Origin of the sequence: Enterobacter cloacae complex sp. IR53030 (assembly GCF_049238365.1) — a bacterium.
Taxonomy (GTDB): domain Bacteria; phylum Pseudomonadota; class Gammaproteobacteria; order Enterobacterales; family Enterobacteriaceae; genus Enterobacter; species Enterobacter kobei.
In genome coordinates, this window is sequence record NZ_JBMKHA010000005.1 from 115,344 (window position 1) to 172,341 (window position 56,998).

Consider the following 56,998-nt stretch of genomic DNA (forward strand, 5'->3'; position numbering starts at 1 on the left):
GGTCCGGCGCACACGGCGTGCCCGGCACGTAATCCACCTGTTTTTTATTCTCCGATGCCATGCACACCGGATCCTGTGAGTGACCACCCACAATCATGGCCAGTGACCCTGCAGGCAGGCTGCGCGCCATCTCCACGTCGCCGGGTGCATTGGAGCCGTGCTCACCGTTGTCGTAGTGCCCCATGTGCGTGGTGGCGATAATCACGTCCGGCTTTTCGTTCTGCTGCAGTTCCTGAATCACCAGCTTCGCTTCGTCTGCCGGTTTGCGGAATTCAATATCCGTAAAGAACTCGGGATTGCCGATTTTTGCCGTATCGTCGGTGGTTAAGCCAATGACTGCGATCTTCAAATCCTGACGCTTAAACAGCGCCCAGGGTTTGAACAGCCGTTCGCCGGTGCTTTTCTGGTAAATGTTGGCGGAGAGGAAGGGGAATTTGGCCCATTTTTCCTGCTGACGCAGCACCGTCAGCGGGTTATCAAACTCATGGTTACCGACGGCCATCGCGTCGTAGCCAATCAGATTCATGCCACGGAAATCCGGCTCGGCATCCTGTAAATCAGATTCCGGCACGCCGGTATTAATATCACCGCCTGAGAGCAACAGCACGCTGCCGCCCTGGGCTGCCACCTCTTTGCGAATGCCGTCCACCAGCGTTTTTTGCGCCGAGAGACCATATTCGCCATATTCACTGCGCCAGAAATGACCATGATGATCGTTGGTATGCAGAATGGTGATTTTATAGGTTTTATCTTTTTCATACGCCTGCGCGGGCAGGCTTACCAGACCCCATGCGGCGATGAGCGCCAGCGCGACGCCCCGCTTCATTAACTTCATCTTCTCTCTCCCTGACCAATAGACAAAGGCAAAAATTACAGTGACTCACAATAATAGACAAATAAGTTTTCAGAATTGCGACTTTCTTCAAATGTCCCGGGCGGGTATGTTAGTCGGATAATAATTACACCCTGCATCTCTAATAACAAAACAACGTGGTATTTATGGCAATCAGCGAATCAACCCCGGCGTCGCCGCCAAAATCGCGCACCTCTTTTAAGGTATTAGGCGCAATCAGTCTTTCGCACCTGCTCAACGACATGATCCAGTCGTTGATTCTGGCAATTTATCCGCTGCTGCAGTCCGAGTTTTCGTTAACTTTCGTGCAGATCGGGATGATCACCCTCACCTTCCAGTTGGCTTCCTCGCTGCTACAACCAGTGGTGGGCTACTGGACGGACAAATACCCGATGCCGTGGTCGCTGCCGATTGGCATGTGCTTTACCCTGAGCGGTCTGGTATTGCTGGCGATGGCTGGCAGCTTTGAGGCGGTGTTGATTGCTGCCGCGCTGGTGGGTACCGGGTCGTCCGTCTTCCACCCTGAGTCCTCACGCGTGGCGCGTATGGCCTCCGGCGGCCGCCACGGGCTGGCGCAGTCACTTTTCCAGGTCGGCGGTAACTTTGGCAGCTCCCTCGGCCCCTTGCTGGCGGCGGTGATTATCGCCCCGTATGGCAAAGGGAACGTGGCGTGGTTTGTGCTGGCCGCACTGCTGGCGATTATCGTGCTGGCGCAGATCAGCCGCTGGTATGCCGCTCAGCATCGCGTAAATAAGGGGAAACCTAAAGCGAAGGTTATCAATCCCCTGCCCCGGAATAAGGTCATTCTGGCGGTTTCCGTACTGCTGGTGCTGATTTTCTCGAAATACTTCTACATGGCAAGCATCAGCAGCTATTACACCTTTTATCTGATGCAAAAATTCGGATTATCGGTACAAAATGCGCAAATCCACCTGTTTGCCTTCCTTTTCGCGGTTGCTGCCGGAACGGTTATTGGCGGGCCGGTGGGCGATAAGATTGGCCGGAAATATGTTATTTGGGGCTCTATCCTCGGTGTCGCGCCGTTTACCCTTATTTTGCCGTATGCCAGCCTCGAATGGACGGGCATTTTAACCGTGATCATTGGTTTTATCCTCGCCTCGGCATTTTCCGCCATTCTGGTCTATGCCCAGGAGCTGTTACCGGGCCGTATCGGTATGGTTTCCGGACTCTTTTTCGGTTTCGCCTTCGGTATGGGCGGGCTTGGTGCAGCGGTGTTGGGGATGGTCGCGGATCACACCAGCATCTTCCTGGTTTACAAAATCTGTGCTTTCCTGCCACTTCTGGGGATGTTGACCATATTCCTGCCTGATAACCGTCACAAAGCGTGAATTACAGGTAGCCAAAGTAAAACTTTGGCTACCTTCCCCCCTTGTGCCATAAGGGTTTCCTCTCCATCCCTGACCTGAATTTATCAATATGCGCTTTTTTACGCGCATATTGCCGTTTTATTCAAACTTCAACAATTATTCATAAACATAAGGGCAAAAATTGTCATAAACTATTACCTGGTCTTTTGGTATTCACGCCAAAAATGGAACACTCACCGCGAAAGGAGACGGAATGCACCACGCCACACCGCTTATCACCACCATTGTTGGTGGACTTGTGCTCGCTTTTATCCTTGGCATGATTGCCAATAAACTGCGTATTTCTCCTCTTGTCGGCTATTTATTAGCGGGGGTTCTGGCGGGACCGTTTACGCCAGGTTTTGTCGCGGATACCAAGCTGGCGCCTGAGCTGGCGGAATTAGGCGTGATTCTGCTGATGTTTGGTGTTGGCCTGCACTTTTCCCTGAAGGACCTGATGGCGGTAAAGTCGATCGCCATACCTGGCGCGATCGCCCAGATAGGGGTGGCGACGCTGCTGGGGATGGCGCTTTCGGCCGTGCTGGGCTGGTCGTTGATGACCGGTATCGTATTTGGGCTGTGTCTCTCAACCGCCAGTACCGTGGTGCTGCTGCGCGCGCTTGAAGAGAGACAGCTGATAGACAGCCAGCGCGGGCAAATCGCGATAGGCTGGCTGATTGTGGAAGATCTGGTGATGGTGCTGACGCTGGTGCTGTTGCCTGCCGTCGCCGGAATGATGGAAAAAGACAACATCGGCTTCGCCTCGCTGGCGCTGGATATGAGTATCACCATCGGTAAAGTGGTGGCGTTTATCGCCATCATGATGCTGGTGGGCCGTCGTCTGGTGCCGTGGATCCTGTCCCGCAGCGCGGCGACCGGCTCCCGCGAGCTGTTTACGCTTTCCGTGCTGGCGCTGGCGCTGGGGATCGCTTTTGGCGCTGTTGAACTGTTCGACGTCTCCTTTGCCCTGGGCGCGTTCTTCGCCGGAATGGTGCTGAACGAGTCTGAGCTGAGCCACCGCGCCGCGCATGACACCCTGCCCCTGCGTGATGCCTTCGCCGTGCTGTTCTTTGTCTCCGTCGGCATGCTGTTTGATCCGATGATTCTGGTTCAGCAGCCGCTGGCCGTGCTGGGCACGCTGGCGATCATTATCTTCGGTAAGTCGCTCGCCGCCTTCTTCCTGGTGCGGATGTTCGGCCACTCCCCGCGTACGGCGCTGACGATTGCCGCCAGCCTGGCGCAGATTGGTGAGTTCGCCTTTATCCTCGCGGGTCTGGGTATGGCTCTGAACCTGCTGCCCCAGGCCGGGCAGAATCTGGTGCTGGCGGGGGCAATTCTGTCGATTATGCTGAACCCGGTCCTGTTTGCCCTGCTGGAAAAATACCTCGATAAAACCGAAACGCTGGAAGAGCAGACGCTGGAAGAAGCCATCGAAGAGGAGAAGCAGATCCCGGTGGATATCTGCAACCATGCGCTGCTGGTCGGCTTTGGTCGCGTGGGCAGCCTGCTCGGTGAGAAGCTGATGGCGCAGGGCATTCCGCTGGTGGTGATTGAAACCTCACGCACCCGCGTTGATGAACTGCGCGAGCGTGGTATTCGTGCGGTGCTGGGCAATGCGGCCAACGAGGAGATTATGGCGCTGGCGCATCTGGACTGCGCGCGCTGGCTGCTGCTGACTATTCCGAATGGCTATGAAGCGGGCGAGATTGTAGCCACCGCGCGTGAGAAATGCCCCAATATTGAGATTATCGCCCGGGCGCATTATGACGATGAGGTGGAGTACATCACCGAGCGCGGTGCGGATAAGGTAGTGATGGGCGAACGTGAGATTGCGAACACGATGCTGACGCTGCTGGCGAAACCGCCGGTTGAAGAGGCTGCTACGGGGTACGATTTTTGCGGTCTGATGCCCTCACCCTGGCCCTCTCCCACGGGGAGAGGGAACAAACACTAAAAACGGCAACCGGGTTGCCGTTTTGCTTTTACCTGTCCCAATAAGCCTCTTCGAGGCTGTCTTCCCGTTCCGGCAGGCCACGCGTTAAGCGCGGTGAATGCTGGTTCAGCACCTGATAGCTCACGCGGTTCGCGTACTTACACACCTGCGCCAGCGACGAATAGGTCAGCCAGTTGAACTTGTGTTTGCTGGAGTTGGGTACGTTGGTTTTGTGGTAGGCATTGGCGGTAATGTCGTGCAGCAGTGCTGCCAGCGCGCCGTCACCCGCCCCGTTGGTGTTCATGATCTTCTCCGGTCCGCCCATATAAGGCGCAATGTGGGAGTAGATACGCAGCGGGTTGAGGCAATCTTTATGGCGCATACCGCGGCTGAACTCGTACTGGTTGAACTCGGCAATCGCGCCAGGGAGCAACGGGTGCTGGGTTTTGCGTTTGCTCTCTTCTTCCGTAAAGCCCGCCATATAGAGCCCGACGGGGCCGGCAGTGCAGAGCACCAGATCCACCCAGTCCAGCGCTTTGTCAGAGGCCAGCAGCGGATCGCTCTCACCGGTGAGCGCTTCGGCCTCTTCTTCGTTCATCGCCAGAATTGAGACGTGCTCTTTCAGGAACGCCTGCCACCACTCGGGGTTATCGGCAATCACGAATTTGGTGCCCAGCGTGAGAACCACCGGCACATCGTACTTTTTCGCGTACTCGATCGCTTTCATGGTCGCTTCCGGCATCGGCTCGCCCGGCTTGCAGCGTACCAGATAGGAGGTCAATACCAGCGCAGAGGCACCCGCAATCACCGCTTCAGGAATACTCTCGGCGCGCAGCTTATTCATATGGCCAGGGCTGATGGCAAACGTACGCTCCCCGGACTCGCCGATCAGCGTGAAGCAGCGGCCAATCGGCCCGTTAACGCCCTGAAGATAGTTCAGATCGGTACGGCTGGAGGTGTTGCACAAATAGCGGTAGGCATAACCACCGATTTCAATGTTACTGCACATCACGCCGAGCAGTACCGAGCGGTCATCGGCCAGCACGGAGTAGTTGTGCATAGTGTTACCGATGGTCCCCCCGGCAAACTGATGGGTAATGAGATTTTCACGCACCAGCTCCTGGTACAGCGCTTCGGCAACGTCGTCTTCGATCACCAGTGAGTGACCGGCGCTCAGACCATAACGGGCGACAAACTCATCATCCACTTTCGCTTCAATGTCCACCAGCGTCTGGTCGATACCAACGACCCAGGCGGCGCTGGTTTCATTTTCAGGCTGGATTTGCTGCAGGAGCGGATCGCGCGCATCAACGGGAAAGTAGTGTTTGGATTTACGTTTACCGGGAAATTTCATGGTCTGAACTGTATGAAGAATATGGGCCGGGAATGGTAGCACAAACCCGGCCTGGAGTGCGATCAGCGGCTGTTCGTCACCAGCGAGACCATCATGTCAATATGTTCAGGCGAGTCGTTAAGCGCCGGAATGTACTCGTACTTTTCGCCGCCAGCCTCAAGGAAAAATTCCCGGTTTTGCACCGCGATCTCCTCCAGGGTTTCCAGGCAGTCCGCCGAGAAGCCTGGCGACATCACCTGAATGTGCTTAACCCCCTTCTCGCCAAGCATTTTGAGGGTTTCATCGGTGTACGGTGTCAGCCACGGCTCGCGACCGAAGCGCGACTGGAAGGTCATCATCACTTTTTCCGGCGGCAGGCCGAGGGCGGAAACCAGCTCACGGGTGGTATCGCGGCAGCGCTGCGGATAATCATCCCCTTCGTTGGCGAAACGCTGTGGGATCCCATGATAGGAGAGCAGCAGCAGATCCGGCTCGCCGTGCTTTTCAAACGACGCGCGCGCGCTGTTGGCAAGCGCCCTGATGTAGAGATCGTTATCGGCGTAATCGCGAATAAAGGTCACGCCAGGAATGCGGCGACGGGTCGCCAGAATGCGCGCCAGCTCGTCCCAGACGGCGGCCACCGTCGAGCAGGAGTATTGCGGGTAGAGCGCCAGCACCACGATATGGTCTACACCCTGCGCCAGCAGTGATTCCACCGCGCTTTCCAGGGACGGTTTTCCGTAGCTCATGCCGAGCGCGACGGGCATATCCGGCAGGCGGGCGGCCAGCGCTTTTTCCTGACGACGGCTGTAAACCATCAGCGGCGAGCCCTCCTCCATCCAGACGGACTGATAGAGTTTGGCGACGCGCGGAGAACGAATCGGCAGAATCACGCCACGCAGCAGCGGCCACCACAGCAGTCTCGGGAAATCCACAACGCGCGTGTCGCTTAAAAATTGTCGCAGGTAGCGTTTTACCGCGTCTGATGTAGGTGCTTCTGGAGTGCCCAGATTGGCAAGCAGGATGCCGGTTTTCGCCTGACTCATTCACGCCTCTTAACCATTTGATAGGTTGTCAATTGTAGCGGAAATGCGTTTAAACGAAACCCATTGCTGTAATAGGTAAGGTGAGAATATTTCTCACCCGGGGACCCGGGTGAGAGGCGCGCGATTAGCCGAGAATTTTTTCCAGCTCTGCACGTACGTCAGCCACGGCTTTGGTGCCGTCGACTTTGGCGTATTTGGTGTTACCCGCCTGCGCTTCTTTGGTGTAGTAGCCGATCAGCGGCGCGGTCATCTGATGGTATTCCACCAGGCGTTTACGCACGGTCTCTTCCTGATCGTCTTTACGGGTGGTCAGCTCTTCGCCGGTCACGTCGTCTTTACCTTCAACCTTAGGCGGGTTGAATTTGATGTGGTAAACGCGGCCAGAAGCAGCGTGTACGCGACGGCCAACGATACGGTCAACGATCAGCTCGTCCGGTACGTCGAACTCGAGAACGTAGTCCACGTTGATGCCCGCTTCTTTCATGGCGTCAGCCTGAGGAATGGTGCGTGGGAAGCCGTCCAGCAGGAAGCCGTTACGGCAATCTTCCTGAGCAATGCGCTCTTTGACCAGCGCAATAACCAGCTCGTCGGTTACCAGCTTGCCTGCGTCCATGATGTCTTTCGCTTGTTTACCCAGCTCGGAGCCAGATTTTACAGCGGCGCGCAGCATGTCACCGGTGGAGATTTGCGGAATACCGTATTTCTCCATGATGAACTGAGCCTGAGTTCCTTTACCCGCGCCCGGAGCGCCAAGCAGAATAATACGCATTGCGAAAATCCCCTCAAATGTCGTTTCAATTTTTCAAAAGCGCTAAACAATACCACCAGAACGGACATCGCTCAAGGAAGGCGGGAAGGCTGAAACGGTTAACGGGGGGAGATAATTTGGGTGAGTGCGGTCTGGGCCCTCACCCCGGCCCTCTCCCACGGGGAGAGGGAGAAGACCAGGGGAGGCGTGGTCAGTTACGCCAGAAGCAGCGCATTCACACGTTTAATGAACAGGTTAGGGTCTTCCAGCGTGCCGCGCTCGGCCAGCAGGGACTGATCCAGCAGCAGCTCAACCCACTCGGCAAAGCGTGCTTCGTCCTGGGTATCCGCCGCGCGTTTCACCAGCGGATGATCCGGATTAAGCTCAAAGATATATTTCACTTCCGGCACCGCCTGGCCCGCCGCTGCGAACAGCTTCGCCATCTGAGTGCTCATTTCGTCGGCATCGGTCGTGACAATGGCCGGGGTATCGGTCAGACGGTGAGTGAAACGTACCTCTTTCACACGGTCACCCAGCAGGGTTTTCACGCGCTCAACGAACGGCTCCAGCGCCTTCTCGGCTTCTTTCGCGCTTTCATCTACCTCATCCGCCAGCTTGTCGATGGACTCATCGGCTTTTGCAACCGACTGGAATGCTTTACCGTCGAACTCGGTCAGGTAGTTCATCATCCACTCGTCGATGCGGTCAGACAGCAGCAGCACTTCGATGCCTTTCTTGCGCAACAGCTCCAGGTGCGGGCTGCTCTTCGCCGCCGCGTAGCTGTCGGCGGTGATGTAGTAGATCTTCTCCTGCCCTTCTTTCATGCGGGAGACATACTCTTCCAACGACACGGTCTGCGCGGAGGAGTCGGTGTGCGTGGAGGCGAAGCGCAGCAGCTTAGCAATGGTTTCAACGTTTGCGGTGTCTTCTGCCGGGCCTTCCTTCAGCACCAGGCCAAACTGTTTCCAGAAGGTCTGGTATTTTTCCGCATCGTCTTTCGCCAGTTTTTCCAGCATCTGTAGCGCACGTTTGGTCAGGGCGTTGCGCAAGTTACGGGTGACGGTGCTGTCCTGCAGGATCTCGCGGGAGACGTTGAGCGGCAGATCGTTAGAATCGATCAGGCCGCGCACGAAGCGCAGGTAGTTCGGCATGAACTGCTCGGCGTCGTCCATGATGAAGACGCGCTGCACGTACAGCTTCAGGCCGTGCTTGTGATCGCGGTTCCACATATCCCATGGGGCCTGCGCCGGGATGTACAGCAGGCTGGTGTACTCCTGCTTCCCTTCCACGCGGTTGTGGCTCCAGGTCAGCGGGTCGGTAAAGTCGTGGGCGATGTGCTTGTAGAACTCGTTATATTCGTCGTCTTTAATTTCAGACTTGTTGCGCGTCCACAGCGCCTGCGCCTTGTTGATTTTCTCCCAGGAGACCACGGTTTCGCCGTCTTTCTCTTCCTGTTTTTCAATCTCAACCGGCAGAGCGATGTGATCGGAATATTTGCTGATGATGGAGCGTACGCGCCAGTCGTTCAGGAAATCATCTTCCCCTTCACGCAGGTGCAGGGTGATTTCAGTCCCGCGGTCTGCTTTGGTGATGTCGTCAACGGTGTACTCACCTTCGCCTTTGGATTCCCAGAGCACGCCGTTCTCCGCGCTGTCGCCCGCCGCACGAGTACGCACGGTGACTTTGTCCGCCACGATGAACGCTGAGTAGAAGCCCACGCCGAACTGACCGATCAGCTGGCTGTCTTTCGCCTGGTCAGAGCCCATGGACTCAAGGAACGCTTTAGTGCCGGATTTGGCGATGGTGCCGAGGTGGTCGATCACCTCGTCGCGGTTCATCCCAATGCCGTTATCAGCGATGGTCAGGGTACGGTTCTCTTTATTGAAAGAGACGCGCACGCGCAGCTCGCCTTCGTACAGATCCGGGTTAGACAGCGCGCGGAAGCGCAGCTTGTCCGCCGCATCGGAGGCGTTGGAAATCAGCTCACGCAGGAAGATTTCTTTGTTGGAATACAGGGAATGGATCATCAGGTGCAGAAGCTGTTTTACTTCTGACTGGAAACCACGGGTTTCTTGTCCTTTCATCTAAGTCGACCTCAACAATGCCATTTAATGGGGTTGTAAAACGTTGAGTGAGAGATGGGGATAAGGGAGAGAAATTTCAAGCGGAGGCCGCGAACGCAGCCTCCGCTTGGTCAGAAAATAATCTTGTGACGCCCGGCCAGAGAGTGCGACAGCGTGGTGCCGTCCACCATCTCCAGCTCACCACCCACCGGCACGCCGTGGGCGATGCGGCTGGCGTCAACGCCGTACTGTGAGCACAGCTCGGCGATGTAGTTGGCGGTTGCTTCCCCTTCCACCGTTGGGTTGGTGGCGAGGATCACCTCTTTAATCGTTTCGGACTCAAGACGCTGTTCAAGGCGGTCAAGACCGATATCGTCCGGGCCGATACCGTCCAGCGGGGAGAGATGCCCCATCAGCACGAAATAGCGGCCGGAAAACTGCCCGGTTTGTTCGATGGCATAGATGTCCGCCGGACTCTCCACCACGCAAATCTGACCGTTCTCCTGACGACGCGGATTCGAGCAGATGTTACACACATCCTGCTCGGTAAAGGTGCGGCAATCCGCACAGTGACCAATTTCTGACATCGCGCGGGTCAGAGCCTGCGCCAGGCGCATCCCGCCGCTGCGATCGCGCTGCAAAAGCGTGAACGCCATGCGCTGCGCCGACTTCGGGCCAACGCCCGGCAGGCAGCGCAGAGCTTCCATTAACTGCGTGAGCAGCGGACTGGTTTGCATCAGAATGGCATCTTAAAGCCCGGCGGCAGCTGCATACCGCTGGAAACAGAGGCCATTTTCTCTTTCTGGGTTTCGTCGATACGGCGCGCAGCATCGTTAAACGCGGCAGCAACCAGATCTTCCAGCATCTCTTTGTCGTCTTCGAGCAGGCTTGGGTCGATTTCAACGCGACGGCAGTTATGCGCACCGTTGATGGTCACCTTGACCAGACCGGCACCGGATTCACCCGTGACTTCCATCTGAGCGATCTCTTCCTGCATCTTCTGCATTTTTTCCTGCATCTGCTGAGCCTGCTTCATCAGGCCACCCAGACCGCCTTTTCCACCAAACATAGGCTTCTCTCTTCTTTCACGTTTAAGGATTACAACCGTAAGTCAGACTCACGATCAAATGGGGCGAATACTCTCTTCATCCAGATCGGCGTCGAAGAACCGGCGCAGGGTCTGAATGTTGTTATCCGCAATAATCGCCTCGCGCGCCTGCGCGAGTTTCTCTTCATAAATGGCCTGGCGCCACTCAAGCGGCGTTTTCACTGCCGGATTATCATCTTCAATGATAGTCAATTCAACCGGCGCACCCTGTAATGTGGCGAGCGCCTCGGCCAGCGCCTTTTGCGCGCCTGGCGAATTCAGGTGTCGCTGACCAGGACGCAGGTGTAAACGCACCTGATTACCGTCCCGCTCTTTCCAGGCGTTCAGCGCAACCTGCTCGACCAGCTTCGGCAGCTGGAGTTTGCTGACCTCAGCGGCCCAGGCATCGCGGGCAATAGATTCTTCTGCGAGCTTCGCGGAAAGCTCCGGCGTTTTCTCATGCTCCAGCGCCTTTTTCAGCGCTTTCGGCGTAGCGACCTCTTCCTTTACCGTTTCGACAACGGTGGTCGCCTTCCAGCGGTATGCCTCTTCTTTCGCCGGGGCTTTCTGCTCGAGCGCGGACGGTGCCGGGCGCGACTGTACGCGCTCCGTTACCGAGGCCAGTCGTTCAAGCGCGGCGTTGTTCACCGGCCGCGCTCTTCCTGGCGCTGCCGGTTCACTCTTTTTTGGTTTGGTTACTCCCTGCGCACGCTGCAGCTGACTGCGAGCGGCAAGCACCGAACTGGTGGCATCCGACAGCGGCACGTTTTGCGGCGGCGGTGTCGGCTGCGGTGGCACCTGCTGAGGTGACATCACCGCCGTTGGGGCGACCGGGGCGAAAGACTGCCGCGGCGCTTCCGGTTCCGGCAGCGGCATGCGCGGGTGGAACGCCAGCGCGCGCAGCAGCGTCATTTCTACGCCCATCCTGGGATCCGGCGCGAACGGCAGCTCTTTACGACCAATCAGCAGAGTTTGGTAATAAAGCTGTACATCGGCAGGCGGCACGGTGCGGGCAAGTTCACGCATCCGCTGTTCAATGGCGGCCATATCTGCGCCAATTGCCGACGGAGAAAGCTGCAGCATCGCCACGCGGTGCAGCAGGCTGAGCATCTCAACCAGCAGCGCTTCCCATTCAATCCCCCGGCCAGCCGCAGCATTGACCAGCGTCATGACGCGTTCACCGTTGGCGGCAATCATCGCTTCGATGAGTGAAAGCGCCTGATCGTCATCCAGCGTACCGAGCATGGTACTGACTGCTTCGGTAGAGAGCTTACCGTCACCGCTGGCAATTGCCTGGTCGGTCAGGCTTAACGCATCACGCAGGCTGCCGTCCGCTGCACGCGCCAGCAGTTGCAGGGCGCGCGGCTCATGGACGATCTTCTCTTCATCGAGAATGTGTTCGAGCTGGGCGCGGATCTGTTCTACGTCCAGGGCCTTCAGGTGGAACTGCAGGCAGCGGGACAGAATGGTGACCGGCAGCTTTTGCGGATCGGTCGTCGCCAGCAGGAATTTCACGTGCGCGGGCGGCTCTTCCAGCGTTTTCAGCAGGGCGTTAAAGCTGTGGCGCGACAGCATGTGCACTTCATCGATCAGGTAGACCTTGAAGCGACCGCGCGCTGGGGCGTACTGTACGTTGTCCAGCAGATCGCGGGTATCTTCCACTTTCGTGCGCGAGGCGGCGTCGATCTCGATCAGATCGACAAAACGCCCCTGCTCGATCTCCCGGCAGTTATCACACACGCCGCACGGCGTGGCGGTGATCCCGGTTTCGCAGTTGAGACCTTTCGCCAGCAAACGGGCAATTGAGGTCTTACCGACGCCGCGGGTGCCGGAGAAAAGATAGGCGTGATGGATGCGACCTAGCGACAAGCCGTTCGCCAGGGCCGTCAGCACATGCTCCTGACCGACAACGTCAGCAAAGGTTTGTGGTCGCCATTTACGGGCTAACACCTGATAACTCATGGGCAGGCTCTGCAACGCTGGAAGGTGAATTTATGGAGGGGAATGCTATCACAACCTCACCCATTGAGCGAGGTTGTGAAAACCGGGATTAATGACCCGGGAATGGCACCAGGCTGTAGCTGGTAATGCCCTGTTTTTCCAGGCGCTGTTCGCCGCCGAGATCGAACAGGTTAATGATGAACGCCGCGTCGGTCACTTCACCACCCAGACGACGGATCAGCTTCACGGTCGCTTCGATGGTGCCGCCGGTCGCCAGCAGATCGTCCACCACCAGCACTTTGTCGCCAGGCTTGATCGCATCAACGTGGATTTCCAGCTGATCGGTGCCGTACTCCAGCTCGTAGCTCTCTGCGATGGTTTCACGCGGCAGTTTGCGCGGTTTACGCACCGGCACAAAACCCACGCCCATTGCCAGCGCAACCGGTGCGCCAAACAGGAAGCCACGGGCTTCGGTACCTACTACTTTGGTGATCCCGGCGTTTTTATAACGCTCGACCAGCAGTTCAATGCTGAGCGCGTACGCTTTCGGGTCTTCCAGCAAGCTGGTGACATCACGGAAAAGAATGCCAGGTTTTGGATAGTCCTGGATGCTTTTGATGCTGTTTTTCAGATATTCAAGCTGCTGTGCAGTTGCGGTCATCGGTTTGTGCCTAAATGAAACAGTGTTACTCACGACGCGCAACGGAGTGGGTAAAGGTAACAATCGTTTAACCTTTAACCAGGCGCGCCTGTGCTCGAAAACGGTCGAATTTACTGGCTGTACGCAATAATTGCAACAGCCATTATGAGGCTTCAGTGCTTTTGTTGCTTTTCATCAACCACGGGGATCCGCCACATGAAGATAAGCAGGCAGGTCAGAATGATCAGCAGCAGGATCCGCACCCACATCATTTTCACCAGCCATAATGAAATAGCAAAGGTAATGAGGATCACCGCAATCGCGCGCGGCTTCGCGCCGGGCGGCATGGCACGGTGTTTTTGCCAGTGGCGCAGGTAGCCACCAAACCATGAGCGATAAAGCAGCCAGTGGTGAAAACGCGGCGACGAGCGGGCGAAGCACCAGGCTGCCAGCAGGATAAACGGCGTGGTGGGCAGTAAGGGTAAAACCACACCCAGTGTACCCAGCACTACCGCGAGCCAGCCAATGATGATTAAAATAGTACGCTGCATAATGCGAATCGTTATCAAACTGAACGGCTACTTTACCACTGGAGAGCGTTTTGAAAACAGCCTTGCTTCTGGAGACGCTGCAAAAACAGTTGACCACCCTGCGAGCAGAGGCCACCCCTCTGCTGGGGCACGCCACGCTGAAGCCGCGCTTTGATCGGCAGCTTTTTCGTACCCGCAGTACGGTCATTCAGGATTACCTGGCTGAGGCGCAGACCCGCCTTGACGAGCTTTGCCATGCGGTTGAAAGTGAACAGCAGGAACAGGTGGCGTGGCTTGCAGAGCATCTCACTGAGCAAATCACCGCCCTGCATCGCGAAATTGCCGCCTGGCCGCTACGCGCCTGGGACAGCGGCTCGCCCGGACTCGGCAAATGGCAGCGCAAGCGGCTGGAGAATCAGGAGTTTGAACGCCGACTGTTTGAGATGAAACGTGAGCGCGAAGTGCGGCTGAATAACAGCGAAACGCTGGAAGAACAGCAATTATTGATGCGCGAGATTAGCGCCCTGGAAGGCCGCATTGTGCGCTGCCGTCAGGCGCTGGATGAGATTGAACGCGTCATTGAACGTTTGACCCGCTAACAGGAGCCACACCCATGTCACTGGAAAATGCACCCGATGAGGTCAAACTGGCCGTCGATTTAATTATGCTGCTGGAGAATCATGATATTCCCGCCGAAACGGTGCTGAAAGCGCTGGCGATTGTGCAGCGGGATTTTGAAGGAAAGGTGAAGGCCAGTAGCCCTCACCCTAACCCTCTCCCACAGGGAGAGGGAAAATAGATTAAGCCGGAGTGGGATCGTCACCTTTAATGTCGCGCTTCACTTCCGTATGCTCATCACCTTTTTCGTTACGCAGGTGAACTTCAAGCTGGTTGAAGGCGATATTAATATCGTTTTCACGGCACAGGCGATCGATAGACCGGTTAAGCTCATCTACCGTGTAGCTACGGTCACGCAGTTCACGCACGTATAAACGCAGTTCATGATCCAGCGTGCTTGGCCCGAAGGTGGTGAAGAACACCGCCGGAGCCGGATCGTGCATCACTTTCGGATGTTCTGAGGCTGCCTTCAGCAGCACCTCTTTCACCTTCTCCAGATCCGATCCATAGGCTACGCCCAGGCGGATCACCACGCGCGTCACCGTATCAGAGAGCGACCAGTTGATCAGACGCTCGGTCACGAACGCCTTGTTCGGGATGATCACCTCTTTGCGATCGAAATCGGTAATCGTGGTGGCACGAATGCGGATCTTGCTGACCGTACCGGAGAACGTACCGATGGTGACGGTATCGCCAATTCGCACCGGACGTTCGAACAGGATGATCAGACCGGAGACAAAGTTACCGAAGATCTCCTGCAGGCCAAAACCCAGACCTACCGAGAGGGCGGCCGCCAGCCACTGGAGTTTATCCCACGAGACGCCCAGCGAGCCGAATACCGTCATCGCCCCGACAATAATAATGACGTAGTTCAGGATCGTAGTGATAGCGTACGACGCCCCCTGACGCAGGTTCAGCCGCGAGAGGACCAGCACTTCCAGCAGACCCGGCAGGTTGCGAATCAGCGCCCAGGCTACCACCGACGACACCAGCGCAAACAGCAGGCTGCCCATGGTGACGCTTTTCATCACCGCAGCGCCAGCTTCGGTGCCGTTGTACTGCCAGAGGGTGATGCTGTCGAGGTAGGCGAAAACGGTAATTAAATCAGACCAGATAGCCCAGAACATCACCGCAAACAGCGCGATCATCACCAGCATGGTGATACGCAGCGTCTGCTGGTTGACCTGCTCCAGCGCGATGGTCGGTTCTTCCTGTGGCTCCGCCCCTTCGGCGCCCTCTTTCACCTGATGCTGACGACGCGCGATGGCACGACGGTAAGCAATACGGCGAGCCGCGACGCTTAATCCGCGCAGTACGGTTTGATAGAGCAGATTCCAGACGATCACCAGATAGACCGTTTCGATCCAGCGCCCGGACAGACGCAGCGTGGTATAGAAGTAGCCCGTCGCCGTAAGCACCATCAGCGCCAGCGGAATGATCGCCAGTACCGTCACGGTGGCCAGACGAATATTGTGGGACTCTTTATCACGCCAGCTATCGCGGCACATCGGCCACATGAGGATGGCAATCAGCAGCAGGTTCAGCATAATGACCAGCTGACCCAGCACATCATCCATCAGATGCAGCGGAGACAGTTCAGAAACAACTGACCAGAAGTGAAGCGGCAGAAGCGCCAGGCTGACACGTACAATCTGTCGACGCCAGTGGCTGGTCAGTTGGGCAGGCATGTTGAAATGACGGACCGCAACGCCGTCTTTTTCCAGGACCTTCCAGCACAGGCCAAACACCAGCCAGAACAGCGCCAGTTTTTTGCTGAATGCCCACAGCAGATCGCTGACGTTAAGCTGCATGGTGAGCAGAATCAGGCCTACCGCCAGAATAATCAGGCACACCGGCAGGGCGCGAATAAGGTCGATCAGAATCGCTTTTGGCGTATGGAGCTGGCTGTCGTTGCGCAGTTGCCCCACTTCCGAGGCCAGCTTCGCCTGGTACTGTTTAAGCCATTTCAAACGCCAGCGAATCAGACCGGCAATCAGCAGCAGGGGTAATCCCGCCAGGAAAGCAATCATTACCGCAGGCCAGGCTTTCTCCCAGTTCACGGTGATTTTCATGCTCTTGATCTGCGTTTTCAGCTGCTCAGGGAAGGACTTCACCCAGTCCCAGTCCATCGGCTTGTTGCTGTTCACCCAGAAAATTTGCTGCGTCAAAATCTCCTGCAGGCTTTTGGAAACGCTGACCAGCTGCTGCTGGTTGATCTGCAGGTTGATGGCCATCATCAGCTGGTTGCCCAACTGTTTGTTGAGCTGATCCAATAGCTCACGGCGCATATCGACGACCTGGAGCAGCGCGTCATGCACTTCCGGGTTCACGTCGCTGGAATGACCCTCTTCAATTTTGGCGACGAAGTTATCGCTCTGGAAAAGGGCATCACGCTGCTGATTCACGTCAAATTGTTCCAGACGCAAATCCGCAATGCGGTTAGTCATGTCTTCCAGCTCGTCGGCGGACGGCAGCGTCTGCTGCTGCTGGTAGAGAATACGCGACAGCAGGAGGCTACCTTTCAGGACCGCGATCTGTTCTTTGATGTTGCGTTCCGCCTGCAGCGCCCGATCCAGCCAGTTTTTCACTTTAATGTTTTGCTGAACCAGCGAGTTGCCGTTTTCCGTCGCCAGAATCAGACGCTGACTCAGCTGATGGTTAGCCTCCAGCTCCTGTTTCACCAGCGGGTTGGCCTGAATACGGGCTGTTTCGTCCGGCGATACCGCCTCCTGGGCCGTTTTTTCCGTCAGGGTCAGACGCTTACTGTTTACCGCTTCCTGCAGCAGCTGAAGCTGGTGTTCCAGACGGTTAATATTCGCCGTGACGTAATCACGCTGTTTCTGGAGCGTGTCCTGCAGCACCGTATTCCCTTCCAGGCTTTTACGCTGCTGTTCAATTTGCGCATTGAGTAATGACTGCTGAACCAGCAGCAGAGTTTGCTGCGTTGGGCGAAGCGTCCCTTCCCCCACCGTCGTACCGTTCAGGCGGTTGCGGATCTGCTGCAGCTGCTGAGACGCGGTATACATCGCATTTTGCACGCGCTCGGGCTGGGTTTGCAGAGAGACGAGCTGACTGTTGTAGGTCGCGAGGTCGGACTGCGCGGTTTGCAGATCGTCGAGCAGTTGGGCAACGCGCGACTCCAGCTGACGCAAAGAAAGCGTGGCGAGCGTCTTACGCGTTTCGTCGTCGTTATCGACGTCACTCAGCGCATTCAGCGCTTCCGTGGCCTTGCGCATGTTCTCAGGCGCCTGCGCCACCTTCTGACGAAGCTGGGTGGTTTCTGCTTTAACGCGCTCAATTTTATCAATGTTTTCCAGCGTCTCTGTCAGATCCTGCTGGGTGAGTTTCTCCTGCGGAGAGAGCTCTTTTTGTTTGTTCAGGGTGTCGAGTTGCGACTGAACATCACTGCGTGAGGGGATATCCGTACTGTTATCTGCGCGGGCCCACGAAAGCGGTCCGGTGGAGAAGAAAAACAGCATAGCAAAGAGCAATGCAAAAACAGGATGTTGCGAGCGATTGATGGGCAGCATAGTTGTGAATGATGTCAGCAGATGACCGATAATAGTCCGGCGTGAAGAATATCACGCTCGTCTGAAGCAGAATAGCGTGAACGTTATCCTCTAAGATAAATCCTGGAATGGCTCAGGCGGGTAACGAAGGGGCATCGCTGCGCAGCGTCGGGCAGAACTGACACATTTCCAGTAAAATCGCGACGTAGCTGCGTGCTTCCTGCTTGAGGTCAAAGGAGTCCGGCGCAAAAAGCCAGTTTTCCATCAGGCCCGAAATATAGCTGCGCATCAGGATAGCCGCCCGACGAGTCAGTAAATTAGCCGGTAACAGCTTCGCCTGCATACACTGGGTGAGCGTTTGTTCAATGCGGTCATAACTCTCCAGGCACAAACTACGCTGCGCCTGCTGCACCACCGCCATCTCGCCCACGAACTCGCATTTATGAAAAATTATTTCCATCATTAATCTGCGACGTTCTTCAACTACCGTAGCTTCAAGGATATATACTAATATCTCTCTTAATACTGAGAGTGGATCGTCAGGGAATTTTGCCCGATACTCACTCTCAAGATCGCTAATGCTGGACTCTGAAAGCTCCCAGATTTCACTGAACAGATCTGACTTATCTTTAAAATGCCAGTAAATCGCACCCCGAGTCACGCCAGCAGCCTGAGCAATTTGTGCCAACGAGGTTGATGAAACACCCTGCTGAGAGAACAAACGTATTGCCACATCAAGGATATGTTGTCGGGTTTCCAGCGCTTGTTGTTTAGTTTTTCGTGCCATAGGTGAGTGAATTTACAGGAGTCAGATTTACATACATTTGTGAATGTATGTACCATAGCATGACGATAATATAAACGCAGCAATGGGTTTTTGGACTCAGGACCATTGATCAATTTGAAATCGGACACTCGAGGTTTACATATGAACAAAAACAGAGGGTTAACGCCTCTGGCGGTCGTTCTGATGCTCTCAGGCAGCTTAGCGCTAACAGGATGTGACGACAAACCAGCTCAACAAGGAGCTCAGCAGGCGCCAGAAGTCGGCGTAGTGACACTCAAATCTGAACCTCTGCAGATCACCACCGAATTACCTGGCCGTACCAATGCCTATCGCATTGCGGAAGTTCGCCCTCAGGTGAGTGGCATTATCCTGAAACGTAACTTTACCGAAGGCGGTGATGTGAAAGCCGGTGAGTCTCTGTATCAGATTGATCCCGCGACCTATCAGGCCTCTTATGAAAGCGCCAAAGGCGACCTGGCAAAAGCGCAAGCCGCCGCCAAAATCGCCCAGCTGACGCTGAACCGTTATCAAAAACTGCTCGGTACGAAGTACATCAGTCAACAGGATTATGATACCGCTCTGGCCGATGCCCAGCAGGCTAACGCCGCCGTGGTGGCCGCCAAAGCGGCCGTCGAAACCGCACGTATTAATCTGGCCTATACCAAAGTGACCTCCCCTATCAGCGGTCGTATTGGTAAATCTTCCGTCACGGAAGGGGCGCTGGTACAGAACGGACAAACCACTGCGCTGGCTACCGTGCAGCAGCTTGATCCGATCTACGTTGACGTAACCCAGTCCAGCAATGATTTCCTGCGCCTGAAACAGGAGCTGGCTAACGGCACCCTGAAACAGGAAAACGGCAAAGCCAAAGTGGAGCTAGTGACCAACGACGGTATCAAGTTCCCGCAGGAAGGGACTCTGGAGTTCTCCGATGTGACGGTCGACCAGACTACCGGTTCCATCACCTTACGGGCGATTTTCCCGAACCCTGACAAAAATCTGCTGCCAGGTATGTTCGTTCGCGCGCGTCTGGAAGAAGGCACCAATCCAACCGCACTTCTGGTTCCACAGCAGGGTGTGACCCGTACGCCACGTGGCGATGCGAGCGCGCTGGTTGTCGGGGCGGATGACAAAGTCGAAATGCGCAACATTACCGCCACTCAGGCGATTGGCGATAAATGGCTGGTGACGGAAGGTCTGAAAGATGGCGATCGCGTGATTGTTACTGGTTTGCAAAAAGTTCGTCCTGGTGCGCAGGTCAAAGCACAGGAAGTGAAATCTGACGATAAACAATCTGCTTCGGCCGCTGACCAGTCAGAACAAACCAAGTCTTAACTTAAACAGGAGCCGTTAAGACATGCCTAATTTCTTTATCGATCGCCCCATATTTGCGTGGGTGATCGCCATTATCATCATGTTGGCCGGGGGACTTGCGATCCTGAAGCTGCCTGTCGCGCAATATCCAACGATTGCGCCACCGGCGGTGACAATTTCCGCAACCTACCCGGGCGCTGATGCGAAAACGGTGCAGGACACCGTCACCCAGGTTATCGAACAGAACATGAACGGTATCGATAACCTGATGTACATGTCATCAAACAGTGACTCAACCGGTACAGTACAGATCACCCTGACCTTCGAGTCAGGTACCGATGCTGACATCGCGCAGGTTCAGGTGCAGAACAAACTGCAGCTGGCAATGCCGTTGCTGCCGCAGGAAGTACAACAGCAGGGCGTGAGCGTCGAGAAATCGTCCAGTAGCTTCCTGATGGTTGTTGGCGTTATCAACACCAACGGCACCATGACGCAGGAGGATATTTCCGACTACGTGGGCGCCAACATGAAGGATGCCATCAGCCGTACTTCCGGTGTGGGTGACGTTCAGCTGTTCGGTTCTCAGTACGCGATGCGTATCTGGATGGATCCGAACAAACTGAACAACTTCCAGCTGACGCCGGTTGACGTGATTAACGCGATTAAAGCGCAGAACGCCCAGGTGGCAGCCGGTCAGTTAGGCGGTACACCACCTGTGAAAGGCCAGCAGCTTAACGCGTCCATTATCGCGCAAACCCGTCTGACCTCCGCCGATGAGTTCAGCAAAATCCTGCTGAAAGTGAATCAGGACGGTTCGCAGGTTCGCCTGCGCGACGTAGCGAAAGTGGAGCTGGGTGGCGAAAACTACGACATCATTGCGAAGTTTAACGGTAAACCGGCTTCCGGTCTGGGTATTAAACTGGCGACCGGCGCTAACGCCCTGGACACCGCCACGGCGATCCGCGCAGAGTTGAAGAAGATGGAACCGTTCTTCCCGTCAGGTCTGAAAATCGTCTACCCGTACGACACGACGCCGTTCGTAAAAATTTCGATTCATGAAGTGGTTAAAACGCTGGTAGAAGCGATTATCCTGGTCTTCCTGGTGATGTATCTGTTCCTGCAAAACTTCCGCGCGACGCTGATCCCAACCATCGCCGTGCCGGTCGTTCTGCTGGGGACCTTTGCCATCCTTGCGGCCTTTGGATTCTCGATAAATACCCTGACGATGTTCGGGATGGTGCTTGCCATCGGCCTGTTGGTGGATGACGCCATCGTAGTGGTAGAGAACGTCGAGCGTGTCATGGCGGAAGAGGGTTTACCGCCGAAGGAAGCAACCCGTAAATCCATGGGCCAGATCCAGGGCGCGCTGGTCGGTATCGCGATGGTACTGTCGGCGGTATTTATCCCGATGGCCTTCTTCGGCGGCTCTACCGGTGCGATTTACCGCCAGTTCTCGATTACCATCGTTTCCGCGATGGCGCTGTCGGTGCTGGTCGCATTGATCCTGACGCCTGCGCTGTGTGCCACCATGCTGAAGCCCATTCAGAAAGGCGGTCATGGCGAGCATAAAGGGTTCTTCGGCTGGTTTAACCGCATGTTTGACAAGAGCACGCACCACTACACCGACAGCGTGGGCAACATCCTGCGTAGCACCGGTCGTTATCTGCTGCTCTATATCATCATTGTCGTCGGCATGGCCTATCTGTTCGTTCGTCTGCCAAGCTCATTCCTGCCTGATGAAGACCAGGGCGTGTTCCTGACGATGGCGCAGCTTCCGGCGGGTGCATCGCAGGAGCGTACCCAGAAAGTGCTGGATGAAGTGACGGACTACTACCTCACCAAAGAGAAAGCGAACGTTGAGTCCGTGTTTGCGGTTAACGGCTTTGGCTTTGCGGGTCGTGGTCAGAACACCGGTATCGCCTTCGTCTCTCTGAAAGACTGGGCGGATCGTCCGGGCGAAGAGAACAAAGTTGAGGCCATCACTGGCCGTGCAATGGGGACCTTCTCGCAGATTAAGGATGCGATGGTCTTTGCCTTTAACCTGCCAGCGATTGTTGAACTGGGTACCGCGACCGGTTTCGACTTCCAGCTGATCGACCAGGGCGGTCTGGGTCACGAAAAACTGACGCAGGCACGTAACCAACTGTTCGGCGAGGTGGCGAAACACCCTGACCTGCTGGTTGGCGTGCGTCCAAACGGTCTGGAAGATACGCCGCAGTACAAGATCGATATCGACCAGGAGAAAGCACAGGCGCTGGGCGTGTCCATCAGCGACATCAATACCACACTGGGCGCGGCCTGGGGCGGTAGCTACGTGAACGACTTCATCGACCGTGGTCGTGTGAAGAAAGTGTACGTGATGTCAGAGGCGCAGTACCGTATGTTGCCGAACGATATTAACAATTGGTACGTTCGCGGCAGCAATGGTCAGATGGTTCCGTTCGCGGCGTTCTCAACGTCACGCTGGGAATATGGTTCACCACGTCTGGAACGTTACAACGGTCTGCCATCAATGGAGATCCTGGGTCAGGCCGCACCAGGCCGAAGCACCGGTGAAGCCATGAACCTGATGGAAGAGCTGGCGAGCAAATTGCCTTCGGGCATCGGCTATGACTGGACCGGTATGTCCTATCAGGAACGTCTGTCCGGTAACCAGGCCCCTGCCCTGTATGCCATTTCTTTGATTGTGGTATTCCTGTGTCTGGCGGCACTGTATGAGAGCTGGTCGATTCCGTTCTCCGTTATGCTGGTGGTTCCACTCGGGGTTATCGGTGCACTGCTGGCGGCGACGTTCCGTGGATTGACCAACGACGTGTACTTCCAGGTAGGCCTGCTGACAACCATTGGCTTGTCGGCGAAGAACGCGATACTTATCGTTGAATTCGCCAAAGACCTGATGGAGAAAGAAGGTAAAGGGCTTATCGAGGCGACGCTTGAAGCGGTACGTATGCGTCTGCGTCCTATTCTGATGACGTCACTGGCGTTTATCCTCGGCGTACTGCCGCTGGTTATCAGCTCTGGCGCGGGCTCCGGTGCGCAGAACGCGGTCGGTACTGGCGTGATGGGCGGTATGATCACCGCGACCGTGCTGGCTATCTTCTTCGTTCCGGTGTTCTTCGTGGTGGTTCGCCGCCGCTTCAGCCGCAAAAATGAAGATGTTGAGCACAGTCATTCGGTAGAACCGCACTGATACCGGTTTCACATCATAAAAAGGCCGCATTAGCGGCCTTTTTCATTTTAAGAAAAAATCATAAAATACGCTTATTGTGGTTTTATTTATTTTCTGCCAGCGTAACAGGACATATCATAAATAACGGATAACGTAATCCGAGAATACAGGATTTTTTTAAATTCATTTCTTCGGTCAGAGGGTTAGGAATATTCCTAATTAAAAGTTCGGAAAAACAGAACTCCGGATTTGAACTTTTTCTTCAGGCGCAAACCTAAGCTAATGAAACGTAAGGAAGCTAAGGAAGGTGCGAATAAGTCACCAAACGCAAAAAAACGCCTATGTAAGTGATTGAATTTAATTGACTAAAAGTTTCATTTTCGTTGCGGAGGGTACTTATTCGCACCCTCCCTAACAAAACAAGCGTTAATCTGGATAAAAATGTTCCGTTCCGGATGAACATTTGCGTAGAGTCTCGCAGCCTGCGGTTTTATTTGTAATTTTTCGTAATAGCGCGGTGAAATCCAGACAGGAGTGGCTTATAGTTAGGTTATCAGGAACACAGCACTCATGTAGCTAAGTCAGTTGTATCCATCCCGACAATGATGTTCGGTGAGTAATAAATCACTCAGAAGGGGATGCGCTATGGACGAGTACTCGCCAAAACGGCATGATATCGCGCAGTTGAAATTTCTCTGCGAATCCTTGTACCATGACTGCCTTGCCAATCTTGATGAAAGTAACCATGGCTGGGTAAACGATCCAACGTCTGCCATCAATTTACAGTTGAACGAGCTTATCGAGCATATCGCTACCTTCGCACTTAATTATAAAATTAAGTACAATGAAGATAATAAGCTCATTGAGCAAATTGATGAATACCTGGACGACACCTTTATGTTGTTCAGTAGTTACGGCATTAACGCTCAGGATTTGCAAAAATGGCGCAAATCGGGAAACCGACTATTCCGCTGTTTCGTCAACGTGAGCAGAGCTAACCCCGTTAGCCTTTCCTGTTAAAATTATTACAATTACTAAGGTGAATTTATGTCTGAAAAACCACTCACAAAGGTCGATTATTTGATGCGCTTACGTCGTTGTCAGTCAATTGACACCCTCGAACGTGTCATTGAAAAGAATAAATACGAGCTTTCTGATAATGAACTGGCGGTATTTTATTCAGCTGCTGACCATCGCCTCGCTGAGCTAACGATGAATAAGTTATATGACAAAATCCCCACATCCGTGTGGAAATTTGTTCGTTGATCTTTGAAGTGTGTCTGTAGAGTTTCTACGCCACGTTCTAAGCTGTATTTACCTGTCCCGTTATGCTCCCTGTGCGAAAGCCAGGTCTCCGTGTTAAACGCGCTCATCAGCAACAATGTTGTGACTCTGCTCACATCGGCTTTTCGGGAACGTTCCCCTCCTGGCCAGTTGCGATTACCCTTCAGGAATCACATCCAGAGAGGTTTACGATGAGCATTGAAAAACAGAAGATGATTTCAGGTGAACATTACCGCCCGGGTGATGAGACACTACGAGCCGACAGACTGCGGGCACGCCATCTCATCCATCGCTATAACCACACTGCGCCTGATGAAAAAACAGAACGCCAGACTATTCTGGCGGAACTGCTGGGGCAAAGTGAAGGGGCTTATATTGAGCCGAGTTTCCGCTGCGACTATGGATATAACATTTATCTGGGCAAAAACTTTTACGCGAACTTCGATTGCGTGATGCTGGATGTGTGTCCTGTTCATATTGGCGATAACTGTATGCTCGCGCCGGGTGTTCATATTTATACAGCAACCCATCCCCTGGATGCGGAAGAACGTAATAGCGGCGTCGAGTTTGGTAAGCCCGTCACTATTGGCAATAATGTCTGGATTGGCGGACGGGCCGTCATTAACCCAGGCGTTACCCTGGGTGACAACGTGGTCGTCGCTTCCGGTGCCGTCGTGACGAAAGACGTCCCGTCTAATGTCGTCGTTGGGGGTAACCCGGCGAAGATCATCAAAACGCTGTAAGATCCCGGGGGAGTCAACTGTTATGGTCTTTTAGCGCCTGACTGTTACTTTTTTCAGCGGGATGGCTCCCCTAAAATTGGTAGATACCCTGTATTGTCTACACGCATAAAGGCAAAAAATGACCGAGATACAGCGCCTGCTTACCGCCACCATCGACGATCTTAACCTCCGCGAAAAGCGCGATAATCGCCCGCGCTTTAGCATCAGCTTTATCCGCAAACATCCCGGACTGTTTGTCGCAATGTATGCCGCCTGGCTGGCAACGCTTATTGTGATGCTGAAGTCCGAAACGCTGGTGGACTCCGTCTGGCTACTGGTTGTGTTATTTGTCGTCTTTAACGCTTTTTTCTTTTTCGACGTGAATCCCCGCTACCGTTACGAAGATATCGACGTGCTCGATTTCCGGGTCTGCTACAACGGTGAATGGTACAACACGCGTTTCGTGCCTGCGGAGCTTATCGAGAGCATCATGCACTCTCCGGCCGTTGAAACCGTGCAAAAAGAGAAGCTGCAAAAAATGGTTTCCACCAAAGGTCAGCTCTCTTTCTATGATGTCTTTACTCTTTCCCGCCCTGCTGCTGCGTAATTAACGCCTGCAGGCGTCGGATACCCGGCACAAACTGCGAAGCAGAGGTATTGCCATAACCTAAAACCAGACCGGTTTGTCCCTGCTTCGCCTCCAGGTAGTACCCGCTCAGCGCAGCGGGTGCCAGCTGAAATGCCCTCGCCTTCTCCACCAGCCTCTGGTCATCAATACCGTTAATCGTCACCGTCAGGTGCATCCCGCCCTCTCCGGCAAGAATACGGTGAGGGGTGTGAAGCGCTGTGCTCAGCGCCTCGCGCAGCTGGCGGTAACGTTTACGATAAAGCCGCCGCATGGCAGCAAGATGACGGGCATAGTGACCTTCTTCAATGAACAGCGCGAGGGTGCGCTGCTCCGCACGATGCCCGCCGCGCAGCAGCGAGCCAATGGCAGCGCGCGACGCCTTCGCCAGTGCGGGCGGCAGCACCATAAACCCCATTCTGAGTGACGGAAACAACGTTTTGCTGAAGGTTCCGAGATACACAACAGGGGCGTTATTCACCATTCCCAGCATGGCCGGTACGGGCTCACCGGCATAACGGAACTCGCTGTCGTAATCATCTTCAATGATCCATGCGTTGTGCTGTCGGGCCAGCTCCAGCAACGCCAGCCGCCGCCGAGCGCTGAGCACGCTTCCGTAAGGGAACTGATGCGAGGGCGAAGTGAAAATCAGCGTGGGGGAAGGCGCATTCCGCCCTTCCCAGCACATTCCCTCATCATCCACCGGCATTCCCGTCATTGTCAGGCCGGTTTTGACAAAGGCACTTTTGGCCCCGGCGTAGCCGGGGTTTTCCACCCAGGCAACATCGCCAGGTTCGCTCAACAGTATCGTGCACAGATTAACCCCTTCAAGCGCCCCTTCGGTTATCACTATCTGGCTGGCGTCGCAGTCAATGCCCCGGGAAAGCGCGAGGTGGCGAGCAATCGCCGCACGAAGCGACGGCTCTCCGGCCGGATCGCCATACCCAAGCAGAGCGTTCCCCTCCTCGCGCAAGACGCGATCGTACAATCGCCGCCACAGCGGCAACGGGAAATAGTTGATGGCGGGCGTTCCCGGCGTAAATGCCATGACCGGAGTATCACGCTGCACCGGCGCAGGCAGATGAGTGACCCGTTTTGCCAGCACAACCTCAGGCGCCGGCAATGCCCGGACGCGTGCGCGATGCGCAAATTGAGCAACCTTTGTCCCCTGCCGGTTACGCAGCAAATAGCCTTCAAGCGTAAGCTGGTCCAGCGCCGCGTTAACGGTGTTCCGGGAAACCGCAAGCTGCTGCGCCAGCGTTCGCGAGCCGGATAGCTGGCTACCGGACTGAAGTTTCCCGCTGAGGATGGCCTCTCGCAAAGCCAGATAGAGCGCCCGCTGGAGCGTCTCATCCCCACGCTTTTTCAGTGCAGCATGGAGCAAAGTATAAAATTCATCACCCGGTATATTCATCTCATCTCCTTGTGGTACCAACAAAACATAGCCGAGTGGTGCTTTTTAAGGAACCAGCAATTCACTAGTCTGAAGCTCTTTTCAACGTCACGGAAATGAGGATGAAGACATTCAATGAGTTTGGACAACCCGTGGGCGACGCCCTTATCGACTGGCAGCCTCGACCCCATCCGTCCCGGGTGGTACTGCAGGGGCGTTTTTGTCGGCTTGAACCGCTGCGCGTGGCGCATGCCGAGGCGCTCTTCTCCGCCTATTCCCTGGCCGAAGACACCCGTAGCTGGACGTGGCTGCTGCGCGAACCTGATGCCACGGCCGCTGAATATGCCAAATGGGTGGCGAGCGTGAGTGACTTATCTGACCCGATGCACTTTGCCGTCATTGATAATCAGACCCAGTCTCCGGTGGGAACGCTGGCCCTGATGCGGATCGATCCGAAAAACGGCGTCGTGGAGGTGGGTCACGTTCATTTCTCGCCCCTGTTGAGCCGCACGCCAATGTCGACAGAAGCGCAATACCTGCTGATGCGGTACGTGTTTGATACCCTGGGCTATCGGCGATACGAATGGAAGTGCAACAGCCTGAACGCACCTTCACGCAAAGCCGCACTGCGCCTGGGTTTTCAGTTTGAAGGGCGGTTTCGCCAGGCGCTGGTCATAAAAGGCCGTAACCGGGATACCGACTGGTTTTCGATTCTCGACAAAGAGTGGCCGGCGCTGGCGAGCGCCTTTGAAGGCTGGCTTGCCACCGACAATTTTACCGCCGATGGCAAACAGAAAAGATCCCTGGAAAGCTGGCGAGAAATACGCGCCTAGCGTCTTTTCTTACGCCCCTGAACCGCCTTAAAGCGCGGATTGGATTTGCAAATCACGTATAAGCGTCCCTTGCGTTTGACTATCTGGCAATCCGGGTGACGCTGTTTCGCACTGCGCAATGAGTTAAGCACCTGCATCATTACCCCCGCTTCGCATTAAGAAAACCGCCAAAACGCTTACGGAAGCGCGCCGCGCTGCCATCTGTGGAGAACGTTTTTTGCTTACCGGTATAAAACGGGTGCGATTTCGAAGAAACCTCGATGGTGATGTATGGATACGTTTCACCGTCGAGTTCAATTTCGCGGTCAGTTTTAATGGTTGAGCCGACTTTAAAGTATTCATTGGCACTGGTGTCGTGGAATACCACAGTGCGATACGCTGGATGGATATCGGGTTTCATCATCAATCTCTCATGTTTTGTTATAACATAACAAAATAATATCCAGCCCTTGTTGAAAAAACAACCCCCCTTTTGCCACTGATATTTTACAGGTTTACCTGAGATAAAATAAAAACCAGGCCGCCCACGTGCTATAACTGTATCATTTCGCGGTAAAATCTTTCTCTTCAGGCAGGGAACTCAGCGTCCGGATTTCGACATATGAGAAAGGAAACGACAGCATGAATACCCGACATCTGGTCAGTCTGGTGACTGGCATACTTATCTTTTCTGTGCTGGTTCCCATTTGCCTGAGCATCTGGCTGGCGCATCGCCAGGCGGAAGAGAAATTTGTCGATGCGCTGGATAACTATGCTTCTCGTGTGCTGATACGAACCGACAGGGTCCTGGCTCAGGCAAAAGATGCGCTTAATCATCTGCAAACGTATGACGGCGTGCCGTGCAGCCCTTCGCATTTAAAAGAGATGCGCCGGGCCGCGTTTTCCTGGCGATATGTCCAGGAAGCGATCTATACCGACAACCTGAAACCACGCTGCTCCTCGCTGGAGCAATCCAGCCATGCCTCCCCCTTCCCCCCACCAACGCGCATTACCCGGGATGGTTACAGCGCATGGCTGACGGCGCAAAACGATCTGGGATTTCACCGCTACATGGTTGTGCTGGGCAAAGGCCGCTACCTTGTCATGATCGATCCTGACTCGCTGGTGGATGTGATCCCCTTCGGGGAAATAGCCATCGACGCAGCCCTGGTCGGAACCGCAACACACCGCATTTTTGCCAGCACTAATCCACTCGCGCCGCATATCCGCGAGATGATTCAGGAACGAGAGGGAGACCGCGTCCAGTACAACGGTTCAATGTACGTGATGAAGCCTGTCCCTGAGTTGGGCTTTAACGTCGTGACCTGGGCTCCGCTCAAACCTTTGGCTGATACCTGGCACAGGCAACTCCTTTTCTGGTTACCGTTTGGCATGTTGATAAGCTTGCTCGCCGCACTGTTTGTCTTGCGGATACTGCGTCGCATCCAGTCGCCCCGCAATCGCCTGCTTGACGCCATTAACAGCCGGGATTTTGTGGTTCACTATCAGCCCATCGTGGCGCTCTGTAGCGGGAAAGTGGTGGGGGCAGAGGCGCTGGCGCGCTGGCCTCAGCCAGATGGCAGCAGCCTCTCGCCGGATATTTTTGTTCCCCTTGCTGAACAAACCGGGCTCATCTCGCAGCTCACGCAGTTAGTCATTGAAAAAGTGTTTGAAGATATGGGCCACTGGTTGCAACACCACCCCGATCAGCATATCTCCATTAATCTCGCCCCTGCCGATTTGACCTCCGGCAAACTGCCACCATTGCTGAGTAAGTTAATGAATAAATGGAAAATTCATCCGCGACAAATCGCTCTTGAGCTCACCGAACGCGGTTTTGCCGACCCTAAAATCAGCGCCCCGGCTATCGCCGCGCTACGCCATTCCGGTCACCCTGTCTATATTGATGACTTTGGCACGGGCTACTCCAGCCTGAGCTATCTGCAGGATCTCGACGTAGATACGCTCAAAATTGATAAATCGTTCGTGGATGCGCTGGAGTACAAAAACGTCACGCCGCACATTATTGAAATGGCGAAATCGCTGAAGCTGGCGATGGTGGCGGAGGGTGTCGAGACTGAAGGGCAGCTCGCGTGGCTGCACCGTCATGGGGTGCAGTATGGGCAGGGGTGGTTCTACAGTAAGGCGCTGCCAAAGACGGAATTTATTCTGTGGGCTGAAAATAACCTCGGGAAGTATTCTGACTAAGCCCCGCGGACACAAAATATGGCCGCGGGACTGCCCGTCAGACCGCCTTCTGACGCCAGCTGAAGCGATAACGAAGCTGGCGCGTCTGCAGGAGAAATTCCGGCGAGACGCTGGGGCTCCAGGAGTCATCGCCGCCCACGCCCATGTGGAACGCGTCGAGGTTGAGCCAACACCCCGGCTCTTCACGCAACAGGTGGTGATGGGTTGTCTCGCGCAACTGCTGCTGGCTGTAGCGGCTTAGTGAGAAGTGGAACCGGCCATTCAGCAGATGCGTTCCTGCCACAAGTTCGCGGGTATCGCAGCGCAAACCATTTTCCGTCGGGAAGATATACGGCGTGTGCATCGCCTCCAGGGGCAATGTCCAGCGCCCCTGCTGTGCCGCCAGCTTTCTGTCCGGGTAATTTTCGTGCGGCCCCAGCCCCAGCCAGTGAACGTTTTCCGGCGCTTCGGCGAGATGAACGCTCAGGCCAATCCGCGCGGGCTCAGGGATATCAGACGCCATATCGACCTGAATATCACCATGCAGAACGCCCTGCTCGTCCACCCGCCAGGTTTTACGGCTCAGGAACAGCGCTTTGCCGTGGTACTCCCAGACATGCAGGGTATTGACCACCACCTCGCGAGCATGCTGCTCTGCATCACAGGACAGTACGCGGGAGGTGAGATCGTACATACCCGCTGCTTTCCAGCGTTCAACCCACGCGTTCGGATCGATTTTCGTCGCTTCGCTCACGCCAATGTCATTATCCAACGGCGCGCGGCTGAAGCTATCCGTCACGGGTGAAATAAACAGTGCCACGCCATCTCGCCACCATTGGGTCAGGTTTCCGGAAGTGCAATCGAACTGCCAGCGCTGCTGCTGATGCGTTATCTCCAGCATGAGGTCATGTTGCGTCAACACGGGAGGTTCGCCCGCAGACACTGTCGGCGCAATAAAGAGAGGAACCGGGAGCGGCCACTGCTCCCACGCGCAGCGATGGCCAGCCGGTGACCACGGCGTTGCCCGCGGCTGGCGAACCTCAACATTCAGCCAGATCTCTCCCGGCCCGGCCTTCAGCGCAGGCAGATCGAGCTCCAGACGCTGGGTGCCCTCGGGAGCCATCGCGAGCGTGACCTCGCCCGCGGCCAGCACCTCTCCATCACGTGCAATCGTCCAACACAGCACCTCGTTATCGGTGTGGCGGAACAGGTAGCCGCTTTGCACCTCAATCACCAGCGGAGCAGTGCTCACCAGCGTAAAGGTAAAGAACTGCTGGGCGCGCTGCGCTTCGTACAGCGCCGGATGCGGGGTACGGTCGGGGAATACCAGACCATTGAGGCAGAACTGCCGATCGTTCGGCTTATCACCAAAGTCTCCGCCGTACGCCCAGAACGCGTTACCCTTTTCGTCTTGCTTCGTCAGGGCCTGATCGACCCAGTCCCAGACAAACCCGCCCTGCAGGCGAGGATGATTGCGAAACGCCTGCCAGTATTTCGCAAACCCACCAAAGCTGTTGCCCATCGCGTGGGCGTATTCGCAGAGGATCAGCGGACGCGTTTCATCCGGCATGCCGATCCATTTCTTGATTGACCATTTAGGGACTGCCGGGAAAGGCTGATCCTGATCGACCCGGGCGTACATCGGGCAGACAATATCGGTCGCTGCCGTATTCGCCCCGCCGCCTTCATACTGCACCGGGCGCATCGGGTCGGTGGTTTTCAGCCAGCGGTACAGCGCATCGTGGTTCGCACCGTGACCGGTTTCATTGCCCAGCGACCAGATAATAATCGAAGGATGATTTCGGTCGCGCTGCACCATGCGGGTCACGCGCTCACTCATGGCAGGTAGCCAGCGCGGATCGTCAGCGAGGCGGCTCATCGGCACCATACCGTGCGTTTCGATATTCGCTTCGTCAACGACGTACAGCCCATAACGATCGCAAAGCCGGTACCACAGCGGATGATTAGGATAGTGCGAGCAGCGCACGGCGTTGAAGTTGTGCTGCTTCATGATTTCGATATCGCGACGCATGGTTGCTTCATCCATCACCTGGCCGTTTTCAGGGTGGTGCTCATGTCGGTTAACGCCGCGGATCAGCAGCGGTTTACCGTTGAGCTTGAGCAGGCCATTGCTGACGTCAACGCGGCGGAAGCCAACGTCGCATGCCTCGACCTCCACCACCTCACCCTGCGGGTTGAGAAGCGCAATCGTCAGGCGATACAGTTCCGGCGTTTCAGCACTCCACAGCGCAGGGTGCTCGACGGGGATCGCCACCGTTAACCGCTCAGCCCAGCCGCCGCGCTCGTCCACAATGGCAGAGCCTGGCCGCTGGGTCGCGCTGGCACAGCGTTCACCGTTGCGCCACAGCGTTATCGTGACATCGCACTCCGCGTAGCGAGCGCCTGTCAGCGCGACCGACACTTTCAGCACCGCGCGGTCCAGCTCAGCGTTCAGGTCCGTCACCACATGGTAATCGGCGATCTGCGTTTCGGGTTTATGCAGCAAAGTGACGTCGCGGAAAATGCCGCTCATCCGCCACATGTCCTGGTCTTCAAGATAACTGCCGTCGCACCAGCGCAGTACCATGACCGCCAGGCGGTTCTCCCCGGCGCGCAGCGCCGCCGAGAGATCGAATTCGGCGGGCAAGCGGCTGTCCTGGGAATAGCCTATCCACTGTCCGTTGCACCAAAGATGAAACGCCGAGTTCACGCCGTCAAAGATAATGCGGGTTTGCCCGCCGTGGAGCCAGGCGTCATCCACCTCAAATGTGAGCGAGTAACATCCGGTTGGGTTCTCTTGCGGAACAAAAGGCGGCGTGACGGGAATGGGATAGGTGACGTTGGTGTAGATGGGCGTGTCAAACCCCTGCATTTGCCAGTTAGACGGCACGGGCATCGCAACGGCGTCCGCGCAATCTTCCGTTACCCATGCCTCCGGGACTTGCTCGGGTGCAGGAAAATAATTAAACCGCCACGCCCCGTTAAGAGAACGTCTGCTGACTGACTCCTCGTCGTTCAGGGCCGAGGATTCATGGCGCCAGCTGTGTAACGGCGCATGAGCCGACAGCCGGTTCCACTGGGTAACGCCGGGGTTTTCCCAGTCCCGTCGGGCCAGAATGGCACCGAGCGTCGGTGATAAAGTGTTGGGCATACTAACCTCTTTGCGAAGCGCTCACAATTTTGGTTAACATGCCCTGGCACTGAGCGAGGGTAAAGCATTCCATCGCGGAGCAGCGAGTCAGATCACAAAGTTTTATTTACGCGCAAGCTGCTCTGCCAGGAGAGCCAGGCGTCTGAGCTGCTCCGCCAGATCCTCTTGTTCGGCCTGCTGCGGATGGCGGCGCGCGGTGGAGTGACGGATCACCAGCGTAACCGGCAGCTGAACCTGCCAGCACGCATCGCCCTGGAGGGGGTCCAGCAGCCACGTCACGCTGCGTTCGCCCGCCTGGCGAAACGCCTGGCGAACGGTCGTCAGCGGCGGCGAAAACCAGGCACTGTCGGCCGTATCGTCAAACCCGACTACCGATAGCTGGCCAGGGATCGCTACCCCTTTTTCCGCGCAGGCGCGCATCACCCCAAGCGCCATTTGATCGTTCGCCACCAGAATCGCCTCCGGTAATACCGTACCCGACAGCAGCATATGCCCTTTCTCATAACCGCTGGCCGCGCTCCAGTCACCGTATTCCACGGCAACCGCGTCAAGGCCGGCCTGTGCCAGCGTCGCTTGCCATCCGGCCAGACGCGCACGCGCAGAGACCGAGCTTTCCGGTCCGCTCAACAAAGCAATATGCTGATGCCCCAGCGAAAGCAGATGCTCAACGCCCAGACGCGCCCCCTCCTCTGCGTTAAACACGAGGCTGTTTACCTGCGCTGAGGGCGATACATCCAGAAACAGCACCGGAACGGGCGATGCCAGCGCCCTGAGCTGTTCGGCGTGAGGATCGTCAAGCGGCACATTGACCAGCAGTGCTTCCACCCGCTGCGCCAGCAACGCCTGAAGCGCGGCCTGACACTGGTGCGGTTGCTCTACCATGGAAATGAGGACACTCGCCCCCTGTTCCGCTGCCCGGGATTTTACCGCCGAGACGATTTGTGAAGGCGCGTGCAGCGCCAGATCGGTCGTAATAAGACCCAGCGTACGGGTGCGTTTACCCGCCAGCTGTTGTGCCCGCAGGTTAGGCACATAGTGCAGTTCCGCCATTGCCTGCTGCACCTTTTCCCGCGTGCGGGCAGAGACATGCTCCGCGTCGTTAATCACGCGGGAAACGGTCTGATAAGAAACCCCCGCAAGGGAGGCGACATCATAAAGAGTGATTGCTTTCATGCATTCTGGCATCGCGATAGTCGAAGCGACTATTCTGCCACAGCGATGCCGTTAAAACATGTGAGCGCTTCGCAAATTAAACAACCCGTTCCGGCTGAGGAACGTTCTCATTGCGCGACTTCTGGCGGAACCAGGGCATACAGAGCTGAATAAGCGGACCAATGGTCAGGGCATACAGTACGGTTCCTACGCCAAACGTACCGCCAAGCACGCACCCAATCAGCAGGACGGACACTTCGATTGTGGTTCGCACGCTGCGAATGGACCAGCCCAGCCGGGCGTGAATGCCTGTCATCAGACCATCGCGCGGGCCGGGCCCGAAACCGGCACCAATGTACATACTGGTGGCAATCGCGTTCATCACAATGCCCGATACCAGGAAAGCGATTCGCACAGGTAACGAACTCAGCTCGGGGATGAGCGCCATGCTGGCGTCTGCCGCCAGACCGATACAAATCACGTTACTGATCGTGCCGAGTCCGGGCATCTGGCGCAGGGGGATCCACAGCAGCAGCACCGCAGCGCCGGTCAAAATGATCACCGTCCCGATACTCATCCCCAGCTGCAGCCCGACGCCAAGGTGAAATACATCCCACGGATCAACCCCCAGATCCGAGCGAATAAACATCGTGGTAGAGAGGCCATACAGACCCAAACCGACATAAAGTTGTAGCAGACGACGTACCATTTTTTATCTTCTCCCGATAACCAGGCTTTCATCCTGACCTAAAATGGCACTATGATTAATGTCCAGTTTTCAAATAGTGGACTGCATATGTCATCACGCCGCTTTGGAAGTCAGTCTCTGGTACGCCTTTTAGGCCACTGGCAGCAAGCTTCATCCCGCACCCCGCTCTGGCGCCAGCTGGCTGACGCGTTGCGTCTGTTAATCCTTGATGGCCGACTGGCATTAAATACGCGACTGCCGGGTGAGCGTGAGCTGGCTACGGCGCTGGACGTGAGCCGGACCACCGTCAGCAGCGCCCTCGCCCATCTGCGCGAGGAGGGATATCTTGAAAGCCGCCACGGCAGCGGGTCGCGCGTGATCCTCCCGGATACGCGCGCCGTTCCTACCCTTTCAGCGGCGAGTGCCGCACTGGATCTCTCCACTGCCGCCCTCAATGCCGGGCCAGAGATCCACCAGGCTTATACCCACGCGCTGACGGCTATTACCCAGCACCTCTCGCTGACGGGCTATGACCAGCTTGGGCTGCCTGCGCTTCGGGAAGCTATAGCGGCACGCTATACCGAACGGGGTCTTCCCACCCGCGCAGACGAAGTCATGGTGGTCAACGGTGCCGTCAGCGGTTTTGCGCTGATATTGCGGATGTTAACCGGGCCGGGAGATCGCGTCGTGGTCGATCACCCTACCTATCCGCTGGCGATTGCCGCCATTCAGGGGGCGCAGTGCCGGCCCGTTGGGGTGTCGCTGCCGGATACAGGCTGGGACACGGATGGTTTTGCCGCCACGCTTGCCCAGACTGCACCGCGCCTGGCTTACCTGATGCCTGATTTTCACAACCCAACCGGGCGTTGTATGGATATCGCGACCCGTCAGGCGATCGCCGATATTGCCGCACAAACCCGCACGACGCTGGTTGTAGATGAAACGATGGTCGATCTCTGGTTTGACTCGCCCCCACCGCCACCGCTGGCATCGTTTAACCGGGAGGCAACCGTCATGACATTAGGCTCCGCCGGAAAAAGCTTCTGGGGCGGGCTGCGTCTCGGCTGGATCCGCGCCTCTTCACGTATCATCGCCACCCTCGCCCAGACGCGGGATACGCTTGATCTGGGCTCGCCGCTGCTGGAGCAACTGGCGACGCTGTGGCTTATCAACAATAGCGAACGTTTTCTGCCCGCTCGCCGCAAGATGCTTGCGGAACGGCGCGATCGATGCAGTGAACTGCTGCGTGAACATTTTCCCGAGTGGCGATTCCATGAGGCGGAAGGCGGACTTTCTTACTGGATCGAACTTCCCGGCATGCTGGCGACACAGCTTGCCGCGCGGGCAGAAATCATCGGGATTAACCTGGGAACGGGCACACGGTTTGGCTTATCGGGGGCGTTTGACCGCTTTTTGCGCATGCCCTTCTCGCTGGAGCCAGCGGAAATGGAAGCGGCGTTACTGCGGATTAAACCCTTATGGCGTGCATTACATTCAAATGAGCCAGCCATCAAACGCAGTCTGGTTTAAGAATAAAAAGTTTGAAGGGGATCATAAAATAAAAACTGCTGACTGTAATATATGCAGTCAGCAGTTTTCACTGGACAACAATTAATGTTGCGGAGGAATAGGGAAACCTTTCAGCGAAATAACGAAGTTATCACCGTCTTTCTTTATTTTTGCACCGGTATCACACCAGTCAGACGCAATACGAAAGAACTCATCGCTTCCAACATTCCAGCCAAGACGTACATGCTTCACATAGCCTGAGCGCAAGAGATCGCAGGCCTCGTTGTAGTCACTGGCAGTTGACAGATGTTGTTTCATTTTCTCTTCTTCAGAAGTTTACGTAGTGCTTTGATTTCTTTAGGAGTAAAAGGAGAAACACTCTCTTCTTCCGTATGCTGATTATCAATATCTTCTTCCGATACTCCCGCCTCTTCTACTGCTTCAAACGCCAGCAGCAGCAGTTTCTCTGTGGTCACGCTTAAATTCTCGTTATTCACTTCCGCATAGTGGCGAAGCCTTTCTTTTAGCGCGTCGTCAATTTTAACATTTAAAACCGCAGTAGCCATGTTTGTCACTTCCCTTCGGAATAAGTACTTTATGTAATACACGAAGTTAACACTGTTATCCAGATTTATATTTTTTTGAATTTTGGTGTTAAATAGACGTCCAATTATAAAATGCCAGTCTATTATTACAGGTTTATGACAATAATATTTCAGCACGATGAAATATATATTACAGCGTCTAGGCGTTATAGTATTGTGGAATAATGACTACAGAGAGAGGTAACGCAGGAAGGTTTGTACGAGGCCGTAAATGGGTGGGGGCCCTGCCAGCTACATCCCGGCACCCACGTCGTCTGCCCTGGCTGCTTCCTTCCGGACCTGACCTGGTGAACAGAGTAGCGTTGCGGGAGAACCAACAGAGCCCCCATTGAGAGCGTTGATAACCAACGCGCTGGCGCATTATCCCTGTGCGAAGACCCAATTGCAAGCGACCCGGAACCGGATGCTGGTTTATTGCGCAAACAGACGCAGCAATCAGGGCAATCTTCGTTTACCATGGCTGTCCAGATGATCCCCACAGGTGCAGGTATGGACGAACACGACTCCTTTCCCCAGCGCGTATGGCAAATTGTGGCCTCAATCCCGGAAGGCTACGTCACAACCTATGGTGATGTCGCACAGCTGGCCGGTTCACCGCGCGCGGCGCGACAGGTAGGCGGCGTTCTTAAACGGCTGCCGGAAGGAAGCACGCTGCCCTGGCATCGCGTGGTGAATCGTCATGGTTCCATCTCGCTGACCGGACCGGATCTCCAGCGTCAGCGCCAGGCATTACTGTCAGAGGGTGTGCAGGTATCGGGATCGGGACAGATTGATTTGCAAAAGTACCGCTGGGTGTACTAACCCCTCCCCCGAAGGAGAGGGTGATAGCAACAATTACATCTGGGTCGGTGGGGTTGGCAGGGACGGCTGATTGGTCTGTGGAGCAACCGGCACTTCGGTTTGCTGTACGGGAACCAGATTCAGGTCGACTTTAGTCCCACCGTGGTTAATGGCTTCCTGAACCGTATCGGTAATAAAGACCAGCTTATCGTTGATCGTTACCGCGGCACTCAGCAGGATACGGGCATTCGGCTGTACGTCTGACGGGTTATATGGCAGCACGAAGCTAAATGGCGCCTGCTTACCTTCAGTACGAACCGCACGCTGAGCCAGGACTTTCGACGGCGCGTCGGCCAGAGAAGCATCAGACAGCGTTACCGTTAATACCGCATCCGGCGGCAAAGCGACTCTCTGTTTGATCCAGATGGTACCGGAAACATTAGGCTGCTGAATGGATTGCTGTGAAAGGGTATTAATCCCGTTCGGATCGGCTGCAGGTACCGGCACCTGGGCGCTCTTACCGGCACAGGCGGACAACGCCACCGCAATAGCTACACCACTTAGCATAGGCACGAGTTTCATTGAAGTCTCCTTATCATCAATGCACCAGCGGGATCGATCCCATCCGATGTCGTTTCAATCACATAACGTATTCAAGTGTGGCACAGATCACCGATTAATGCCTGAAAACGTGCCGATATTAAGATTATTCTACCCATCGGACCACTTAGATTTCTGCGTTATACTCTGCCTATCTTTCGCTACGGCGTTTATTGAGGACAACTATGAGTCAGGCACTGAACAATCTGCTGACATTACTGAATCTGGAAAAAATTGAGGAAGGACTCTTTCGCGGACAGAGTGAAGATTTAGGCTTGCGCCAGGTCTTCGGTGGGCAAGTCGTTGGACAAGCGCTGTACGCGGCAAAGGAGACCGTCCCGGCAGACCGTCTGGTGCATTCGTTCCACAGCTATTTCTTACGCCCTGGCGATAGCGCAAAACCCATTGTGTATGATGTTGAAGTTCTGCGTGACGGTAATAGTTTCAGTGCCCGCCGCGTGGCGGCCATTCAGAACGGTAAGCCCATCTTCTATATGACCGCCTCGTTCCAGGCACCGGAACCGGGATACGAGCATCAGAAAACGATGCCGCCGGCACCGTCGCCAGACACGCTCAAATCAGAGACCGATATCGCCCGTGCGCTGGCGCATCTGCTTCCGCCGCAGGTCAAAGAGAAATTTCTGTGCGATAAACCGCTGGAGATCCGCCCCGTCGAGTTCCATAACCCGATGAAGGGTCACACCGCCGAGCCGAAACGTCAGGTCTGGATCCGCGCCAACGGTACCGTGCCGGAAGATTTCCGCGTGCATCAGTATCTGCTCGGGTATGCGTCAGATTTTAACTTTCTGCCGGTGGCGCTGCAGCCGCACGGCGTCGGGTTCCTCGAAAAAGGGATGCAGGTCGCGACCATCGACCACTCCATGTGGTTCCACCGTCCCTTCAACATGAATGAGTGGCTGCTTTACAGCGTGGAGAGTACGTCGGCATCGAGTGCTCGCGGGTTTGTGCGTGGAGAGTTTTATACGCAGGACGGCGTGCTGGTCGCTTCAACGGTGCAGGAAGGGGTAATGCGTAATCGCGGTTAATAACGTGCGGCCTGATGCCCTCACCCTGGCCCTCTCCCACAGGGAGAGGGAATAAACATTAAAAACGGCAATCGAGATTGCCGTTTTGCTGTTGGTTATGCGTTATACGCATTCTCGCCGTGGCTGTTCACATCCAGACCTTCGCGCTCCTGCTCTTCCGGTACGCGCAGACCCACAGTCATGTCCGCCAGCTTGTAGCCAATAAAAGCGACAACGGCAGACCACACCACGGTGATAGCAATACTTTCCAGCTGCACCAGTACTTGATGAACCATAGTGACACCTTCTGCATAGCCCACGCCACCCAGCGATTTCGCGGCGAAGATACCGGTCATGATACAGCCGACGATGCCGCACACACCGTGCACACCAAATACATCGCAAGGGTCATCAACGCGCAGCACGCGTTTCAGTGCCGTAACGCCCCACAGACCTGCAAGACCTGCAACCAAACCTACCAGCAGCGCACCACCGACACCCACATAACCACAGGCAGGCGTGATACCGACCAGGCCCGCGATTGCGCCAGAACAGGCACCCAGCAGGGAAGGTTTACCGCGCACCGCCCACTCACCGAAGACCCAGGAGAGGATCGCACCGGCTGTGGCCACGACGGTGTTCACGAAGGCCAGCGCGGCGATTTCGTTTGCTGCGCTTGCAGACCCGGCGTTGAAGCCAAACCAGCCAAAGTAGAGGATCGCGGTACCGGTAAAGACCATCGGCAGGTTGTGCGGTTTGAACGCTTCTTTACCGAAGCCCACGCGTTTGCCGATCAGGTATGCGCCAACCAGACCCGCTACCGCGGCGTTGATATGTACGACGGTACCGCCCGCGAAGTCCAGCGCGCCGTGCGTTGCCAGCAGACCGCCGCCCCAGACCATGTGCGCAATCGGCACATAGGAGAGCGTCAGCCAGACCACCACAAAGATCAGAACGGCAGAGAAACGAATACGCTCGGCCAGCGCGCCTACAATCAGCCCGACGGTGATGCAGGCGAACGAGCCCTGGAACGCAACGTGAATATACTGGTAGAAACTGCCCATCAGCGCGGTCAGCTCAATATTTTTCAGCATCACCCAGTCAAAGTTACCGAAGAAGGCGTTGCCGGTGCCAAAGGCCAGCGAGTAACCGTAAACCACCCACAGCACGCAGACCAGTGCGAAGGTCACGGCTACCTGGGTCAGCATGGAGAGAACGTTTTTGCCACGGATCAGACCGCCGTAGAACAGGGCAATCCCAGGAATTGACATGAACAGCACCAGCGCGGTGCTGATCATCATAAAGGCGTTATCGGCTTTATCTGCCACCGCAGGGGCAGCCAGCGCGAGGCCCGGCAGCAGTGCCAGCGAACCCAGACCCGTTTTAAGTGTTGCTATCTTCATTTTCTCGATCCCTATCACTGTGTGCCAGGAGTTACTTACAGTGCCGCTTCGTCAGATTCGCCGGTACGAATGCGAATGACGCGCTGCAGTTCGGCAACGAAAATTTTGCCGTCGCCAATTTTGCCTGTGTAGGCCGCTTTGCTAATGACATCAATGACTTCATCAAGCTGATCGTCAGCAATCGCGACATCAATTTTTACTTTTGGCAGAAAGTTAACGCTGTATTCCGCCCCGCGGTAAAGCTCGGCATGACCCTTCTGACGACCAAAGCCTTTCACTTCGGTGACAGTCAGTCCCTGAATACCCATGGAAGACAACGCTTCACGCACGTCTTCGAGTTTGAATGGTTTGATTACAACCGTAACCAGCTTCATAGATCCCCTCCAGTCAGAATTCGGTAATGGCCGCAGCTTACGCAGAAGGTATTGCAAGGGGTGTGCCAGAAATGAAAACCAGAAGGAACTGCGGTGCAAAGAGCGCTACACGGCCTTGATAAACGAACCGGTGAAAAAAAACGCACCATGCCGGTGCAGGGTGCGTTTCCGTTTTGCACCAACAGGAATGACTGTTAGCGCGTCGCCTCATTTTGGTGCATCAGGCGCTCAGCGATTCTTCCTCACGCACGCTGGCCGCCAGCTCTTCGCCTGCCAGCTGAAGCTGATACATCTGCCAGTAACGTCCCTTGGCTTCCAGCAGTTCACGGTGCGTACCCCGTTCAACGGCCTGGCCGCGATGTAGCACCAGAATGGTATCGGCATCAACGATGGTGGAAAGACGGTGGGCAATCACCACCAGCGTCGTATGGTCACGCACGGCGGACAACGCCTGCTGGATGGCCTGCTCGGTACCGGAGTCAATACTGGCTGTCGCTTCATCCAGAATCAGAACCTGCGGCGTTTCAATCAACACCCGCGCCAGGGCGAGGAGCTGTTTTTGCCCGACGGAGAGGTTGTTCCCCTGCTCGCCCAGCTTCGTATTGATCCCCTCACTAAACCCGCGCGCCAGATCCGCCAGCTGCACTTTTTCCAGTACCTCCCAGACCTGCTCCTGCGTGTAGTCCCGCCCCAGGGTCACGTTCGCATAGAAGGTATCGGCCAGGACGACCGGATCCTGCTGCACCATCGCGACGCCTTTACGCAACACGTTGTGGCTAAGAGACGCGAGCGGACGTCCGTCGATCCGGATTTCACCGTGCGTAACCGGGTAGTACCCCATTAACAGGCTGGCGAGGGTACTCTTACCGCTTCCCGTATGGCCCACCAGCGCCACGAAACCACGCGACGGAACATCAAGTGAGATATCCTGCAACACCAGCCGGTCTTCGCGATAGGCAAACGAGACATTATCAAAATCAATGGCACCGCTTTGCAAAGGTCGCTCATCGTTGCCGTAGGCCTGTCGCGGCCGGTCCATCAGCTCGAACACACGCTCACCGGCGACCACCGCCTGTTGCAGCATAGATTGCTGGGTGGTGAGTTCGATCAGCGGTTCGTTAAGGCGCCCCAGATAGCTAATAAAGGCGTACAGCACCCCCACTTCAATCGTACCGTTAGCGCTCAGCCCAAACAGCATCAGGAGACCGCAAAGCACCAGCGCAGAGAAAAGGCTCAGCAGCGGACGCAGCAGAAAACCGTCAAGCCGCAGCGTCTGCATGCGTGCCATATAGTGCGAGCGGCTGGCTTCGCCCATCCGTTCACCAAAGCGCGCCTGCTGGCGGAACTGCTGGATAACGCTCATGCCGTTGATGACTTCGTTGAAGCCATCGTTGATGTCGGCCAGATAGGCTCGTACCCGACGCACGATTGGCGTGCTGTAGCGCTGGTAGATGACCATGACGATCAGCACCGCCGGGAAGATCGTGATCGCCACCAGCGCCATGCGCCAGTCGAGACTGAACATTGCCACCAGCATCGCACCAATCAGCGCCGCGCTGCGGAGCACCGTCGCCACCACGGTGACGTACAGATCGCGGATCACCTCGGTATCGTTGGTTACCCGGGAGATAACCTGCCCGACCGGCTGAATATCAAACTCGCTGAGCGGCTGGCGAAGCGCGGCGTCCATTACATCCGTGCGCAGCTGCTGAACGACACCGACGGCTGCGCGGTTAAACAGCAGCGACTGCGCATAGTGCAGCCCTGCAGCCGTCAGCTGTAACCCAACGTAAGCGACGCCTAAACCCGCCACCAGCCCCAGGGGCAGGTAGCTTTTGGCGACCATATTGTCGATAAAGTAACTGATGAGCAGCGGCCCGCTCACTTCTGCAATCGCCGCTATCCAGAGTAAAAGCACGGCCACGGACAGCGGTTTACGCCACGGCGAGCCGTAGGCCAGCAGACGTTTGAGCGTCGGCCACATCGTTCCGAGCTTACGCATTAGCGGCCTCCTCATTCTGTTCGGGGGCATCGTCCAGCGCCGCTTCAAGCTGTTGATAGCGATACATATCGCGATACCAGCCCGGTTGCTCAACAAGATTTTCATGCTGCCCGCGCTGGGCAATGTGCCCGTGCTGCAATACCAGAATTTCGCTGGCTTCGGTCAGCGCCGACAAACGGTGAGCGCTGATAATCACCGTGCGACCGTCCCCCCACTGACGCAGGTTATGCAGGATCTGGTGCTCGGTACGGCCATCCACAGCGGAGAGCGCATCATCCAGGATCAGGATTTCGGCATTCAGCAGCAGCGCACGGGCAATCGAAATACGCTGTTTCTGCCCGCCGGACAGCATGACGCCACGCTCCCCGACTTCCGTTTCGTACCCCTGCGGCAGACGCAAAATATCATCATGCACGCTGGCTAAACGCGCCACATGCTCGATCTCCTCCTGCGTCGCCGCAGGGCATCCGAGGGCGATGTTATTCGCCACGGTGTCCGAAAATAAAAACGGCGTCTGGCTGACCACCGCCAGGCGGCCACGCCACTCATCCAGCAGCAGGTTCTTCAGGGGGATATCATGGAAACGAATATCCCCTTCGGTGACGTCAAAGTGGCGCTGGAGCAGAGAGAGGACGGTACTTTTTCCGGCCCCCGTCGGACCACAAATACCCAACATCTGGCCGGGCTGAAGCGTAAAGCTGACGTTCTCCAGTACCGGATGCGCCGTCTGCGGATAGACAAATTGACGGACGTCGACCTTCGTCACGCCGCGCCCTTCCGGGACCGCTTCGCTGCCGTCAGTCACCACCGGCGCTTCGGCCAGCATGGCGCGAATGCGGCTGTAGGCGGCGCTGCCCCGCTCCACAATGTTGAACATCCAGGCTAAAGCCAGCATCGGCCAGATCATCAGCCCGAGATACATCGCAAAACTGGTCAATTGTCCCAGGGTTAACGTCCCCTGTACCACCATCCAGCTACCGCCTCCGATAGCCAGCAGGTTGGCCATGCCAATCGCAACATAGATTGTCGGGTCAAAACGGGCGTCAATGCGCGCGACGCGCATGTTCTTCGCCCCCGTGTCTGCCGCATCGGCGGCAAACAGCGCGGACTGCCGGTCCTCCAGACCAAAGGCTTTGATCATGCGAATGCTGGTCATGCTCTCCTGAGTGCGATCGTTCAGAGACGAAAATGCCGCCTGCGCCAGTTTGAAGCGCTCGTGCAGCTGTTCGCCGTAGCGATTGATCGCCAATGCCATCAGCGGCATCGGCAGCAGCGCCAGAAGGGTCAACTGCCAGCTGATCTGCGTGGACATGACAATCAATACCGCACAGCCCATCACCAGCGAGTCCACCAGCGTTAATACCCCTTCTCCGGCGGCGAAGACCACGCGATCGACATCGTTCGTGGCACGGGCGATGAGGTCCCCGGTGCGATGGCGCAGATAAAATTCGGGATGCTGTCGGCTCAGCTGGCGGTAAAAATCTTCACGCAGCTCAACGGCCAGCTGATAGGACGCACCAAACAGCAGCACGCGCCAGACGTAGCGCAGGAGATAAACAATGACGGCCGTCAGCACCAGCGTGCCGACCCACATCAACACCCGTGCGGTGGTGTAATGCTGTTCGGTGACGCCATCCACGACGTACCCCACCACTTTCGGCGGGATTAGCTGCAGAATGGCAATGATAATAAGCAGGGCCACTGCACCGAGGTAGCGTTGCCACTCCCGACGAAAGTACCAGCTTAATTGGGCAAATAATCGCACGCGGTTTGTTCCTGAAGGTTTTTTACGAAGTTATTCAATGGGTAAGGCTGTGGTGTACTTAATCTGTTCCATGGCGAAGCTTGAGGTAACGTCTGATAAGCCCGGGACGCTGTTCACCAGCCGCTTGTAGAAGTCATCATAGCGCTTCATGTCTGCCACCTGGACGCGCATCAGGTAATCGTACTCGCCGGCCATTCGCCAGAAACCGAGCACCTCGGGCATCTCAGAGACCTGAGTAACAAAGCGGCAATACCACTCGCTGCTGTGGTGCTGGGTTTTAATCAGCACAAATGCCGTCAACCCAAGCCCCAGTTTTTCGGGATCGAGCAGCGCGACGCGCCCCAGCAAAATGCCATCATCTTCGAGCTTCTTAAGGCGCTTCCAGCACGGTGTGGTGGTCAGATTAACGGCATCTGCCAGCGCCTGCAAAGAAAGGGTACAGTCACTTTGCAGCAAGGAAAGGAGCTTACGGTCAATTTTATCTAGCATACCCACCTCACAGAGAAAATTTTTCTCCCTTCATTCTATTTTAAAGGCCAGATAGCAACAATTTTTTCTGTGCTTTTCGCTATGCTGGGCACAAAATGACAAACGGATAATTACGATGAATAGCACCTGGGTTAAACATGCCATCAGCGAAATCAATGCCGACTACCAGCGTTCGGCGGATACCCACCTGATCCGCCTTTCCCTGCCGGGATTTGACGGTATTCAGCTCTATCTGAAGGATGAAAGCACCCATCCGACCGGCAGCCTGAAGCATCGCCTGGCGCGCTCACTGTTTTTATACGGTTTATGTAACGGCTGGATCAAAGAAGGCACTCCCATTATTGAATCCTCGTCCGGTTCAACCGCCGTGTCCGAAGCCTATTTTGCCCGCCTGCTGGGCCTGCCGTTTATCGCGGTGATGCCCTCCTGCACTGCAAAACGCAAAATCGAGCAGATCGAATTTTACGGCGGTCGCTGCCACTTCGTTGAGAGTGCCTGCGAAATCTACGCCGCCTCTGAAATGCTGGCCCGTGAGCTCAACGGCCACTATATGGACCAGTTTACCTTCGCCGAACGCGCAACGGACTGGCGCGGCAATAACAACATCGCTGACAGTATTTTCCGCCAGATGACCCACGAGCCGCACCCCGTGCCGTCGTACATTGTGATGAGCGCCGGTACCGGTGGTACCTCAGCCACCATAGGACGCTACATTCGCTGTCAGGGCTACGATACCCAACTGATGGTGGTTGACCCGCAAAACTCGGTGTTCCTCGACTACTGGCAGAGCCGCGATGCCGATCTTCGCAGCCCGTCAGGCAGTAAAATTGAAGGAATTGGCCGCCCGCGCGTAGAACCGTCATTCATCCCGGATGTAGTGGATGAAATGCTTCGCGTGCCGGATGCCGCCAGCGTGGCAACCGCACACTGGCTGGAAACCCAGCTGGGCCGCAAAGTCGGGGCATCGACAGGCACCAATATGTGGGGCGCACTGCAGCTGGCGGCACGCATGCGTGAGGAAGGGCGTACCGGCTCCATCGTCACGCTGCTGTGCGACAGCGGCGAGCGCTACCTTGAGACCTACTACAATGCAGAATGGGTACAGGCTAACATCGGCGACATCACGCCGTGGAAAGTGCAGATTGCACAGCTGCTGAAATAAAAAAAAGCCAGACCGACGTCTGGCTTGCTGGAAGGCGCTCGCTATTCGGGGGAATAAGGGAGGTTGTTGTTGTCCAGCCAATGAGTCAAAAAATGGGACACCGCTTCGTTACCGCAGTGTCCGATAACGGGCAGATGAGGAAGCTCGGCAATCAGCTGCGGCATCGCATTCCCCATAATCAAGCCGCGCCCCACGCTGCCCAGCATCTCTCGGTCATTCATGGCGTCGCCAAATGCCATACAATCCTGCAGCGTTAAGCCCAGATGGTCGCTCAGTACCGCCAGGGCGGAACCTTTGTTACAGCCCACGGGTAATACTTCCAGACAATCTACCGCCGAGAAGGTCAGATGCGCCCGGTTGCCGAGCGCCTCATTTAACTGGATGCGCAGGCGTCGCAGATCGTCGTGATCGCCACAGAAGCAGATCTTGGTCACCGCGTGGGCGGGGATCCGGCGCAGATCGATAAGCTGATATTTAAAACCGCTATAGACATGCGCATGCAGTAACTCGGGGATTTCGCTTCCGGTAAACCAGCCTTGATCGTTAAAAACGTGGACACTGGCCTGTGTGTCCCAGGTGCTGTGCAGGACGATATCCGCCACTTCCGGGTTAAGATCCTGACGGTGCAGTACCTCCCCTTCGACGGTGTGAATGCGCGTTCCGTTTCCGGTGATCAGAAAAGCATCAAGAGAAAACGCGCCCAGTAAATGGCGCATCTCCAGAACATGTCGGCCGGTGGCAAATGTCAGAGTGACATCTCGCTCGCGCAGGCGCTTCAGGGCACTCAGCGTTTTCTCTCCCAGACGGTGATCCGGCATTAACAGCGTGACGTCCATATCAAATGCAGCGAGGCGGGCCATGATGACTCCTGAAATGTGATGCGATTAGCTTGTGCATCAGTATCAGGTGAGATATACGGAAGTAATAGTGAATAGATGATAATTATTGTTCCGGGTTTCTATGCGTCAGCTTAACCGTCTTAACCAGTATCACCGTTTATGGCAGCCGTCCGAAGGTGCGACGCAGCAGGTCACTATCAGCGAGCTGGCAGCCCGCTGTTTTTGTAGCGAGCGGCATGTCCGAACGCTGCTGCGTCAGGCTCAGGAGGCGGGCTGGCTGAGCTGGCGCGCGCAGTCTGGTCGCGGCAAGCGCGGCGAACTGACGTTCCATGCCACCCCGGAGTCCCTGCGCAATATGATGATGGAAGAAGCGCTGAAGAGCGGACAGCAGCATAACGCGCTGGAGCTGGCCCAGCTTGCGCCTGACGAGCTGCGTTCGTTACTGCATCCGTTTTTGGGTGGGCAATGGCAAAACGACACGCCGACGCTGCGCATCCCCTACTATCGCTCGCTGGAACCCCTTCAGCCGGGTTTTTTACCGGGCCGGGCCGAGCAACATCTGGCAGGACAGGTGTTCTCAGGCTTGACGCGATTTAACGGTAACAGCAGTGAACCCACCGGCGATCTGGCGCATCACTGGGAGGTCTCTGCTGACGGGCTGCGCTGGCATTTCTATATTCGCTCCACGCTGCACTGGCATGACGGCGATAAAATAGAAACGGCGCAACTCCAGCGAAGCCTGACGGCGTTGTTAGCGCAGCCCATCATGCGAACGCTTTTTCAGAGCGTCTTGTCTGTCGAAACCACACATCCGCAATGTCTGACGTTTGTTTTACATCAACCGGACTACTGGCTGGCGCACAGGCTGGCAACCTACTGTAGCCGTCTGGCGCATCCCGATCGCCCGGTCGTCGGCAGTGGTCCCTTCCGGCTGACCCTCTTTGAGCCCGACCTGGTACGCCTGGAAAGCCATGAGCAGTACCACCTGAGTCATCCGCTGCTTAAGGCCATCGAGTACTGGATCACTCCCCAGCTTTTTGATTACAGGCTGGGTACCAGCTGTCGCCACCCGGTGCAAATCGCCATTGGCGAGGCCGATGAGCTCGAAAGCCTGCGGCTGGTGAGCAGCAGCACCAGCCTGGGCTTCTGTTATCTCACGCTGAAACAGAGCGCGCGGCTGAGTGAGATCCAGGCAAAGCGGCTGATTAATATCATTCATCTCTCCAGGCTTCTGCACACGCTTCCGCTCAACGAAGGGCTCATCACGCCAACTCATGAACTGCTTCCCGGCTGGACAATCCCGGAATGGCCTGATTTGACGGACATTGCCCTCCCTGAGGCGTTGACGCTGGTTTATCATCTGCCCGTTGAGCTTCACACCATGGCCAGCCAGCTGAAGGAGTACCTCGCACTGCAGGGTTGTGAATTGACCGTCATCTTTCACGACGCGAAGACGTGGGATGGATGCCAGCAGCTTGCCGATGCAGACATCATGATGGGAGATAAGCTGATTGGCGAAGCGCCAGCGTATACGCTTGAGCAGTGGCTCCGCTGTGATGCGCTTTGGCCGCATGTGTTAAGCGCACCGGCTTACGCCCATTTGCAAGCCACGCTGGATGCGGTGCAGGCCCAAGCCGAGTCCCGGGACCGGCACGCGGGGCTGCAAGCCATTTTCAGCCGCTTAATGGAGAACGCGGTGTTGACGCCGCTCTTTAATTATCAGTATCAAATCAGCGCGCCGCCAGGCGTAAACGGGATACGCCTTAACACCCGCGGCTGGTTTGATTTTACCGAAGCCTGGCTGCCTGCCCCCAAATCGTGAAGAAGCTGGTCGCCGCCGTAGCCAGGCGGTAACATAACGTTTTTACCGTAACTGTTGAGATGATTTATGAAACGTGCCGTCGTCGTGTTCAGCGGAGGACAAGACTCTACTACTTGCCTGGTTCAGGCCCTTCATCAGTATGATGAAGTTCACTGTGTGACCTTCGATTATGGTCAGCGCCACCGCGCTGAAATCGACGTTGCCCGTGAACTGGCCCTCAAACTGGGGGCACGCGCGCACAAGGTGCTGGACGTTACGCTGTTAAATGAACTGGCTGTCAGTAGCCTCACCCGCGACAGCATTCCTGTACCGGATTATGAACCCGATGCCAGCGGCATTCCGAATACCTTCGTACCGGGCCGCAATATTCTGTTTCTGACCCTGACGGCGATCTACGCCTACCAGGTGAAAGCCGAAGCGGTAATCACTGGCGTATGCGAAACAGACTTCTCCGGCTACCCGGACTGCCGTGACGAATTCGTGAAAGCATTAAACCACGCCGTCAATCTGGGCATGGCGAAAGAGACGCGCTTTGAGACGCCGTTGATGTGGCTGGATAAAGCCGAAACCTGGGCCCTGGCGGACTACTGGGGCAAGCTGGATCTGGTTCGCAGTGAAACCCTCACCTGCTATAACGGCATCAAAGGCGACGGTTGCGGCCAGTGCGCGGCCTGTAATCTTCGCGCTAACGGGCTGAACCACTATCTGGCCGATAAAGTTGGCGTGATGGCCGCAATGAAGCAAAAGACCGGGCTTAAATAACGCTACTTAACCGTGCTGTCGAACAGTTTTACGCCGGCAGCACGAGTCACTTTCATTAGCGTCGTCAGCGTTGGGTTACCGTTGTCAGATAAGGTTCGGTATAACTGTTGGCGGGACAGACCGGATTTGGCAGCAATTTCACCTATGCCACCGCGGGATTCGATAACACGTCTTAGCGCGATTAAGTATGCAGGGATTCCCTGGTCTTCATAAATCTCATCCAACGCAACCTGCAGATATAGCTGAGCGTAGGAAGGGTTTTCGCGAAGCATTTTTACGACGGCTTCATCGTGACTGACGGAGCTAGAGAATTTTCGTTCGCTTTTGCTCATCGGATTTCTCCTTTTGATGGTCATTCCAGTAATCAATTGCCAGTTTCACATCGGTCCTTTGACTCTTTTTGTCACCCCCAATCAGCAACAATAGGATCTCCCGATGTTGTACTGCAAAATAGATTCGATATCCGGGACCACAATCAATTTTCAATTCCCAGATACCATCTCTGAGATACCGGTAATCGCCGAAATTCCCTTTCTCTGCACGGTCAATTCGCAAAAGAATCCGAAACACTAATTCCGGATCCTTTCGCTTCATCTTCGCTACCCACTCCTCAAATGGCACTTTTCCGTCACGGGTACGGTAGCGTGCAACAACGTAGTCCCTGTCCATGATTCTATCCCTGGAAAAACGTTTTGTCTTTTATAAAAGACAAAATTTCTAAACGATCATCAGCTCCAGCTTCTCCCGCAATGCCCCTTCCAGCGGCAGAGCCTTCTGGGTTTTCAGATCGATACAGACAAAGGTGATCAGTGCATCAGCCACCACCTGCCCTTCAGGATCAAGCGTCACCACCTGGCTTAATACACCACTCTTGCCGTTGAGCTGTTGCACCTGACTGGTCACCGTGAGTACATCACCCAGCACGGCCGGGCGGCGGTAGTTGATGTTGATATTGACGACCACGAACGCGATGTTATGCGCGGTCAACCACTGAAAGCTTTCGCTGTTTTCCAGCCCGTCCCAGCGCGCTTCTTCAAGGAACTCAAGATAGCGGGCGTTGTTAACGTGCTGGTAAACATCAAGGTGGTAACCACGTACTTTGATTTTTGTCTGCATAGCGCAATAGCCTTTACTGTTGTTATAGGATCAGAGGTCATAACTGGTATGACCTCTTTATCCTGGCAAATTATCGCCGCAGTGCAAGTAATTGTGAGATTACAACGTCAGGTGTGAGAGGTTACGCTCCACCAGCGCGCTGCCCATGCCCGGCACCTGTTTGAGGTCGTCGACAGTTTTGAAAGGACCATACTCTTCGCGGTAGCTGACGATGGCCTGTGCTTTTTTCAGGCCGACACCGTTCATTGCGCGGGCGAGATCTTCCGCAGAGGCCGAATTGATACTGACCCGCGAACCGTCATCATCCGCCGTTTTGCCGGCATCAGCCGCTTTGGATTGCCCTTGCACTGACGCTGAGGCGTCAGACTTGCTCTGTACCGTCTGTGCTTTGGCTGCGGGCGTCGCGGCCAGCGCACTCGTGGTCATCCCGGTGGTGGCAATAGCCAGCGCAATTAACAGTGATTTGATTCCACATTTCATGCTGTTTTCTCCTTGTTTGTTGACAGCCACGTCACGATAGCCGCCCGGAAAAACAGCTACAAACGGCAGATTGCAGAAATGGAAAAGGCCGCGAAAGCGGCCTTTAGTTTTTGCAGAGCGTTACGAAAATCTGCGAGCAGAGACGTAATTATTGCTGCTGAGTCATCACATCGCCCAGCTTGATTTTGGCATCTTTACGCAGGTTGCTCATCATGGCTTCGAAAGCAATCTGAGCATTGTTCTGGGTAATGCCCTGAACCATCGCCTTCTTCTGCGCTTCTGGCAGGGTACCGGCTTTTACTTCGTCCAGCGCCAGCAGAACAACGTTACCCTGCATATCGGTGGTGGTGCCGAAGCTTGGTTTGTCCTTCGCAGGCAGAGTCAGGCCAAACGCAGCCTGGCTGATGGGGTCCTGACCGGTACGGCTCAGCGTTTTCGCTTCACCGAAGCTCAGGCCTGCTGCTTTCAGCGCATCGTCTTTGCCCGCTTTCAGATCAGCCAGAATCTTCTCAGCATCCAGTTTCGCCTGCTGTTCCGCTTTGTTGTGCTTAACCTGAGCGGCAACCTGATCCTTCACTTCTGCCAGCGGTTTGACCGCTTCCGGCTTGTGCTCGCTGACGCGCAGCACGAACGCACGGTCACCGTCGACGGTAATGATGTCAGAGTTGCTGCCTGGCGTGCCGTTCTCGCCCACCAGACCACCGTTAAAGATGGCGTCTGAAACCGGTTTAAAGTTCAGCTCTTCCGGCAGGTTGTCACGACCAAACCAGCCCGTCTCAACCGCTTTCACCCCAGCAGCCTGCTCAGCACCCGCCAGCGATTCGTTGTAGTTGCTGGCGGCATCGCTCACCTTCTGTTGAAGTGCGTAGTAGGCATCGAGCGCTTTTTCCTGTTTCACTTTCGCCGCGATATCATCACGAACGTCAGCCAGCGGCTTGGTTTTCGCCGCGGTGATGTCGTCCAGACGCGCGACCAGGAAACCAACGGAAGACTTAATGACACCAGAAAGCTGGCCTTTCTCTTTCAGACCCGCATTTTTCAGTTCGTCCGGCGTGGTTGCGTCTTCCAGCCAGCCCATATCACCGCCGTTTTTGGCAGAGATAATATCGGTGGATTTTGCTTTCGCGAGGGTGGCGAAATCAGCCCCTTTATTCAGCTCATCCAGTACCGCTTTGGCGTCAGCCTCGGTTTTAGTCTGAATCACGCTGTAGCGGTTACGCTGCGGCTGAGTGAACTGATCCTGATGCTGATCGTAGTAAGACTGAATTTCTGTATCAGACGCCGTTTCCTGCAGCCCGGCAGCATCCAGCTTGATGTAGCTCACGCGGAACTGCTCTGGAGAAACGAAGGTATTTTTGTTCTGCTCGTACCAGGCGTTCAGTTCCGCGTCGCTGACCTGCTGTTTGGCCGCCAGGGCGTTAACATCAATGGTCGCTTCACGGACAACGCGCTGCTGCGCCACCAGCGCGGCCAGCTCTTCCGTCTCACCTTTGAGCATGAAATCGGTGCCCACAACGGCATTGATAAGCTGCTGAGTGGTCAGTTGGTTACGCAGCGCCTGAGCGTATTGGTCAGCCGTCATACCCATCTGGTTGACGATGCTATTGTAACGGGCGTTGTCGAATTTACCGTTTGACTGGAAGGCCTGAGTGGCGAAGATCGCTTTTTTCACCTGCTCATCGCTGATGCCAAGACCCAGCTTTTTGGCATACTGATCCAGCAACGCTTCGTCGATAAGACGGTTCAGCGTCTGTTGGCGCAGGGTCTTCATATACCCTTCATTCGCCGCCAGTTCAGAGAATTGGTCGCCCAGCTGTTGCTGCATACGGTTACGTTCACCGGCAAAAGCATTCTCGAACTGACCACGGCTGATCTCCTGGCCATTCACTTTTGCGGCATAGTTCGCGCCACCGCCAATAAGGTAACTGCTCACGCCGGTCAATATGAACGACACGATAATGATACCGAAAATAATCTTGAGCACGAGACTGTTAGCAGCCGTGCGTAAGCTGTCCATCATGGTGTAACAACACTCCGCTGTAGGTGACTGGTTACCTGACGCTGACGGAAAATCCTGCCCGTCGCGCGTAAAGGCGTATTGTGACAAGAAAACGGGGCGATTGTCAGCCCACAACTCGCATAAACTCGCACAAATCAGGTCTGGACAAACAAAAAAGGCACATCAAATGATGCGCCCTTGTACTTTCCGGCTTCCCTGAAACGGGAAAGCAATCAATTTACTGCGTCTTTCAGCGCTTTACCTGCACGGAAACCCGGCACTTTAGCAGCAGCAATGGTGATCTCTTTACCGGTCTGAGGGTTGCGGCCAGTACGGGCAGCACGCTCTTTAACAGCAAAAGTACCGAAGCCTACCAGTGCAACGTCGTCTCCAGCCTGCAGAGATTCAGTAACAGAAGCAATTAATGCATCTAACGCACGTCCAGCTGCAGCTTTAGAAATATCAGCACCAGCAGCAATTTTGTCAATCAGTTGAGATTTATTCACTGTTCTCTTCCTCTCTTTATAATTTATATCGCGCCTGAGTCCTTCACAACGCGACCGCGCAGCAGTTATATCAGGCCTGCCATGACCTTACAACACCCGTTGTTGATGGCTGACCTAATCAGCAATCTAAATTAGCTATACAAAAAAAGGCTGGCAAGTGCGAAATGCCTTACCAGCCTTGTTTTTATTGACGCTCTTTGCGCGAGGTCACTATTTTGCGGTTACAACCTGCATTCCGGACGGCTCATTCTGCAATGCGAGAGTAAGAACTTCCTCAATTCGCTTAACAGGATGAATCTGCAGATCGGCAATCACGTTGTCCGGAATCTCTTCCAGATCGCGTTTATTCTCGTAAGGAATCAATACGGTTTTGATCCCACCACGGTGTGCCGCCAGCAGTTTTTCTTTTAACCCGCCGATAGGCAGAACCTGACCACGCAGGGTGATTTCACCGGTCATTGCCACATCAGCGCGTACCGGGTTGCCTGTCAGACAGGAGACCAGCGCCGTACACATGGCAATACCCGCGCTTGGACCATCTTTCGGCGTCGCCCCTTCCGGGACGTGAACGTGGATGTCGCGTTTTTCGTAGAAATCCGGGTTAATCCCCAGTTTTTCCGCGCGCGCGCGCACCACGGTCAGCGCCGCCTGAATGGACTCCTGCATCACTTCACCCAGCGAGCCGGTGTAGGTCAGCTTGCCTTTACCCGGTACACAGGCGGTTTCGATGGTCAGCAGATCGCCGCCCACTTCCGTCCATGCCAGACCGGTCACCTGGCCTACGCGGTTTTCATTATCCGCACGACCGTAGTCGAAGCGCTGAACGCCCAGGTAGGCATGCAGATTGTCGCCGTTGATCACAATGTGTTTCAGGCTCTTATCCAGCAGCAGCTGTTTCACCGCCTTGCGGCACAGTTTAGAGATTTCACGCTCAAGGCTACGCACGCCCGCTTCACGGGTGTAATAGCGAATGATGCCGATAATCGCGCTGTCCTCGACAGTCAGTTCGTTGGCTTTCAGTGCGTTACGCTCAATCTGTTTCGGCAGCAGGTGCTGTTTCGCGATATTCAGCTTCTCGTCTTCGGTGTAACCGGAGAGGCGGATCACTTCCATACGGTCCAGCAGCGGGGCCGGAATGTTCATGGAGTTGGAGGTTGCCACGAACATCACATCGCTCAGGTCGTAGTCCACTTCCAGGTAGTGATCGCTGAACGCCACGTTCTGTTCTGGATCAAGTACTTCCAGCAGTGCAGAGGCCGGATCGCCACGCATGTCCGAAGACATTTTGTCGATCTCATCAAGCAGGAACAGCGGGTTTTTAACGCCCACTTTCGCCATTTTCTGGATCAGTTTACCCGGCATAGAACCGATGTAGGTACGACGGTGACCGCGGATTTCCGCTTCATCGCGTACGCCGCCCAGCGCCATACGGATATACTTACGTCCGGTCGCTTTGGCGATGGACTGTCCCAGAGAGGTTTTACCCACCCCCGGCGGTCCTACCAGACACAGAATTGGGCCTTTGATTTTGTTTACACGGCTTTGTACCGCGAGGTACTCAAGAATGCGGTCTTTCACGCGTTCCAGGCCGTAGTGGTCGGTATCCAGGATCTCCTGCGCCTGACGCAGGTCTTTTTTGACCTTGCTGCGGGCGTTCCACGGAACCTGCACCATCCACTCAATGTAGCCGCGTACGACGGTTGCTTCAGCCGACATTGGAGACATCATTTTCAGCTTCTGCAATTCTGCTTCGGCTTTCTCTTTCGCCTCTTTCGGCATCTTCGCCGCGTCGATTTTACGCTTCAGCGCTTCGTTTTCGTCCGGCGCGTCGTCCATCTCGCCGAGCTCTTTCTGAATCGCTTTCATTTGCTCATTCAGATAGTACTCACGCTGAGATTTCTCCATCTGCTTTTTGACGCGGTTGCGAATACGTTTCTCAACCTGCAGCAGATCGATTTCAGACTCCATCATCGCCATCAGGTATTCCAGACGTTCGTTAACGTCCGACATTTCCAGCACGGACTGTTTGTCAGCCAGCTTCAGCGGCATGTGTGCTGCGATGGTGTCCGCCAGACGCGCGGGATCGTCGATGCTGTTCAGCGACGTCAGCACTTCTGGTGGGATTTTTTTATTCAGCTTGATATAGCCTTCAAACTGGCTAATTGCGGTGCGCACCAGCACTTCCTGCTCGCGCTCATCAAGCTCAGGCGAATCAAGGTACTCTGCCTTGGCAGAGAAGTGTTCGCCGTCATCTGACAGAGTGGTAATACGCGCACGCTGCAGCCCTTCGACCAGCACCTTCACGGTGCCGTCAGGCAGCTTCAGCATCTGCAAAATAGAGGCCACGGTCCCGACGGTGAAAAGATCGTTTACACCCGGCTCATCCGTCGATGCTTCTTTCTGTGCTACCAGCATGATTTTTTTATCATGATCCATGGCGGCTTCGAGGCAACGGATAGATTTTTCCCGCCCTACAAACAAGGGTATGACCATGTGCGGATAAACCACCACATCGCGCAACGGCAATACGGGGATTTCAATGCGTTCAGAACGCTCAGGATTCATAGAGCTCTCTCTTAGTTTAGTGTCCGCCAGGTAAGCTGGTCATGTCACTGTACTTCACATAACCATTAACATGTATCCAGTATATGGGGATGTTTCCCACACATTCAACGCTATGAATACGGAAAAAGTAAAGGGGAGATAAAATCCCCCCTTTTTAATTAACTGCTTGTATGATTTGGTGAATTATTCGCCAGATGCCTGCTGGGCTTCCGGTTTACCGTAAATCAGCAGCGGCTTGGTTTG

At 55.4% G+C, this 56,998-nt stretch carries 51 protein-coding genes, 1 other RNA gene, 2 pseudogenes and 1 other annotated feature (2 of these 55 only partly in view); of the genes and pseudogenes, 18 read left to right on the forward strand and 36 right to left on the reverse strand.

Annotated features, from left to right (window positions below):
• Nucleotides 1–835: the 5' portion of a bifunctional UDP-sugar hydrolase/5'-nucleotidase UshA gene (gene ushA / locus ACOTXR_RS07210; protein ID WP_045269147.1), read on the reverse strand. 818 nt of this gene lie to the left of the window's left edge; 835 of the gene's 1,653 nt are visible here — the first part of the coding sequence; its start codon is at nt 833–835; its stop codon lies off the left edge, out of view.
• Nucleotides 836–999: 164 nt separating this feature from the next.
• On the opposite strand from ushA, the gene ACOTXR_RS07215 reads away from it, so the two are divergent.
• Together ACOTXR_RS07215 and ybaL are read left to right on the forward strand one after the other, a co-directional pair.
• A complete protein-coding gene (locus ACOTXR_RS07215) occupies nt 1,000–2,202 on the forward strand; it encodes an MFS transporter (protein WP_023332256.1) in 1,203 nt (400 codons plus the stop codon).
• Nucleotides 2,203–2,434: 232 nt separating this feature from the next.
• A pseudogene (ybaL, locus tag ACOTXR_RS07220) lies at nt 2,435–4,108 on the forward strand (YbaL family putative K(+) efflux transporter); the annotation flags it as partial.
• A 94-nt stretch (nt 4,109–4,202) separates the two neighbouring features.
• Here the strand turns inward: ybaL and ACOTXR_RS07225 are convergent.
• The 9 genes from ACOTXR_RS07225 to ACOTXR_RS07265 form a co-directional block, all read right to left on the reverse strand.
• Nucleotides 4,203–5,507, reverse strand: coding sequence for an inosine/guanosine kinase (locus ACOTXR_RS07225; protein WP_023336829.1), 1,305 nt, complete (start codon nt 5,505–5,507; stop codon nt 4,203–4,205).
• A gap of 62 nt (nt 5,508–5,569) precedes the next feature.
• Entirely contained in the window at nt 5,570–6,532 is a 963-nt protein-coding gene (hemH, locus tag ACOTXR_RS07230) for a ferrochelatase (protein WP_058690571.1), read from the reverse strand.
• A 124-nt stretch (nt 6,533–6,656) separates the two neighbouring features.
• Nucleotides 6,657–7,301, reverse strand: coding sequence for an adenylate kinase (gene adk, locus ACOTXR_RS07235; protein ID WP_006809841.1), 645 nt, complete (start codon nt 7,299–7,301; stop codon nt 6,657–6,659).
• Between the two features lie 194 nt (nt 7,302–7,495).
• Entirely contained in the window at nt 7,496–9,364 is a 1,869-nt protein-coding gene (gene htpG, locus ACOTXR_RS07240) for a molecular chaperone HtpG (RefSeq protein WP_078309381.1), read from the reverse strand.
• 110 nt (nt 9,365–9,474) lie between these two features.
• The gene (gene recR, locus ACOTXR_RS07245) at nt 9,475–10,080 is read right to left on the reverse strand and encodes a recombination mediator RecR (protein ID WP_014882812.1); all 606 of its coding nucleotides are present in this window, start codon (nt 10,078–10,080) and stop codon (nt 9,475–9,477) included.
• A complete protein-coding gene (locus tag ACOTXR_RS07250) occupies nt 10,080–10,412 on the reverse strand; it encodes a YbaB/EbfC family nucleoid-associated protein (RefSeq protein ID WP_014882811.1) in 333 nt (110 codons plus the stop codon). The genes recR and ACOTXR_RS07250 overlap by 1 nt, the downstream gene beginning before the upstream one ends.
• A gap of 54 nt (nt 10,413–10,466) precedes the next feature.
• Nucleotides 10,467–12,392 carry a DNA polymerase III subunit gamma/tau gene (dnaX, locus tag ACOTXR_RS07255; RefSeq protein ID WP_058690569.1) on the reverse strand — a complete coding sequence of 642 codons (1,926 nt, stop codon included), beginning with the start codon at nt 12,390–12,392 and terminating at the stop codon, nt 10,467–10,469.
• Nucleotides 11,073–11,137: a sequence feature (DnaX frameshifting element), on the reverse strand. It overlaps the preceding gene by 65 nt.
• Before the next feature lie 88 nt (nt 12,393–12,480).
• On the reverse strand, nt 12,481–13,032 hold the full coding sequence (gene apt, locus ACOTXR_RS07260; protein ID WP_000127359.1) for an adenine phosphoribosyltransferase: 552 nt from the start codon (nt 13,030–13,032) through the stop codon (nt 12,481–12,483).
• Between the two features lie 152 nt (nt 13,033–13,184).
• A complete protein-coding gene (locus ACOTXR_RS07265) occupies nt 13,185–13,562 on the reverse strand; it encodes a DUF454 family protein (protein WP_023332251.1) in 378 nt (125 codons plus the stop codon).
• A 50-nt stretch (nt 13,563–13,612) separates the two neighbouring features.
• Between ACOTXR_RS07265 and priC the strand changes: the two genes are divergently transcribed.
• Together priC and rsmS are read left to right on the forward strand one after the other, a co-directional pair.
• Nucleotides 13,613–14,140, forward strand: a complete 528-nt coding sequence (gene priC, locus ACOTXR_RS07270; RefSeq protein WP_058690568.1) for a primosomal replication protein N'' — start codon at nt 13,613–13,615, stop codon at nt 14,138–14,140.
• A 14-nt stretch (nt 14,141–14,154) separates the two neighbouring features.
• Nucleotides 14,155–14,340 carry a pleiotropic regulatory protein RsmS gene (rsmS, locus tag ACOTXR_RS07275; protein WP_014882807.1) on the forward strand — a complete coding sequence of 62 codons (186 nt, stop codon included), beginning with the start codon at nt 14,155–14,157 and terminating at the stop codon, nt 14,338–14,340.
• Nucleotide 14,341: 1 nt separating this feature from the next.
• On the opposite strand, the gene mscK is transcribed toward rsmS, so the two are convergent.
• Together mscK and acrR are read right to left on the reverse strand one after the other, a co-directional pair.
• Nucleotides 14,342–17,689 carry a mechanosensitive channel MscK gene (mscK, locus tag ACOTXR_RS07280; protein WP_032637303.1) on the reverse strand — a complete coding sequence of 1,116 codons (3,348 nt, stop codon included), beginning with the start codon at nt 17,687–17,689 and terminating at the stop codon, nt 14,342–14,344.
• 112 nt (nt 17,690–17,801) lie between these two features.
• Nucleotides 17,802–18,455, reverse strand: a complete 654-nt coding sequence (acrR, locus tag ACOTXR_RS07285; RefSeq protein WP_014882805.1) for a multidrug efflux transporter transcriptional repressor AcrR — start codon at nt 18,453–18,455, stop codon at nt 17,802–17,804.
• 141 nt (nt 18,456–18,596) lie between these two features.
• On the opposite strand from acrR, the gene acrA reads away from it, so the two are divergent.
• From acrA to ACOTXR_RS07315, 6 genes are all read left to right on the forward strand, one after another.
• Nucleotides 18,597–19,790, forward strand: coding sequence for a multidrug efflux RND transporter periplasmic adaptor subunit AcrA (gene acrA / locus ACOTXR_RS07290; RefSeq protein WP_014882804.1), 1,194 nt, complete (start codon nt 18,597–18,599; stop codon nt 19,788–19,790).
• A 22-nt stretch (nt 19,791–19,812) separates the two neighbouring features.
• Nucleotides 19,813–22,959, forward strand: a complete 3,147-nt coding sequence (acrB, locus tag ACOTXR_RS07295; RefSeq protein ID WP_014882803.1) for a multidrug efflux RND transporter permease subunit AcrB — start codon at nt 19,813–19,815, stop codon at nt 22,957–22,959.
• 624 nt (nt 22,960–23,583) lie between these two features.
• Complete coding sequence (gene tomB, locus ACOTXR_RS07300) at nt 23,584–23,958, forward strand: Hha toxicity modulator TomB (RefSeq protein WP_008499288.1); 375 nt, start codon at nt 23,584–23,586, stop codon at nt 23,956–23,958.
• A gap of 27 nt (nt 23,959–23,985) precedes the next feature.
• Nucleotides 23,986–24,204, forward strand: coding sequence for an HHA domain-containing protein (locus ACOTXR_RS07305; protein WP_014882802.1), 219 nt, complete (start codon nt 23,986–23,988; stop codon nt 24,202–24,204).
• A 209-nt stretch (nt 24,205–24,413) separates the two neighbouring features.
• A complete protein-coding gene (gene maa, locus ACOTXR_RS07310; protein WP_014882801.1) occupies nt 24,414–24,965 on the forward strand; it encodes a maltose O-acetyltransferase in 552 nt (183 codons plus the stop codon).
• 118 nt (nt 24,966–25,083) lie between these two features.
• Nucleotides 25,084–25,551: a YlaC family protein gene (locus ACOTXR_RS07315; RefSeq protein ID WP_014882800.1), complete on the forward strand. Its 468-nt coding sequence runs from the start codon at nt 25,084–25,086 to the stop codon at nt 25,549–25,551.
• Here the strand turns inward: ACOTXR_RS07315 and ACOTXR_RS07320 are convergent.
• A complete protein-coding gene (locus ACOTXR_RS07320) occupies nt 25,523–26,983 on the reverse strand; it encodes a PLP-dependent aminotransferase family protein (protein WP_058690566.1) in 1,461 nt (486 codons plus the stop codon). The genes ACOTXR_RS07315 and ACOTXR_RS07320 overlap by 29 nt on opposite strands.
• A gap of 101 nt (nt 26,984–27,084) precedes the next feature.
• Here ACOTXR_RS07320 and ACOTXR_RS07325 point away from each other — a divergent pair, with 101 nt between their 5' ends.
• Complete coding sequence (locus ACOTXR_RS07325; protein ID WP_014882798.1) at nt 27,085–27,795, forward strand: GNAT family N-acetyltransferase; 711 nt, start codon at nt 27,085–27,087, stop codon at nt 27,793–27,795.
• On the opposite strand, the gene ykgO is transcribed toward ACOTXR_RS07325, so the two are convergent.
• Nucleotides 27,792–27,932, reverse strand: a complete 141-nt coding sequence (gene ykgO / locus ACOTXR_RS07330; RefSeq protein WP_003859006.1) for a type B 50S ribosomal protein L36 — start codon at nt 27,930–27,932, stop codon at nt 27,792–27,794. The genes ACOTXR_RS07325 and ykgO overlap by 4 nt on opposite strands.
• A gap of 2 nt (nt 27,933–27,934) precedes the next feature.
• A complete protein-coding gene (locus ACOTXR_RS07335; RefSeq protein WP_010428154.1) occupies nt 27,935–28,195 on the reverse strand; it encodes a type B 50S ribosomal protein L31 in 261 nt (86 codons plus the stop codon).
• Between the two features lie 221 nt (nt 28,196–28,416).
• Here ACOTXR_RS07335 and ACOTXR_RS07340 point away from each other — a divergent pair, with 221 nt between their 5' ends.
• Entirely contained in the window at nt 28,417–29,982 is a 1,566-nt protein-coding gene (locus ACOTXR_RS07340; RefSeq protein WP_058690565.1) for an EAL domain-containing protein, read from the forward strand.
• Nucleotides 29,983–30,019: 37 nt separating this feature from the next.
• Here the strand turns inward: ACOTXR_RS07340 and ACOTXR_RS07345 are convergent, their stop codons facing one another.
• The 3 genes from ACOTXR_RS07345 to ACOTXR_RS07355 form a co-directional block, all read right to left on the reverse strand.
• Nucleotides 30,020–33,112 (reverse strand): beta-galactosidase, encoded by a 3,093-nt coding sequence (locus tag ACOTXR_RS07345; protein WP_078309378.1) that lies wholly within the window; start codon nt 33,110–33,112, stop codon nt 30,020–30,022.
• Nucleotides 33,113–33,214: 102 nt separating this feature from the next.
• Nucleotides 33,215–34,285, reverse strand: coding sequence for a LacI family DNA-binding transcriptional regulator (locus ACOTXR_RS07350; protein ID WP_014882794.1), 1,071 nt, complete (start codon nt 34,283–34,285; stop codon nt 33,215–33,217).
• Nucleotides 34,286–34,361: 76 nt separating this feature from the next.
• Entirely contained in the window at nt 34,362–34,973 is a 612-nt protein-coding gene (locus ACOTXR_RS07355; RefSeq protein ID WP_014882793.1) for a YczE/YyaS/YitT family protein, read from the reverse strand.
• An 87-nt stretch (nt 34,974–35,060) separates the two neighbouring features.
• Here ACOTXR_RS07355 and ACOTXR_RS07360 point away from each other — a divergent pair, with 87 nt between their 5' ends.
• Nucleotides 35,061–36,482, forward strand: coding sequence for a PLP-dependent aminotransferase family protein (locus ACOTXR_RS07360; protein ID WP_058690563.1), 1,422 nt, complete (start codon nt 35,061–35,063; stop codon nt 36,480–36,482).
• An 81-nt stretch (nt 36,483–36,563) separates the two neighbouring features.
• On the opposite strand, the gene ACOTXR_RS07365 is transcribed toward ACOTXR_RS07360, so the two are convergent.
• The 3 genes from ACOTXR_RS07365 to ffs form a co-directional block, all read right to left on the reverse strand.
• Entirely contained in the window at nt 36,564–36,779 is a 216-nt protein-coding gene (locus ACOTXR_RS07365) for a hypothetical protein (RefSeq protein ID WP_058690562.1), read from the reverse strand.
• Entirely contained in the window at nt 36,776–37,027 is a 252-nt protein-coding gene (locus ACOTXR_RS07370; RefSeq protein WP_023310587.1) for a hypothetical protein, read from the reverse strand. The genes ACOTXR_RS07365 and ACOTXR_RS07370 overlap by 4 nt, the downstream gene beginning before the upstream one ends.
• Nucleotides 37,028–37,288: 261 nt before the next feature.
• Nucleotides 37,289–37,385, reverse strand: an RNA gene (gene ffs, locus ACOTXR_RS07375) — signal recognition particle sRNA small type.
• A gap of 84 nt (nt 37,386–37,469) precedes the next feature.
• Between ffs and ACOTXR_RS07380 the strand changes: the two are divergent.
• Nucleotides 37,470–37,867 (forward strand): annotated as a pseudogene (locus ACOTXR_RS07380) (MGMT family protein).
• A 33-nt stretch (nt 37,868–37,900) separates the two neighbouring features.
• Here ACOTXR_RS07380 and ACOTXR_RS07385 read toward each other — a convergent pair.
• On the reverse strand, nt 37,901–38,428 hold the full coding sequence (locus tag ACOTXR_RS07385; protein ID WP_014882789.1) for a YbaY family lipoprotein: 528 nt from the start codon (nt 38,426–38,428) through the stop codon (nt 37,901–37,903).
• A 203-nt stretch (nt 38,429–38,631) separates the two neighbouring features.
• Here ACOTXR_RS07385 and tesB point away from each other — a divergent pair, with 203 nt between their 5' ends.
• A complete protein-coding gene (tesB, locus tag ACOTXR_RS07390; protein WP_014882788.1) occupies nt 38,632–39,492 on the forward strand; it encodes an acyl-CoA thioesterase II in 861 nt (286 codons plus the stop codon).
• 95 nt (nt 39,493–39,587) lie between these two features.
• Here tesB and amtB read toward each other — a convergent pair whose 3' ends face one another.
• The 5 genes from amtB to ACOTXR_RS07415 form a co-directional block, all read right to left on the reverse strand.
• The gene (gene amtB, locus ACOTXR_RS07395; RefSeq protein WP_014882787.1) at nt 39,588–40,874 is read right to left on the reverse strand and encodes an ammonium transporter AmtB; all 1,287 of its coding nucleotides are present in this window, start codon (nt 40,872–40,874) and stop codon (nt 39,588–39,590) included.
• A gap of 35 nt (nt 40,875–40,909) precedes the next feature.
• Complete coding sequence (glnK, locus tag ACOTXR_RS07400) at nt 40,910–41,248, reverse strand: P-II family nitrogen regulator (RefSeq protein WP_008503304.1); 339 nt, start codon at nt 41,246–41,248, stop codon at nt 40,910–40,912.
• Nucleotides 41,249–41,468: 220 nt separating this feature from the next.
• Nucleotides 41,469–43,250 carry a SmdB family multidrug efflux ABC transporter permease/ATP-binding protein gene (locus ACOTXR_RS07405; protein WP_014882786.1) on the reverse strand — a complete coding sequence of 594 codons (1,782 nt, stop codon included), beginning with the start codon at nt 43,248–43,250 and terminating at the stop codon, nt 41,469–41,471.
• A complete protein-coding gene (locus ACOTXR_RS07410) occupies nt 43,243–45,015 on the reverse strand; it encodes a SmdA family multidrug ABC transporter permease/ATP-binding protein (RefSeq protein ID WP_014882785.1) in 1,773 nt (590 codons plus the stop codon). The genes ACOTXR_RS07405 and ACOTXR_RS07410 overlap by 8 nt, the downstream gene beginning before the upstream one ends.
• Nucleotides 45,016–45,045: 30 nt before the next feature.
• Nucleotides 45,046–45,504, reverse strand: coding sequence for an Lrp/AsnC family transcriptional regulator (locus tag ACOTXR_RS07415; protein ID WP_008503307.1), 459 nt, complete (start codon nt 45,502–45,504; stop codon nt 45,046–45,048).
• A 115-nt stretch (nt 45,505–45,619) separates the two neighbouring features.
• Here ACOTXR_RS07415 and ACOTXR_RS07420 point away from each other — a divergent pair, with 115 nt between their 5' ends.
• The gene (locus ACOTXR_RS07420) at nt 45,620–46,666 is read left to right on the forward strand and encodes a PLP-dependent cysteine synthase family protein (protein WP_045134719.1); all 1,047 of its coding nucleotides are present in this window, start codon (nt 45,620–45,622) and stop codon (nt 46,664–46,666) included.
• 41 nt (nt 46,667–46,707) lie between these two features.
• On the opposite strand, the gene cof is transcribed toward ACOTXR_RS07420, so the two are convergent.
• The gene (cof, locus tag ACOTXR_RS07425) at nt 46,708–47,526 is read right to left on the reverse strand and encodes an HMP-PP phosphatase (protein ID WP_222834791.1); all 819 of its coding nucleotides are present in this window, start codon (nt 47,524–47,526) and stop codon (nt 46,708–46,710) included.
• Between the two features lie 100 nt (nt 47,527–47,626).
• Between cof and ACOTXR_RS07430 the strand changes: the two genes are divergently transcribed.
• Complete coding sequence (locus ACOTXR_RS07430) at nt 47,627–49,327, forward strand: SgrR family transcriptional regulator (protein ID WP_014882782.1); 1,701 nt, start codon at nt 47,627–47,629, stop codon at nt 49,325–49,327.
• 66 nt (nt 49,328–49,393) lie between these two features.
• Nucleotides 49,394–50,089 (forward strand): 7-cyano-7-deazaguanine synthase QueC, encoded by a 696-nt coding sequence (queC, locus tag ACOTXR_RS07435; protein ID WP_023332238.1) that lies wholly within the window; start codon nt 49,394–49,396, stop codon nt 50,087–50,089.
• A gap of 2 nt (nt 50,090–50,091) precedes the next feature.
• Here queC and ACOTXR_RS07440 read toward each other — a convergent pair whose 3' ends face one another.
• The 8 genes from ACOTXR_RS07440 to clpX all read right to left on the reverse strand — a co-directional run.
• The gene (locus ACOTXR_RS07440) at nt 50,092–50,421 is read right to left on the reverse strand and encodes an addiction module antidote protein (protein ID WP_014882780.1); all 330 of its coding nucleotides are present in this window, start codon (nt 50,419–50,421) and stop codon (nt 50,092–50,094) included.
• A complete protein-coding gene (locus tag ACOTXR_RS07445; RefSeq protein WP_058690561.1) occupies nt 50,393–50,758 on the reverse strand; it encodes a type II toxin-antitoxin system RelE/ParE family toxin in 366 nt (121 codons plus the stop codon). The genes ACOTXR_RS07440 and ACOTXR_RS07445 overlap by 29 nt, the downstream gene beginning before the upstream one ends.
• Nucleotides 50,759–50,806: 48 nt before the next feature.
• Nucleotides 50,807–51,205, reverse strand: a complete 399-nt coding sequence (locus ACOTXR_RS07450) for a YbgC/FadM family acyl-CoA thioesterase (RefSeq protein WP_014882778.1) — start codon at nt 51,203–51,205, stop codon at nt 50,807–50,809.
• A 99-nt stretch (nt 51,206–51,304) separates the two neighbouring features.
• Complete coding sequence (locus ACOTXR_RS07455; RefSeq protein WP_023332235.1) at nt 51,305–51,685, reverse strand: helix-hairpin-helix domain-containing protein; 381 nt, start codon at nt 51,683–51,685, stop codon at nt 51,305–51,307.
• 148 nt (nt 51,686–51,833) lie between these two features.
• The gene (ppiD, locus tag ACOTXR_RS07460) at nt 51,834–53,705 is read right to left on the reverse strand and encodes a peptidylprolyl isomerase (protein WP_058690560.1); all 1,872 of its coding nucleotides are present in this window, start codon (nt 53,703–53,705) and stop codon (nt 51,834–51,836) included.
• A gap of 212 nt (nt 53,706–53,917) precedes the next feature.
• Nucleotides 53,918–54,190, reverse strand: coding sequence for a nucleoid-associated protein HU-beta (gene hupB / locus ACOTXR_RS07465; protein WP_002444653.1), 273 nt, complete (start codon nt 54,188–54,190; stop codon nt 53,918–53,920).
• A gap of 210 nt (nt 54,191–54,400) precedes the next feature.
• Nucleotides 54,401–56,755 carry an endopeptidase La gene (gene lon / locus ACOTXR_RS07470; RefSeq protein WP_014882775.1) on the reverse strand — a complete coding sequence of 785 codons (2,355 nt, stop codon included), beginning with the start codon at nt 56,753–56,755 and terminating at the stop codon, nt 54,401–54,403.
• A gap of 183 nt (nt 56,756–56,938) precedes the next feature.
• Nucleotides 56,939–56,998, reverse strand: the final stretch of a protein-coding gene (gene clpX / locus ACOTXR_RS07475; protein ID WP_014882774.1) for an ATP-dependent protease ATP-binding subunit ClpX. 1,215 nt of this gene lie beyond the right edge of the window; the window shows 60 of its 1,275 coding nt (coding positions 1,216–1,275); the start codon falls outside the window, past its right edge — the gene reads right to left on this strand; it ends in the stop codon at nt 56,939–56,941.

What these genes read in the sequence shown, in the direction of transcription:
- ACOTXR_RS07215 (WP_023332256.1), top strand. Translation starts at nt 1,000, where the DNA reads ATGGCAATCAGCGAATCAACCCCGGCGTCGCCGCCAAAATCGCGCACC.
- ACOTXR_RS07225 (WP_023336829.1), bottom strand. Translation starts at nt 5,507, where the DNA reads ATGAAATTTCCCGGTAAACGTAAATCCAAACACTACTTTCCCGTTGAT.
- hemH (WP_058690571.1), bottom strand. Translation starts at nt 6,532, where the DNA reads ATGAGTCAGGCGAAAACCGGCATCCTGCTTGCCAATCTGGGCACTCCA.
- adk (WP_006809841.1), bottom strand. Translation starts at nt 7,301, where the DNA reads ATGCGTATTATTCTGCTTGGCGCTCCGGGCGCGGGTAAAGGAACTCAG.
- htpG (WP_078309381.1), bottom strand. Translation starts at nt 9,364, where the DNA reads ATGAAAGGACAAGAAACCCGTGGTTTCCAGTCAGAAGTAAAACAGCTT.
- recR (WP_014882812.1), bottom strand. Translation starts at nt 10,080, where the DNA reads ATGCAAACCAGTCCGCTGCTCACGCAGTTAATGGAAGCTCTGCGCTGC.
- ACOTXR_RS07250 (WP_014882811.1), bottom strand. Translation starts at nt 10,412, where the DNA reads ATGTTTGGTGGAAAAGGCGGTCTGGGTGGCCTGATGAAGCAGGCTCAG.
- dnaX (WP_058690569.1), bottom strand. Translation starts at nt 12,392, where the DNA reads ATGAGTTATCAGGTGTTAGCCCGTAAATGGCGACCACAAACCTTTGCT.
- apt (WP_000127359.1), bottom strand. Translation starts at nt 13,032, where the DNA reads ATGACCGCAACTGCACAGCAGCTTGAATATCTGAAAAACAGCATCAAA.
- ACOTXR_RS07265 (WP_023332251.1), bottom strand. Translation starts at nt 13,562, where the DNA reads ATGCAGCGTACTATTTTAATCATCATTGGCTGGCTCGCGGTAGTGCTG.
- rsmS (WP_014882807.1), top strand. Translation starts at nt 14,155, where the DNA reads ATGTCACTGGAAAATGCACCCGATGAGGTCAAACTGGCCGTCGATTTA.
- mscK (WP_032637303.1), bottom strand. Translation starts at nt 17,689, where the DNA reads ATGCTGCCCATCAATCGCTCGCAACATCCTGTTTTTGCATTGCTCTTT.
- acrR (WP_014882805.1), bottom strand. Translation starts at nt 18,455, where the DNA reads ATGGCACGAAAAACTAAACAACAAGCGCTGGAAACCCGACAACATATC.
- acrA (WP_014882804.1), top strand. Translation starts at nt 18,597, where the DNA reads ATGAACAAAAACAGAGGGTTAACGCCTCTGGCGGTCGTTCTGATGCTC.
- acrB (WP_014882803.1), top strand. Translation starts at nt 19,813, where the DNA reads ATGCCTAATTTCTTTATCGATCGCCCCATATTTGCGTGGGTGATCGCC.
- tomB (WP_008499288.1), top strand. Translation starts at nt 23,584, where the DNA reads ATGGACGAGTACTCGCCAAAACGGCATGATATCGCGCAGTTGAAATTT.
- ACOTXR_RS07305 (WP_014882802.1), top strand. Translation starts at nt 23,986, where the DNA reads ATGTCTGAAAAACCACTCACAAAGGTCGATTATTTGATGCGCTTACGT.
- maa (WP_014882801.1), top strand. Translation starts at nt 24,414, where the DNA reads ATGAGCATTGAAAAACAGAAGATGATTTCAGGTGAACATTACCGCCCG.
- ACOTXR_RS07315 (WP_014882800.1), top strand. Translation starts at nt 25,084, where the DNA reads ATGACCGAGATACAGCGCCTGCTTACCGCCACCATCGACGATCTTAAC.
- ACOTXR_RS07320 (WP_058690566.1), bottom strand. Translation starts at nt 26,983, where the DNA reads ATGAATATACCGGGTGATGAATTTTATACTTTGCTCCATGCTGCACTG.
- ACOTXR_RS07325 (WP_014882798.1), top strand. Translation starts at nt 27,085, where the DNA reads ATGAAGACATTCAATGAGTTTGGACAACCCGTGGGCGACGCCCTTATC.
- ykgO (WP_003859006.1), bottom strand. Translation starts at nt 27,932, where the DNA reads ATGCAGGTGCTTAACTCATTGCGCAGTGCGAAACAGCGTCACCCGGAT.
- ACOTXR_RS07335 (WP_010428154.1), bottom strand. Translation starts at nt 28,195, where the DNA reads ATGAAACCCGATATCCATCCAGCGTATCGCACTGTGGTATTCCACGAC.
- ACOTXR_RS07340 (WP_058690565.1), top strand. Translation starts at nt 28,417, where the DNA reads ATGAATACCCGACATCTGGTCAGTCTGGTGACTGGCATACTTATCTTT.
- ACOTXR_RS07345 (WP_078309378.1), bottom strand. Translation starts at nt 33,112, where the DNA reads ATGCCCAACACTTTATCACCGACGCTCGGTGCCATTCTGGCCCGACGG.
- ACOTXR_RS07350 (WP_014882794.1), bottom strand. Translation starts at nt 34,285, where the DNA reads ATGAAAGCAATCACTCTTTATGATGTCGCCTCCCTTGCGGGGGTTTCT.
- ACOTXR_RS07355 (WP_014882793.1), bottom strand. Translation starts at nt 34,973, where the DNA reads ATGGTACGTCGTCTGCTACAACTTTATGTCGGTTTGGGTCTGTATGGC.
- ACOTXR_RS07360 (WP_058690563.1), top strand. Translation starts at nt 35,061, where the DNA reads ATGTCATCACGCCGCTTTGGAAGTCAGTCTCTGGTACGCCTTTTAGGC.
- ACOTXR_RS07365 (WP_058690562.1), bottom strand. Translation starts at nt 36,779, where the DNA reads ATGAAACAACATCTGTCAACTGCCAGTGACTACAACGAGGCCTGCGAT.
- ACOTXR_RS07370 (WP_023310587.1), bottom strand. Translation starts at nt 37,027, where the DNA reads ATGGCTACTGCGGTTTTAAATGTTAAAATTGACGACGCGCTAAAAGAA.
- ACOTXR_RS07385 (WP_014882789.1), bottom strand. Translation starts at nt 38,428, where the DNA reads ATGAAACTCGTGCCTATGCTAAGTGGTGTAGCTATTGCGGTGGCGTTG.
- tesB (WP_014882788.1), top strand. Translation starts at nt 38,632, where the DNA reads ATGAGTCAGGCACTGAACAATCTGCTGACATTACTGAATCTGGAAAAA.
- amtB (WP_014882787.1), bottom strand. Translation starts at nt 40,874, where the DNA reads ATGAAGATAGCAACACTTAAAACGGGTCTGGGTTCGCTGGCACTGCTG.
- glnK (WP_008503304.1), bottom strand. Translation starts at nt 41,248, where the DNA reads ATGAAGCTGGTTACGGTTGTAATCAAACCATTCAAACTCGAAGACGTG.
- ACOTXR_RS07405 (WP_014882786.1), bottom strand. Translation starts at nt 43,250, where the DNA reads ATGCGTAAGCTCGGAACGATGTGGCCGACGCTCAAACGTCTGCTGGCC.
- ACOTXR_RS07415 (WP_008503307.1), bottom strand. Translation starts at nt 45,504, where the DNA reads ATGCTAGATAAAATTGACCGTAAGCTCCTTTCCTTGCTGCAAAGTGAC.
- ACOTXR_RS07420 (WP_045134719.1), top strand. Translation starts at nt 45,620, where the DNA reads ATGAATAGCACCTGGGTTAAACATGCCATCAGCGAAATCAATGCCGAC.
- cof (WP_222834791.1), bottom strand. Translation starts at nt 47,526, where the DNA reads ATGGCCCGCCTCGCTGCATTTGATATGGACGTCACGCTGTTAATGCCG.
- ACOTXR_RS07430 (WP_014882782.1), top strand. Translation starts at nt 47,627, where the DNA reads ATGCGTCAGCTTAACCGTCTTAACCAGTATCACCGTTTATGGCAGCCG.
- queC (WP_023332238.1), top strand. Translation starts at nt 49,394, where the DNA reads ATGAAACGTGCCGTCGTCGTGTTCAGCGGAGGACAAGACTCTACTACT.
- ACOTXR_RS07440 (WP_014882780.1), bottom strand. Translation starts at nt 50,421, where the DNA reads ATGAGCAAAAGCGAACGAAAATTCTCTAGCTCCGTCAGTCACGATGAA.
- ACOTXR_RS07445 (WP_058690561.1), bottom strand. Translation starts at nt 50,758, where the DNA reads ATGGACAGGGACTACGTTGTTGCACGCTACCGTACCCGTGACGGAAAA.
- ACOTXR_RS07450 (WP_014882778.1), bottom strand. Translation starts at nt 51,205, where the DNA reads ATGCAGACAAAAATCAAAGTACGTGGTTACCACCTTGATGTTTACCAG.
- ACOTXR_RS07455 (WP_023332235.1), bottom strand. Translation starts at nt 51,685, where the DNA reads ATGAAATGTGGAATCAAATCACTGTTAATTGCGCTGGCTATTGCCACC.
- ppiD (WP_058690560.1), bottom strand. Translation starts at nt 53,705, where the DNA reads ATGATGGACAGCTTACGCACGGCTGCTAACAGTCTCGTGCTCAAGATT.
- lon (WP_014882775.1), bottom strand. Translation starts at nt 56,755, where the DNA reads ATGAATCCTGAGCGTTCTGAACGCATTGAAATCCCCGTATTGCCGTTG.